This window comes from Curtobacterium sp. MCPF17_002 (assembly GCF_003234115.2).
Classification (GTDB): domain Bacteria; phylum Actinomycetota; class Actinomycetes; order Actinomycetales; family Microbacteriaceae; genus Curtobacterium.
The window spans coordinates 3,760,437-3,814,848 of record NZ_CP126251.1 but is presented as its reverse complement, the minus strand read 5'-3'; the positions used below and the strand labels follow the sequence as shown (position 1 = coordinate 3,814,848).

Here is a 54,412-nt window from a genome sequence, read left to right as displayed (position 1 = left end):
CGCAAGGTCGGCAGGAGGGACGCGTCAGCGTCGCGCAGGTCGACCTGCCAGCCGTACCCGGTCAGCGAGTCGGCGACCCGACGACCGGAGCGAAGGGAGACGTCGCGCTCGTGGGAGATGCCCCCCGCGACGACGACGACGTGACGGCGTGTGAGTTCGGCCATGCGGGGAGACCTCCGGTACTGCGGTGGATCGAGGAGCTGTGCGGATCAGCCGCGGCTGACCAGGACCAGCCCGGACGAGCCGAAGTAGTGAGAAAAGCGCTGATCAGGAGATGTTCGGCGGCGGAGCGCTGACCGAGGACGTGGGACGGACGACCGCGGTCGGACGCGTCGCGGAGCCGAACGTCTCGATCAGTTCGAGCTCGTCGTTCACGACGTTCGCCAGGCGCTTCACGCCGACGCGGATCTGGTCCGGCGTCGGGTAGCAGAACGACAGTCTGATGTGACCACCACCGCGTCCGTCGGCGTAGAAGGCCGTGCCGGGCGTGTAGGCGACGAGCTCCTTCACCGCGCGGGGCAGCATCGCCTTGGAGTCGAGCGATTCCGGCAGGGTCAACCAGACGAAGAACCCGCCGTTCGGCTTCGTCCACGAGAGGTCGGGCAGGAACTCCCCCAGAGCGGAGTGCATGGCGTCGCGACGCTCGGCGTAGATCCCCCGGAACGTGTCGACCTGGCCCTTCCAGTCGGCCGCGTCGAGGTAGGCGTTCACCACGTACTGGCCGAAGGAGTTCGGAGCGAGGACGGCGGACTCGTTGGCCAGGACGAGCTTCTCGCGGATGGCGTGCGGCGCGAGCGCCCAGCCGACCCGGAACCCGGGAGCGAGGGTCTTCGAGAAGGACCCGAGGTAGACCACGCCCTCTTCGTCGATGGAGCGGATCGCCTGCGGGGCGGGCTCGTCGAACCAGAGCAGGCCGTACGGGTTGTCCTCGAGCACGAGGATGTTGTTCGAGCGGCAGATGTCGAGGATCTCGATGCGGCGCTCACGGCTCAGCGTGACGCCGGCCGGGTTGTGGAAGTTCGGGATCGTGTAGAGGAACTTGATCCGCTTGCCCTGCGTCCGCAGGTTGGCGATCGCCTCACGGAGGGCCTCGGGCACGAGACCGTTCTCGTCGGTCGTCACGTGGACCGTCTCCGCCTGGTACGAGCGGAACACGCCGATCGCGCCGACGTAGGACGGTGACTCGGCGAGGACGACGTCACCCGGGTCGATGAACAGGCGCGTGACGAGGTCGAGTGCGTGCTGCGAGCCGGTCGTGACGACGACGTCCTCGGCGCTGGCACGGATGCCCTCGAGGCTCATGATGTCGACGATGTGCTCGCGCAGGGAGCGCAGGCCCTGCCCACCGCCGTACTGCAGGGCCATGGCGGCGTCCTGGGCCATCACGCGGTCCAGGGAGCCCGTGACGAGCTCACGCGGGAGCGCGGAGACGTACGGCATGCCGCCGGCGAGGGAGACCACCTCGGGGCGCGAGGCGACGGCGAACAGGGCTCGGACCTCGGAGGCGCTCAGCCCGGCGGTGCGCTGGGCGTAGGAGTCGTACCAGGGGTCGAGGCTGTTGCCGTTCGTCATCAGTGCTCCGTTTCAGTGGGACATTCCCGCCACACTACGACATCGACCCCGGAAACCCGGGCTCGGGGACGGGGCCGATCGGGATCCGGTGGACCGGAACGGGGAATGCCCCGCCCTCCGGAGAGAGCGGGGCATTCGCGTGTGGGAGACCTACGCGAGGAACTCGGCGAGGTCCGCCTCGAGCGCGGGCTTCGGCTTGGCGCCGATGACGGTCTTGACGACCTCGCCACCGCGGAAGACCTTCATCGCCGGGATCGACGTGATCTGGTAGTTCATCGCCGACTGCGGGTTGTCGTCCACGTTCAGCTTGACGATCTCGATCTTGTCGGAGTGCTCCGACGCGATCTGGTCGAGGATCGGGGAGACGGCGCGACACGGGCCGCACCACTCGGCCCAGAAGTCGACGAGGATCGTCTTGTCGGACTTCAGGACCTCGTCCGAGAAGGTGGCGTCGGTGACTGCCTTGGCGTTGGACATGTGTGCTCCTTCGAGAAGTCGTTCAGTGGGTACAACGGCTGTGCCGTCGTGGTATTCCGAGGGCGTCAGACGCGGGAGGTCACGTCGATCGTGACGGGCTCCACGGGGGTCTCGCCCTCGGCCTGGTCGGTCAGCACGTCGTCGAGGTCGGCGAGGTACTTCTCGGCGTCGAGCGCCGCGACGGTGCCCGAACCGGCGGCCGTGATCGCCTGGCGGTAGGTCGGGTCGATGACGTCGCCGGCCGCGAAGACACCCGGCAGGTTGGTCTTCGATGAACGGCCCTGCACGGCGATGGTGCCCTCGGGGGCGATGTCGATCTGCCCGTGGATGAGGTGCGTGCGCGGGTCGTTGCCGATCGCGATGAACAGGCCGTCGAGCGCGAGTTCGGACTCGGTGCCGTCGACGGTGTCACGCATCGTCACGCCGGTCACCGCGGAGTCACCCGTGATGCCGGTGACCTCCTTGTTCCACGCGAACTCGATCTTCGGGTCGTTCATCGCGCGGTCCTGCATGATCTTGGACGCACGCAGGCTGTCCTTGCGGTGGATGACCGTCACCTTGTCCGCGAAGCGGGTGAGGAACGTGGCCTCTTCCATCGCGGAGTCGCCGCCGCCGACGACGGCGATGTTCTTCTGGCGGAAGAAGAACCCGTCGCAGGTCGCACACCAGCTCACGCCGTGTCCGGACAGACGCTCCTCGTCGGCCAGCCCGAGGTGGCGGTACGCCGAACCGGTGGCGTAGATGACCGCGAGGGCCTCGTACGTCTCGCCGGAGCCGACCGTGACCTTCTTGACGTCACCGGTGAGCTCGACGGACACGGCGTCGTCGTACAGGACCTCGGCGCCGAACTTCTCGGCCTGTTCCTGCATCTTGATCATGAGGTCCGGGCCCTGGATCCCCTCGGGGAAGCCCGGGAAGTTCTCGACCTCGGTCGTCTTGGTGAGCTCGCCGCCCGTCTCGACGCTCGAGGCGACGATGAGGGGCTTGAGTTCCGCGCGCGCGGCGTAGATGCCGGCGGTGAACCCGGCCGGGCCGGAACCGATGATGATGAGCTGGCGCATGCCTGGGAGCCCTTCCGTTGAGATCGCTGACCGGGTCAACACATGGTACCGGCGGGACATTCCGCGGCACCGTGCGACGGTCAGCGGCCGAGCCGGTTCCGCAGGAGCGAGACGGCGTTGGAGATCTCGCCGTTCTTCGCGACGACGAGCGCCCCGAAGTACACGACGACCATGACGGCGCCGGTGAGTGCGAGGGTGATGAGCGCTCCGGTGACGTCCGCCATCGCGAAGCCGTCGGACGAGAACGCCCCGAAGAAGTTCGCGACGAGGAGACCGGCGACGCCGGAGATGAGCGCGGCGATGATGAACTGCACGTGCGATCGGGTGACGACCGGTCCCTCGATGCCACCGAGCCGCTTCCGGACGAGCACGAGGGCGACGATGGTCTGGGCCGAACCGGCGATGGTCGTGCAGATCGCGATGCCGACGCCGATGAAGGACCCGGGCAGCATCGCCACGGACAGGGCGCCGATGACGAACAGGCCGGACTGCACGAGCTGCATGAGGAACGGTGTGCGGTGGTCGTGCATCGCCCAGAAGACCCGCTGGATGATGAAGAGCATGCTGAACAGCACGAGCCCCGGCATGTAGGCGACGAGCACGAGCGCCATCGCCTGGGTGTTGCCGAACTCGTTCTCCCAGATGCGGGCGAACGGCATGGCCGTCACGATGAGCGCCACCGAGGCGAACACCGTGAACAGGCCGACGATGCGGAGCGACAGCGACAGGTTCCGACGAACGGCAGCGAGGTCGCCTCGCTCGGCGTCGTGGCTCATCCGCGTGAAGTACGCGGTCGCGATGGACACCGTGATGATCGAGTGCGGCAGCATGAACAGCAGCCAGGTGGTGCTCAGCGTCGCGTTTCCGGCACCGGTGGCGAGCGAGGCCACGCGGGCCTGCACGACGCCGGCGAGCTGCGTGACGAGGATCATCGCGAACAGCCAGCCCGCGGCGGTGCCGGTGGCCTTGAGTCCCACGCCGCGCCAGCGGAAGTCCGGGCGGAAGCGCAGCCCGGCCCGGCGCCAGAACATCGGGAGGAACGCGGCCTGGGCGAACACGCCGATCGAGGCGCTGCCGGCGAGGACGGCGATCTTCAAGGGCGTCCAGTCGTCGGTCGACGCGTTCTCCGCGCGCCCGCCGAAGAGTGCGATGAAGACGATGAGTCCGGCGATCGCGATGACGTTGTTGATGAGCGGCGCCCAGGTGAACGGCCCGAACACCTGCTTGGCGTTGAGGACCTCGCCGAGCAGCGAGTACATCGCGTAGAAGAGGATCTGCGGCAGGCACCAGAACGCGAACGCCACCGCGAGGTCCGTCGTCGCCGCACTGAACCCCTTGCCGCCGTCGCCGGCGCTCTGGCTGTAGAGGCGGACGAGGACGGGTGCGAGCAGGGTCGCGACGACGGTGATGACGAGGAACGCCGAGCCGCCGAGCGTGACGATCTTGTTGACGTAGGCGGTGCCGCCGTCGGTGTGCTGCTTCATCGAGCGGACGATCTGCGGGATGAGCACGGCGGACAGCAGCCCGCCGGCGATGAGCGCGTAGATGTTGTTCGGCAGCTGGTTCGAGATCGCGAAGGCGTTGGCGGCGTCGGAGCCCGTGTTGCCGATGGCGAAGGCGAGTACGAAGGTCTTCGCGAAGCCCAGGATCCGGGACACCATCGTCCCCGCCGCGAGCATCGCGCTCGCGCGCCCGAGGCTGCGCTCGGCGGCCGGCTCCGCGTCGACGGACGGCTGGGGCTGGGTGGCACTGATGGTGGGCTCCTCGGTGGTCACTGCCGGTTCGTCGCGGGATCCCGTCGGTTCGTCACGGGGTGCCGTGTCGGCCTGGAGGAACGGGGCGCGTCCGTCAGGAGCCATCGCGCCCGCCAGGCGGGCACCGCCCACCTCCGGCTGGACCTCGAGGGGCCGGTTCGGGTCGTCGTCCTCGTCCTCGTCGTCGAGCTCGCCGTTCCGGCGACGGATCCGCTTGCGGATGCTGCGGAAGATGCCGAAACCGAAGATGCCGACGAGTGCGACGGCGGCCGCGGCGGTGATGACCGTCTCCCACTGCGCCTGCACGTTGAGCTCGACGGTCGCGGGACTCGCGATCTTGATCCCGGTGGGACTCGACAGCGACATGGTCAGGTTGACCTTGCCGTTGGCCACGGACTGCACCGGGACGGTCGTGCGGGTGGAGGACTCGGGCTGGATCTTCACCTCGATGTCGTTCCGCACGATGCGGAGCGCCGAGTTCGAGGGCTGCACGGACAACCGGACCGTGACCGGGTACTTCGAGCTGTTCCGGATGGAGATGGGGAGCGAGGACCGGTCACCGAGCAGCGTGAGGCTGCTCGAGTCGACGATGCCGACCTGCGAGACGACGTTCGCCCAGCTGGCCACCCGGGAGTCCACCGCGGTGGCGAACTCGTCGGGGTCCGCGCGCCAGGCGTTTGACGCCAGCGCGAGCAGGTTGAGACGGGCCGGTGCGGTGAGCGCGGTCGGATCGTCGAGCGCCGAGGCGAAGGCGGTGAGGTCCTGCTCGCCCTGGACGAGCCGCTCGAGCTGGTCGGTGCGGGTGTCGCCGTTCGTGCCAGCGGTCAGGGTCAGGGAACCGGGCGTCGCCGCCGATGCCGCGGAGAGGTCTGCGGGGGCGACCCACGCCGTGCTCTCGATCGCGTCGAGCGCCTGGCTGAGCCGCTCGGAGTTCGTCGGCCACGACCGGTCGAGGGTGAGGAGGATCGGACCCTCCGTCGAGTCGGCGCGGGCCGAGGTGGCCAGTGTGGCGGTGAGCTCGGAGATCGCCGTGGCCCAGTCGTGCTGGTTCGTGGCGGACGCAGCAGCACGGAGGAGGGCGGAGGTCGTCTGGTCGGACACGAGGACGTGCTGGCCACTGATCTGCTCGGAGGCGGGGATCGTCGTGTCGGCCCCGGCCGAGGTGTTGCCGCTCGAGAGGATCGTGGTCTTCGTGCCGGCCTTCGCGAGCACCGGCAGGTCCGCCGCCGTCACGGTGCCGTCAGCGGGCCAGGCGACCCCGTCCATCGAGTACGGGAAGTCCAGGAGCGACTGCGTCGTCGGCATCACGGACGGGGTCTGGTCCGACTGGTCGCCCGACCCCTGGTCGCCCGTGCCCTGCTCGTCCACCGCATCGGCGGTCGCACCGGCCGACGGGGCGTCGGTCGCGTCGGTGGCGGTCGGATCGGCGGTCGGCGTGGACTGGTCGGACGTCGGGGTCGGCGTCGGCGTCGAGGCCCCGGGGAAGTGGTCCGGGTCGACGGCCTGGTCGAGGGAGATCGGCGACAGGATGCCGTTCGCCCCGGCCTGACGCAGTCCGGTGACGTCGCCGTCGGCGTACGGCAGCGCGAAGGTCTCGTTCCGGAGCGACTCGAGGCGGTTCAACCAGGTGACCGCGGACGACGGGGCGTCCGCTCCGAGGATCCGGATCGAGGCGATGATCCGCGGGTCGATCGCGACGGCGACGTTGTGGTCCTCGGCGGCGTCGAGCTGCTGCGTCAGGGTGCCGTCCACGGCCGTCGCGGCACCGAGGGCACCGGCGCCGAGGATGCCGTCGCCGGTCTTCGGCATCGTGATCGGCATCGCGACGGAGACGCTCACCGGGGTCTGTTCGAAGTCCGGGTACCAGGTGATCGCCGACCGCGCGACGGCGGTGGTGGCACCGGCCGTGTACTCGGCCGCGATGCGTCGGGCACCGAAGGAGGAGTACCCGCCGAGCGCCACGTTGCCGGACACGACCGAGACCGAGCCGAGCGTGACCGAACGGTGCGCCGCGACGGCCGGGACGTCCACAGAACCCATCGGAGCGCCGAGGTAACCGGTCGTGCTGGTGTCGGCGAGCCAGTCGGAGAGGACGTCGCGCGTGCTCACCGAGCGGAAGATGTCGAGGTCCACCGTGCCGGCGGGGACGTCGGTGTCGGTGTCGTTCGTGACCGTGACCGCGAGCTCGAGGTCTTCGTCGCGACGGACGATCCCGCGGTCCGCGGGGGCGATCGAGACCGTCGTCTTCCCCTGCGCTGCGGCGACCGGGTGGGCCACGCGGGACTCGGTGGTGGAGGCCGTGGTGGCGAGCGCGCCGTCGGTCACTGCGGGCGCGACGACGAGGCCGAGCGCGACGAGGGTCGTCGCGGCGGCGGCGAGCGTGGTGCGGAGGATCTGCATACAGGAAGGGCCACGGGGTCGGTTCGGGCCGTCCACGAGTGTATGAGGCGCGACCATGAACACTGCCGTGCGCGCTGACGTTGTGGAGAACTCGGGGGCGCGATCTGGGAGGATGAGCACCGTCATGCAGTCCGTTGCCCAGGCCGTCGAACGACTCGACGCACTCGCCGCCACCGAGCCCGTCGCCCTCCTCGCTCGGGCCTTCGCCGACGCCGGACACGAACTCGCGCTCGTCGGCGGACCCGTGCGCGATGCCTTCCTCGGTCGCCGGGTCACCGACCTCGACTTCACGACGGACGCCCGACCGGACGACATCCTGCGGATCGTGGAGCCGATCGCGAGTGCCACCTGGGACGTCGGCCGGCAGTTCGGCACGATCGCCGCCCGGGTGGGTGGCGAGCAGGTGGAGATCACCACCTACCGCAGCGACGTGTACGACGGCGAGACCCGGAAGCCCGAGGTCGCGTTCGGCGACACCATCGAGGACGACCTCCTCCGCCGCGACTTCACGGTGAACGCGATGGCCCTCCGGTTGCCCTCCCGCGAACTGGTGGACGTGCACGGCGGTGTCGAGGACCTGCTCGCCGCGCGGCTCCGCACGCCACAGGCCGCGATCGTGTCGTTCCGCGACGATCCGCTGCGCATGATGCGGGCGGCCCGGTTCACCGCGCAGCTCGGGTTCACCGTCGTCGACGACGTGCGTGCCGCGATGCAGGAGCTCGTCGAGTCCATCGACATCGTCTCCGCCGAACGGGTGCGCGACGAGCTCGTGAAGCTGCTCGACACCGACGACCCCGTCGACGGCATCCGTCTGCTGGTCGACAGCGGGCTCGCCGAGCGGTTCCTGCCGGAGCTGCCGGCGATGCGCCTCGAGATCGACGAGCACCACCACCACAAGGACGTGTACGAGCACTCGCTCACGGTCCTGACGCAGGCGATCGGCTACGAGGCCGAGCGCCACCCCGGGGACGCCCCGGACACCGTGCTCCGACTCGCCGCGCTGCTGCACGACATCGGCAAGCCCGCGACCCGCAAGCTCGAACCCGGTGGGGCGGTGAGCTTCCACCACCACGACCTGGTCGGCTCGAAGCTCGCGAAGAAGCGCCTCCGGGCCCTTCGCTTCGACAACGACACGATCGCCGCGGTGAGCCGCCTGATCGAGTTGCACCTCCGCTTCTTCGGCTACACCGAGGGCGCCTGGACCGACTCCGCCGTCCGTCGCTACGTCCGCGACGCCGGCGACCAGCTCGAGCGCCTGCACGAACTCACCCGCTCCGACGTCACGACGCGGAACCGGCGGAAGGCCGACCGCCTCGCCTTCGCCTACGACGACCTCGAGGACCGCATCAAGGTGCTCTCGGAGCAGGAGAAGCTCGACTCGATCCGTCCCGACCTGTCCGGCGACGACATCATGCGGATCCTCGACATCCCGCCGGGCCGGGCCGTGGGCGAGGCGTACCGCTTCCTGCTCGAGGTGCGGATGGACGAGGGTCCCCTCGGCGGCGACGATGCCGAAGCGCGTCTGCGCGACTGGTGGGCCGCCCGCGACGCGACGGCCTGACCGACCCGACCGGCTGACGGACGCGACTGGCTGACGGACGCGACCGGTTCTGCACAGCCGGTGGCGCGCCTCCAGGCCGTCCGCTAGGCTTACCGGGTTGTCCGCACGCACCTGCGTGGCGGGACACATGCATCAACCCTCCTGTTCCGGGAACCGCCCGGAGCCGTTCGAGACCAAAGGAGGTGGGTTCCGCATGCACCAGTACGAACTGATGGCGATCCTCGACCCCGAGATCGATGAGCGCACCGTCGCTCCCAGCCTGGACAAGTTCCTCGCGGTCATCCGCAACGACGGTGGCACCGTCGACAACGTGGACGTCTGGGGCCGTCGCCGGCTCGCTTACGAGATCGCGAAGAAGTCCGAGGGCATCTACGCCGTCGTCGACTTCACGTCCTCCCCCGAGGCCGCCAAGGAGCTGGACCGTCAGCTCGGCCTCTCCGAGGCCGTGCTCCGCACGAAGGTCCTCCGCGCCGAAGAGGGCATCGCGCAGGTCGCCGCCCAGAAGCAGCGCGACGAGGCCCGCGCGGCCCGCAAGGCCGCCAACGCGACCGCACCCGCACCCGCGACCGCGAGCGCCGAGTAACCCGTGGCCGGCGAAACCGTCATCACGGTGGTGGGCAACCTCACCGCGGACCCGGAGCTGCGCTACACGCAGAACGGGCTCGCCGTGGCGAACTTCACCATCGCGTCCACCCCTCGCACGTTCGACCGTCAGGCGAACGAGTGGAAGGACGGCGACGCGCTGTTCCTCCGCGCGAGTGTGTGGCGCGAGTTCGCCGAGCACGTGGCGGGCTCACTGACGAAGGGCTCGCGCGTCATCGCGCAGGGTCGCCTCCGTCAGCGCTCCTACCAGGACCGTGAGGGCCAGCAGCGCACGAGCATCGAGCTCGAGGTCGACGAGATCGGCCCCTCGCTCCGCTACGCGACCGCACAGATCACCCGCGCTGCGGGTGGTGCCGGTGGCGGTCGTGGCCAGGTCGGTGGTGGCGCTGGCAACGGCGGCGCCGGCGGCAACGGCGGCGGCAACTTCGCCGGCGGCAACGGTGGCGGTCAGTCGGACGCGCCCTGGTCCCCGCAGGGTGGCCAGCAGCAGGGCGGCAACGCACAGTCGAACGACGTGTGGAGCACGCCCGGCGGCACGTACGACGACGAGACCCCGTTCTGATCCTCCGCGGTTCAACGGACACAACTTCTTCTTCTTAAGGACAAACAATGGCTGGAAAGAGCACCGGCGACCGCCGGAAGCCTCGCGGTAAGGGCGGCAAGAACGCCGCTCCCGCGAAGTCGATCAAGGTCGGCGTCATCGACTACAAGGACGTTGCGACCCTTCGCAAGTTCATCTCGGAGCGTGGAAAGATCCGCGCCCGTCGCATCACCGGCGTCTCCGTCCAGGAGCAGCGCCTCATTGCCCGTGCCGTGAAGAACGCCCGTGAGATGGCGCTCCTCCCCTACGCCGGCTCCGGCCGCTGATCGGAGGTCGACACATGTCGAAGCTCATCCTCACCCACGAGGTCTCCGGCCTCGGTTCCGCCGGTGACGTCATCGACGTCAAGAACGGCTACGCCCGCAACTACCTGATCCCGCAGGGCTTCGCAGTCTCGTGGTCCAAGGGCGGCGAGAAGCAGGTCGAGTCGATCCGTGCGGCACGTGCCGCACGCGAGCTCGCCACCATCGAAGAGGCACAGGACCTCAAGATGAAGCTCGAGAACGCGACCATCAAGCTGACCGTCAAGGCCGGCAAGGACGGTCGTCTGTTCGGCTCCGTCCGTCCCGGCGACGTCGCTGACGCCGTCGAGGCGCAGGGCGTCGGCTCGCTCGACAAGCGCAAGGTCGAGGTCCCCGCGACCATCAAGACCGTTGGTGACCACGAGGCCACCGTGCGTCTGCGCGAGGACATCACTGCTGTGATCTCGCTCCAGGTCGTCGCTGCCAAGTAGTCCGACAGCACACCGCTGACGACGGGCGGGTCTCCTCCGGGAGGCCCGCCCGTCGTTGCGTTGTCGAGGTGCTCACGACCAGATCCGGGCCTGGAGGCGCGGGGTGCGCTGGGCTGACGGGTTACCTCTCAGACGGGGTCGCGCTTGCTGGGAACGGCTTGGGAAAGTTGTCCTCAGGTTCCTGTTTGTCAACTGTTTTTACACAGGGGAATCGTGTCAAATCGGAACCTTCAAGGGGTACTTGAACCCCAGTTCTCCACACATGGTGTGGAACACAAAAGCCCAGGTCAGGCGGTCGAAAGTGTGTTCCCCACCCGAGTTGTCCACACCTCCGTCCACAGTTGTCCACACAGCACTCCGGCGTGTTCCGCAAACTCTCCACAGAGTTATCCACAGGGCTGTTTGCTGGGGATAACTCTGTCCCCGTAGCTTGGCCCAGCGACTCGGCGATGTCGGTCGCCCGGGGTAGGAATGACGCGGCTGGCCGGTTCGGGTCAGATCGTTCGAACAAGAGGAGAGCGTGTGTCGATCGCACATCTTGAAGCCGCACCGCAGGACTACGCGGAGCGCGGTGGGATGGAGCGCACGCCGCCGCACGACCTCCTGGCCGAGCAGTCGACCCTCGGCGGCATGCTCCTGTCGAAGGACGCCGTCGCCGACGTGATCGAGACCGCTCGTGGTGTGGACTTCTACATCCCGAAGCACGAGGTCATCTTCGACGCGATCCTCTCGCTCTACTCGCACGGCGAACCGACCGACGTCATCGCCGTCACGGACGAGCTCACCAAGACGGGTTTGCTCTCCCGTGCCGGCGGCGCCGAGTACCTGCACAGCGTGACGAGCATGGTGCCCACCGCGGCGAACGCCGGCTACTACGCCGCCATCGTCGCCGAGAAGGCCGTGCTCCGACGCCTCGTCGACGCCGGCACCCGCATCGTGCAGATGGGCTACGCGTCCGAGGGTGAGGTCACCGACCTCGTCAACAGTGCCCAGGCCGAGGTCTACAACGTCGCGGGCGGCGTGCAGACCGAGGACTACGTCCCCCTGACCGAGGCCATCTCCGCGGCGCTCGACGAGATCGAGGCCGCCAAGGGCCGCGACGGCCAGATGACCGGCGTGCCGACCGGCTTCGCCCAGCTCGACGGGCTCACCAACGGCTTCCACCCCGGGCAGCTCATCATCATCGCCGCCCGTCCCGCACTCGGGAAGTCGACGCTCGCCCTCGACCTGTGCCGCGCGGCCGCGATCAAGCACAACGAGACCGCCGCGTTCTTCTCCCTCGAGATGGGCCGCGCGGAGATCGCGATGCGTCTGCTCTCCGCCGAGTCCAGCGTGCCCCTGCAGAACATGCGCAAGGGCACCGTGGACTCCCGCGACTGGACCACCATCGCGCAGACCCGCGGGCGCATCAACGACGCGCCCTTCTTCATCGACGACTCCCCCAACATGACGCTCGTCGAGATCCGGGCGAAGTGCCGGCGCCTCAAGCAGCAGCACAACCTCCGCATGGTCGTCATCGACTACCTGCAGCTGATGACCTCGGGCAAGAAGGTCGAGAGCCGCCAGCAGGAGGTCTCCGAGTTCTCCCGAGCGCTGAAGCTCATGGCGAAGGAACTCCAGGTGCCCGTCGTCGCACTGTCGCAGCTGAACCGTGGACCCGAGCAGCGTGCGGACAAGAAGCCGCAGATCTCCGACCTCCGCGAATCGGGCTCGATCGAGCAGGACGCCGACATGGTCATCCTGCTGCACCGCGAGTCGGCGTACGAGAAGGACAACCCGCGTCAGGGTGAGGCGGACCTCATCGTGGCGAAGCACCGCAACGGCCCGACGGACACCATCACGGTGGCGTTCCACGGGATGTTCTCGCGGTTCGTCGACATGCCGCAGTGACCATCTGTCGTCGCGCGCACGACTTGTCCCCTTCGCACCCAACTCGTCGCCGAAAGCTCTGCAGGGCCCAGACCACGCACCTTGATCCGGACGGAGAGGCATCACTCGTCGATGTCGGTGCTCCGGCTGAGCGACTCCCACTCGTCGACCTCGGTGAGCAGTGACTGGAGCGCGGCGCGGAACCCGTTCGAGGCATCGTTCCCGAGCAGCAGCATGAACGGCGGGTGTTCGGACTCGACAGCCTGGATGATCGCCGCTGCAGCCTTGCCAGGGTCGCCCGGCTGCTTGCCGTCCACGGTGTCGTGTTCCTTGCGTCGCTTGCCCGCCGTGTCGGCGTAGTCCGCGATCGGCTCCGCCGCCTGGGTCAGGGACCGGCCGGCGAAGTCGGTGCGGAACCCGCCGGGCTCGACGGCGATCGCGGTGATGCCGAGCGGAGCGACCTCCTTCCGCAGCGAGAGGGTGAGCGCCTCGATCGCGGCCTTGACGGCGGCGTAGTACCCGGAGCCCTCCGGTGAGATCCGCGCGCCGATCGACGACAGGTTCACGATGGTGCCGCTGTGACGAGCCCGCATGCCCGGGAGGACGGCCTTGACGGTGCGGACGGTGCCGAAGACATGGGTGTCGAAGAGCCGGGCGACGGCGTCGTCTTCACCTTCCTCGACGGCGGCGCGGTAGCCGTACCCGGCGTTGTTGACGAGGACGTCGACGCTTCCGAAGCGCTGCTCTGCGGCTTCGACGGCTGCGCGTACCGTGTCGTCGTCGGTGACGTCGAGTGCGACCGCGAGTGCGGTGTCCGGGTGGCGGTCCGCGATGTCCTGCACGGCAGACACGTCACGGGCGGTCACCACGGCGTTGTCGCCGTGGTCGAGGACGGCCTCGGCGAGTGCCCGACCGAGTCCGGTCGAGCATCCGGTGATGAGCCACGTTGCCATGGGTTCTGCCTTTCGTCGTGGGGGTTCGGGTGGAGTCGACGGTAGGCCGACGCGTTCGGGTGTGGCAGGGGCCAGTGGTACCCGTCAGTGAGTGGTTCGTCGTCGGACGGTTCCGACGGCGGCGAGGACCGCTCCGGCGACGAGGAGCACGGTGGCTGCGGTCAGAGCGGCGTCGGTACGAGTGACCACTGCCGCAACGCCGGTGCCACCGGCGGCGGCTGTGCTGATGGCGACGAGGACGGCGAGGCCGAGGGAGCTGCCGAGCTGGTGCGCGGTGTTGACCAGGCCGGACGCTGCTCCGGCGTCCGATGCGATCGCGCCGTCGAGGCCGAACCCGGTCAGCGGGGCGAAGGTGAGGCCCTGACCGGCGCCGATGACGACCATCGGGAGGGCGACACCGAGCAGGAAGGACGAGTCGGCCTGCACCTGCGCGAGCCACCACATGCCGGCAGCGGTCAAGATGACCCCGGCGAGCATCACCTGGGCGGCGGAGACGCGGCGGAGCAGTCGCGGAACGAGGATGGCGACGGCGAAGTTGACGACGCTCATCGGCAGGAACCCGAGGCCCGCCTGCAGCGGCGACCGAACGAAGACCTTTTGCAGGAACTACGTCGTGAAGAAGAAGAACCCCATCATCGCGCCGAGGTACAGGAACCGGAGCTTCGGAACAGCCGGAGCGGGATGATCGGCTGCTCCGCCTTCCACTCGTTGAGCACCCATCCATCGTGCGGTCTTCGGGCTATCAGCGTCTGAGGAGCTGGGCGGCCACCGTCACTGCCGCGATCACGCCTCCGAGCACGAATGCGCAGCTCCACTTGCTCACGTCACCGGGCGGCCTTCACGCATCGGCTCCTCAACGACTGACCCTCGACACAACGTTCCGGGACATCACAGCGAGCGAGTGCTGCCGCCTTATCGAGACCTCGGACCGGACGTGGTCCCGTCAGGCCGCACGACGTCACGGACGTCCGTCACTCCGGACGGCTCCGGCGCCGGGTCGAACAGCGCTGTGGGCAACGGGTCGAGGGCCCCACAATCGAGATCGGGGACGCTACTGGTCGAGCTGACCCTCATCAGTCCGTCGTGGTCGCGCTCGAGCCGGTACTCGATTCCGACACCGTCGATCTCGCCGGTCGGCACACCGGACTCCGTCGCCCATCGCCCGGCAACGCAGCCGCGCACCGCTGCGAAGTCCTCGCCCTTGTTCCAGTACCCCACTTCCACCGCCGTGGGGGTGAACGGCAGTGGGCCGGGTGAGAGCTTGGTGCGCCCGTTGTTCGAAATGGCTTCGATGGCGTTCGCGGAGACGCGATCGATGTACACGGGAGTCGCTGTTCGGGCGAACTCGGGGATGCTGAAGTCGTTGCGGTTGCGGGCCACCGCCTCCGCTTCGAGTTCGGCGCGCACTGCCTGCACCCACGGGTCGTCTTCGAGAGGTCCGGTCGGAGCGGCCCCCTCCCACCGGATCTCCGGGTCGACAGGGGGCTCCTTCTCCACGGTGCAGCCGGACAGCGCAGCGGTCGCCAGGCCGATCGCGACGACGACAGGGATCGTCGAGGGACGAGATGCACTCGTCGGAGGAGCTGCCGACGGCTGCGACGGGACGCCGAGTCGCTCCTTGTCCCCCCCAACCGGTAGCCGGCCGTCACGGCCGGGCGCCGTCACCGTACCAGGAGCCGCTGGCCCGGCTCGACGCAGGCAGTCGGTCAGACGCGGTAGCGGGTCGCCAGCTGCGGCGACTGTCCGCCGAAGGCCGCCAGGTCCGCCGCGAAGACCTCGTCGAGCAGTTCGCCCTGCTCCACGCCGGGCGCGGTAACGGTCTCTCCGAGTTCGATGCCACGCAGGCTCGCGGTGACGACGTCGGCAGCGGTCATCCGGGGAGCGGCCGACAGGTCCATGCCCTGGCGCTCGTGGAACTCGGTCGCCACGACGCCGGGGAGCAGCGCCTGCACGGCGACACCGTTCGGCGAGAGCTCGGCGTGGAGGGTCTGCGAGAGGGCCAGCGTGTAGGCGAGCGTCGACGCGTAGACGGCACGTCGGAGTCCGACCTGCTCGAGGCTGGCCGGCCCGCTGAAGGCGATCATGCCGGCGACGTTGACGACCTGACCGGAACCGCGCTCCACCATCCCCGGTGCGATCGCACGAGTGAGGAGGGTCGGGGCGAGCACCTTCACGCCGACGAGTTCGGCGGCCTGCTCCTCGGCCAGGTCGGTGAAGGCCTTGTAGTGGGCCACGCCGGCGTTGTTGACGAGCAGGGTCACCGCCTGGTCGCCGACAGCCGCGATCACGTTTCGGATGCCCTCGTGCGTCGAGAGGTCCGCGACGACGGTCTGCACCCGGACGTCCGGGAACTCGACGGCGAGCTCGTCGAGACGCTCCCGGCGTCGGCCGACCGCGATGAGGTCCGTTCCCTGCGATGCGATGCGTCGGGCGTACTCCCGACCGATTCCGGACGATGCTCCGGTGATGACGGCCAATCCGCTCATGGTGTTCCTACTTCCTGCAGTGTGTCGGTGGTGGTTCTTCGGCTCGGTTCCGAGATCAGTGGCCGGGGAGCATCGCGAGCGCCTGTGACCGCTGTGCGAGGAGGTCGTCGTAGGTGCCGTCACGCTCAGCCCAGCGGAGACGCCGCGCGGCCTCGACGACGATCTCGTCCGGGGCGTCCGGCGCGGTGATGAGCTGGATGACCTCGTCGAGGTAGTCGTCGAGCGGGAGCGCGGCGGGGTTCATCCCGCCCTGTGCCTCGGTCGCGACCGCAGGCGGTACGAGCTCGGTGACCCGCACGCCCACGCCGGCCAGCTGCGGGCGGAGCGCCTCGCTGTAGGCGTGCACGCCCGCCTTGGACGCGCCGTACGTCGGCATGAGCGGGAAGGGAAGGTGCGCGATGCCCGAGGTCACCGTCACGATGTCCCCGTCTGCGCGGGCGATGAGGTGCGGTGTGAACGCGTCGATCACCCGGATGGTGCCGAGCAGGTTCACGTCGATCGTCGTCTCCGCAGCGGTGAAGTGATCGGGGTCGCGGAGGTCTTCGGGGATCATGACGCCCGACATCGTGACCACGACGTCGAGCTCCGGGTGCCGCTCGAGGACCTCGTCTCGGGCACGGACGACCGAATCGGCGTCCGTCACGTCGATCCGGACGGTCTCCAAGTCCGTGACGCGGTCGATCGTGCGCCCGCCGACGATGACCGTGCTGCCCGCCCCGGCGAACCGGTGAGCGAGACCGAGGCCGATGCCCGAGGTGCCTCCGACGATGAGGACCGTGCGTCCGCTGATGTCCATGGTGTGTTCTCCCGTGTGGTGACTGGTCGCCCTGCGTGGGGCGTCCTCCCATCGTGGGGACGGCCCGCAGGCCGGGGAAGATCCCTGGTGGTCCGGGGAGTGGCAGGGCCTCCCTCAGCGGCGGCGTGACAACTACCGTTGCGTCTGTGGACGACGAGGGTGGAGCGAACAGGCTGGGCGCGTACCTGCGCGCTCGCCGCGGTCTGCTCACGCCCGATCGAGCCGGTCTCCCCGCGGGACCGAACCGACGCGTGCCGGGACTCCGGCGCGAGGAAGTCGCACTGCTCGCCGGGATCAGCGCGGACTACTACCTCCGGCTCGAGCGCGGTCGCGACAGCAACCCGTCGATGCAGGTGCTCGAGGCGCTCGCACGGGTGCTCCAGCTGGACGACGTCGAGGCCGCGTACCTCATGTCCCTCGCGACTCCGCGACCCCGTGCCCGACGGCGGCAGCGCGAGGAACGCGTCCCGGCACGGCTGCATCACTTGCTCGCGTCCATCGCGTCCCCGGCGTTCATCGAAGGCCGCTACTTCGACGTCCTCGCCGCGAACGCGTCGGCCATCACGTTCTCGCCACGTCTCGCCCCGGGCAACAACCGCCTCCGGTCACTGCTCCTCGATCCGGAGGAGCGGGAGTTCCACGTGGAATGGGAACGATCGGTGAGCGACTTCGTGGCACTGTTCCGGCACTCGCTCGGGGACGACGTCGACGAGCCGCGCGCGATCGAACTGGTGGGAGAGCTCTCCCTTGCGAGCGCTCGGTTCCGCGAGGAATGGGCACGGCAGGGCGTGCGGACCTTCAGCGGTGGTGCTGTGCAGATCGAGCACCCGGTCCTCGGAGCGCTGCAACTCCACCGCGAGAAGATGCAGCTCGAGGACCTGGTCCTCGTCGTGTACTACGCGGACGAGGACAGCCCGACAGCCGAGAAGCTCCGCATGCTCGACTCGCTGGCCACCCCGCCGCTGCAGTCCTGAGCACACCGGAGACCAGCCGCACCGGGCACCGTCACGAGGGCGTGCCCGCGCCGATCCCGTTCACAGCTGCGACGACGGCAGCGCGTGCCACCGATCCGAGCCGCTCGGGGCTCAGACCGGTCCGGCTCAGGACGGCCAGGGACTGGTTGACGGCAGCCACCTGCAGTGCGACGTCCTCCGCCGCCGGCGCGGCGACGCCGGCCGCGACGAGTGCCGTCGTGATCCGCCGACGCTGCAGGCCGAGGAGGATCTCCGCCTGCGCGGCCGCCTGCGGCGGGAGGGTCGGGCTGGCGATCACCGACTGTGCGATCAGGCATCCGCGCGGCACGGCCGGGTCGGCGATCCGGTCCAGCGTCACCTCGAAGAACGAGGTGAGCGCGGCGCGGACGTCACCCTCCGGCGCTGCGAGTGCCTGCTCGTACCGGTCGCCGTAGCGGCTGCCGTAGCGAGCGAGGCACTGCTGGAACAACCCGGCCTTGTCGCCGAAGGCGTTGTAGAAGGAGCTCCGGCCCACGCCCATCGCAGCGCCGAGGGCATCCAACGACGAGTCCGCGTAGCCGCGCTCCCAGAAGACGAGCATCGCCGCCTCGACCGCCGCGTCGGCGTCGAACGCCTTCTTCCCCGCCATCGCCTGCACCTCCAGCGGTCCGTCGTGCGCGTTCCGCTCACGTCATCCTATCTTGGACTGATCGATACAACATCGCTAGGGTGGCCCTGCAGAACAGCCCGGACGAGCACGAGGAGCACGATGAGCACCCCCACCACGACACCGAACCGGAACGACTTCGCCGACGAGTACCGCCACGTCGACGGCGTCCGTCTGCACGCGCTCGTCGGCGGGAACCCGACCGGTCCGACCGTGGTGCTCCTGGCCGGCTTCCCGCAGGACGCCCGCGCCTGGCTCCGGGCGGCCGTGCACCTCGCGGACCGGTACCGACTCGTGATCCCCGAGCTCCCGGGGCAGGGCGGATCGGATCGTCCAGCCGTCGGTTACGACACGCAGGCGATGGCGATCCGCGTGCACGACCTCCTGCAGCAACTCGGGGTGACCCGGTACGCCCTGGTCGCGCACGACGTCGGCGCGTGGACGGCCTTCCCGTACGGCCTCTTGTACGGGGACGAGATCGACCACCTCGCGCTCCTCGACGCCGGCATCCCCGGCATCACCATGCCGGACGCCGTCCCGCTCGACCCGGAGCGGGCGTGGAAGACGTGGCACTTCGCGTTCCACCAGGTCGACGACCTGCCGGAGGTCCTGCTGCGAGGGCACGAGCGGGACTACATCGCCTGGTTCCTCCGTGCGAAGACGCACGACCCGTCGACGTTCTCGGAAGCGGACATCGATGCCTACGCGGCGTCGTTCGCGGCCGAGGGCGGCGTGCACGCCGGGCTGGCCTACTACCGTGCGGCCGCACGTTCCGCCGAGCAGAACCGTGCGCTCCTGGAGACCAGGCGGTTCACGATGCCGGTCCTCGGTGTCAGTGCGGAGTTCGGCAGCATCCCCGACATGACGGCACCCGTCCGTCCGTACGCCGACGATGCCCGGAACGTGACGGTTCCCGGTTCCGGACACTTCATCCCCGACGAGCAGCCCGAGCTCCTCGCCGCGGCCCTCCGCGACTTCCTCGGCTGAGCGCGGTCAGGCGCGCCCGGTCACGCACGCGCGGTCAGGCGCGCCGACCCCGACGGACCACGGCGACCACGGACCCCGCAACGAGCACCGCGACGACCCCGCCCAGCACCCACACGAAGGGCCCGCCGGAGACCCCGGCATCAGCGGTCGCCGCTGCCGACGGAGAGGCGCTCGGCGACGCAGTCGGAGCAGCCGGGGCAGACGGAGCGCCGGACGCAGCTGACGACGACGCAGCCGCGCGCACGGTGAAGTCGATCTGACCATCGACCGGGTGTCCGTCGGGTGACACGTACCGCCACAGCACCGTGTGCGGGCCGGCGGAGAGGTCGACGGCCTTCGACATGGTCGTGCCGCTGACGATCACGTCCCCGGTGGACTCGTCCGAGCCGTCTGCGTCCCGCACCTCGATGCGGAGGCCGGCGTCGAGCCCGGCGATCGGTGCCTCGGAGAACGTGAGGTCGACGCGATCGAGGTCGGAGGGCACCTCCGCACCCGCAGCGGGTGTGCTCGCGGTGAGCGCTGAGTGCGCCGATGCCGGGGATGCGACGCCGGCGAAGACCCCGGAGCACACGGCGGCCAGCATCAGGACGACGAGGGTGGTGCCACGACGCCGGTTCCTTCGTGGTTGCACAGGTGACATCACGGACCGAACCCTACGTCAGCGCCCCGGGGTGCTCCGTCAGCTGCGCCACGATCAGGGCGAGATGCTCCGCGCGGTGCGGGCTGAACATCGGCACAGAGCGCCCGGGGTGTTCCGCAGCGACCGTTCCTACGGTGTGGCCATGAACGAGGACCCCTTCGAGTCACCCGACCCGACCGAGCCCGAGCAGCACCCCGCCGGGACGGACCTGCACCACCCCGCCAGCCGCGGACGGCGACGCACCCCCGTCCGCCACGGCCGCCAGCGCCGTACCGGCCGGGTCGTCTTCCCGGCGATCGGCGGCGTCCTCGCGATGGCGCTCGTCCTCACCGGCGGGTACGCGGCGTGGTCGTACGCGCAGCTCGACGACAGCCTGACGAAGGTGCACGTGGCGCTGCCGCACGCGTCGTCCTCCCCGGATGCCGACGGTGCGGCGCAGAACATCCTGCTCGTCGGCGACGACCACCGGCCGGCCGACGCCACCCCGCAGGAGCTCGCGGAACTCGGGACCCAGCTCGACGGCGGAGCGACCAACACCGACTCGATGATCGTGCTGCACATCCCGGCGGGCGGCGGCAGCGCGACGATGATCTCGTTCCCCCGCGACTCGTGGGTGCAGATCCCCGGGCACGGCACGTTCAAGCTCAACAGCGCCTTCTCGGACGGCGCCGCGAACGGCGGCGGGGACGCCGGCGGCATGCGGCTCCTCATGCAGACGATCGAGAACATGAGCGGCCTGACGATCGACCACTTCGTCCGGGTCTCGCTGCTCGGCTTCTACCAGCTCGTCAAGGCGCTCGGCCCGGTGCAGGTCTGCCTCAACGAGGCGGTCCACGACACGAACTCGAACGTCGACCTGCCCGCGGGGAACTCGACGCTCGACGCGTCCCAGGCACTCTCGTTCGTCCGGCAGCGGGACGGGTTGCCCCGCGGCGACCTCGACCGTGAGGTCCGGCAGCAGTACTTCCTGTCCCAGGAGGCCCGGAAGGCCCTGTCCGCGGACACGCTCCTCAACCCGGTGAAGGTCTCGAACCTGCTGCACGGTGTCGGTGACTCGATCCAGATCGACGACGGGCTGAGCATCCCGAGCCTCGTGAACACGTTCCGGAGCATCGACCTGTCGAACATCCGGTCGACCGCGATCCCGACGGCGGGCACGCCCACCATCGACGGGTACTCGACCGTCGCGGTGGACTTCGGGGCGATGCCGGCGTTCATCCAGAGCATCGTCGGCGCTCCGGCCGCGTACACATCGGCGCACGCGGCCGCTCCCTCGAGCGTCCACGTCACGGTGCAGAACGGCGGGTCGACGGCCGGGGGTGCGACGGCGGCTTCGTCGGCGCTGACCGCGAAGGGCTTCGTCGTGGGGGCTCCCTCGGACACCACGACGACGACCGCGACGGTCGTCGAGTACCCGAAGGGCGCGGAGGCCCAGGCGAAGGCCGTCGCGAACGTCGTGCCGGGCGCGACGGCGGTCCTGTCGACCCAGGTCACCGGCGTCACGCTGGTGCTCGGGACGGACGGCCACACCGTGACGGCGGCAGGCACGAGCGGCACCACCAGCGGCACGACGGCGGCAGGCACGAGCGGCACCACCAGCGGCACGACCGCGACCGGCACGACCGGCACGACCGGCACGAGCGGCACCACCAGCGGCTCGACCGGCACGAGCAGCCCGACGGCCGCCACCACGGCGAACCCGAAACCGAAGAGCACCCCGTCCACCGCCCCCGTCGGCAACGCCTACGGCGACCAGGGCGCCTGCATCAACTAGCCCGCAGCGACCGGACCATGCTCCGCAGCGCCCCGAGCGCGGCGGCCTGCTCGTCGTCGGTCATCCCGCTGGTCATCCTGACCTCGACGGACCGGACGGCGGCGGACGCGTGCTCGAGGCGCTCCCGCCCCGTGTCGGTCAGCCGGGTCGGCAGGGCCTTCCCGACCGGCGCCTCGGGCGGCCTCGTCACGAAGCCGTCGCGCTCGAGTGCCTGCAGCAGCACGTTCATCGACTGCCGGGTCACGAAGGCCCCGCGGGCGAGCTCGGAGTTCGACAGGCCGGGTCGCTGCGCCAGCAGTTCGAGGCAGGAGTAGTGCGTCATGGTCATCCCGAGCGGCCGGAGCACGGCCTCCATCGAGGTCCGGAGGGCACTGGCGGCCTCCTTGAGCAGGTAGCCCAGGGACGTGTCGAGGTCGATGCCGTCGCCGTGTTGACTCATGTCAGTAGTCTGACATAGGTTGTCCCGTGTCAGAAGACTGACACGACCACAAGGAGCGCACCATGCCCGTCACCGGACCCGACTTCATCTCCCTCCAGACCCGCGACCTCGACGCGTCGCAGGCCTTCTACGAGCAGTACCTCGGGCTCGTCCGGTCGCCGGCGGGTCCCCCGCACGCGGTCGTCTTCACGACCACACCGATCGCCTTCGCGCTCCGGGACACCGTCCCCGGGACCGACCTCGACGCGGTCGCACAGCCCGGCATCGGTGCGGCGATCTGGCTGCACGCGACCGACGTCCAGGCGATCCACGACGCCCTCGTCGCCGACGGTCACGCCATCGTGTCCGCGCCGATCGACGGCCCCTTCGGCCGCACGTTCACCTTCGCCGACCCCGACGGGTACCACGTGACCCTGCACGACCGCGCCTGACGTCGGGTCCGGGCGCGACCACGGCCTGGAGGCGCGGTGCGGGTCGGACGCGCACCGCGCCTCCAGGCCCGGTCCGGTCCAGGGCCCGTCACCGGTCCGCGGACCGGTACCGTGATCGAGGGCGGCGCCGGAGCCGCCCGGAGGGCAGGTCGACGATGACGGAAGGCCCCGTCACCGCGCAGCGCGCGTTCGTCCACGCGAACCAGGCGCGGCTGCGCGTGCTGGTCGACCGGGTCGTCCCCGGCGACGAGTACCCGTCGGCCGCGGACGCAGGCGCCCTCGAGTTCCTGGCGGCGGTCCTCGAGGACCGGCCGGACTGGCTCGACCGGCTCCGCGCCGTCGTCGAGCGTGACGACGACGCGGCCGTCGCCGAGGACGATCCGGACCTCGTCTGGTTCGCCGAACTCGTGTCCGCCGGCTACTACGCCGACGCGGCGAACGGCGGCAACGCCGGTGAGCGCTCCTGGGAGATGGTCGGCTGGCAGCCCGGACCACCGGACGGGTGGAGCGTCCCCGTGCCCGTCGCGACCGCGGTGCCCACCGTGGTCCACCCGTCGGCGTTGGCGGACCGGTACGACGCGATCGTCATCGGCTCCGGGGCCGGCGGCGGCGTCGCCGCGTGCGGTCTGGCGGAGTCGGGACGGCGCGTGCTCGTCGTCGAGGCCGGACGCTGGCCGGGAACCGCCGAACTCAGCAGCGACCACATCCGGAACCCACGGTCGTCCTGGGGTGTCGCTCCGCGGACCGGACCGGTCGACGCCGGGAACCCCCGGACGGTCTCCGCAGGGCGGGAGCGACTGCTGCTCCGGCCGTCGTCGCCGGGCTGGCACGGCAACGCCGGCACGGCCGGGGGCGGTACCCGCGTGTACGGCGCGCAGGCGTGGCGGTTCGGGCCGCGGGACTTCGCGATGGCGTCGACCTACGGCGTGCCGGAGGGCAGCAGCCTCGCCGACTGGCCGTTCGGGTACGACGAGCTCGAGCCCTGGTACGAGCGGGCCGAGTGGGAGGTCGGCGTCAGCGGCGGCGACACCGACGGCCCGTGGTCCGGCGACCGCACGCGGCCGTTCCCGATGCCGCCGTTGCCGTCCGGGGCCGCCCGGGAGCGTCTCGCCCGGGCCGCAGGAGTCCTCGGGATCTCGACCGTGCACGTGCCGCTCCTCATCAACTCGACGCCGTACCTCGGTCGCCGGGCGTGCGAGCAGTGCGGCATGTGCGTCGGCTTCGCCTGCCCGGTCGACGCGAAGAACGGCAGCCAGAACACCATGCTGACCCGGGCGTTCGCGACCGGGAACGCCTCGATCCTGCTCGACAGCCGGGTCGCCCGGCTCCGGACCGACGGCACCGGCCGGGTGGTCGGCGTCACGATCGTCGGCACCGCGGACGGCCGCGACTGGGCCGCCGACGTCGACGCCGCCGAGGTGGTCGTCGCGGCGGGCGCCGTCGAGTCGGCGCGGCTGCTGCTCAACAGCCGCAGCGACCACGAACCCGACGGCATCGGGAACGGCACCGACCAGGTCGGCCGACACCTGCAGGGCCACGTGTACGGCGGCGCGATGGGGATCTTCGACGACGTCGTGGACGACGGCCTCGGACCGGGACCCTCCATCGCGACGACCGACTTCCGGCACGGCGTCGACGGACAGGTCGGCGGCGGGATCCTGGCGAACGAGTTCATCGCCACCCCGTCGAACACCTACCAGTACCTCGTCGGCACCGGGCTCATCCCGCGCTCGGGCCTCGCCGCCAAGCACGCCATGCGCGACCTCGCGCGGCGGAGCATGCGGATCATGGGCCCGGTCCAGGAGGTCACCACCGCCGACGCCCGCGTCCGCGTCGACCCCGCCGTCACCGACCGGCACGGGATCCCGGTGGCGTGGTTCAGCGGCGGCGTCCACGCCGAGGACGTCCGCGCCCGTGACCACACGAGCGCCCGGAGTGCCGACTGGCTGCGTGCCGCCGGGGCCATCCGCGTCGCCGAGCTGCACGGCCCGGTCACCGGCACGAGCGGTGGGCAGCACCAGGCCGGCACGCTCCGGATGGGGACGGACCCGGCGACCTCGGTCGTCGACCCGTTCGGTCGCGTCTGGGGGCACGACGGACTCCGTGTCGCCGACGGGTCCGTGCACGTCACGAACGGGGGCGTGAACCCGGTGCTGACGATCTTCGCGACGGCCATGCGGACGATCGACGCGATGGTGGCCGGGCGCGCGTGAACCCGGCGCGCCGGGTTAGCCTTCCGTCATGAGCAACGAAGCCGGTCGCGACCCCTGGCGGACGATCGTCGGTCGCCCGCGCATCTGGCAGGGCATCGCCTGGACCCTGATCGGCGTGCTGTGGCTCACGCTCGCCGTGCTCGGCACGGAGACGTGGCGCTGGGTCATCGGAGGCGTCTGGACCGTCCTTGGCGGGGTGCTCCTCACCGTCGCGATCAGTGACCGACGGCACGGCCGCGGGCGGTACACGGCCACACCCCTCACCGTCCGGGGGGCCGTCCGACCCGAGGACGCGGACGAACCGTACCGGCGCTGAGCAGTGCCGTCGGCGGCCAGTCCGGTCCGTCCACTCCCGACCATGCCGTTTCGTGCGCTACGGTCCGAGCATGATCGTGTGGCTCAACGGCACCCACGGCGTCGGGAAGACGACGACCAGCAGGCTCCTGCAGCCACTCCTGCCCGGGAAGGCCTGACCATGGCCGGCATGCTCCAGCGGGCGCAGTGGTCCGCGACCGCCGTTGACCCGTCCACCGCGGCGGAACTGGTGACGCAGCTGCCCGACGTGCGCTCGGCCCGCGTCGAGGACGGCCGGGCCGCGCTCGAGTTCGAGGCGCGGCGGCGCGGCACCGACCTGCTCTCCCTGGTGTCCATGGCGTGCACCGGTGTCGTGTCCGCCGACGTCGAGGCCGACGCGGCGATGACGGTGTTCTGGATCAAGTCCGGGCACGGACGGGTCGACGGCGAAGCCGTCCAGACCGGACGGCCCGTCCTGTTCCGCCACGATCCGCAGCGCGTCCTCTGGGACCGTTTCCAGCTCGACCTCATCCGCATCGACCGCACGGTCGTCGAGCAGGTCGCGGCGGAGCGTGGCGCCTGGCACCCCGGTCCCCTCGAGTTCCGGCCGCGCCACATCCCCGAGGGCCCGGCGCTCGCGGCCTGGTGGCTGATGGTCCGTGCCGTCGCGTCCGAGGTGCTGCGTGGCCCCGCTGAGATCACCGCGGAACGGGAACGCGAACTGACCCGGTTCGCGGCGAGCGGGCTGCTCACCGCGATCCCGCACTGGCCCGTGGGGCAGCACGAACCCCGCACGGCCGCGGCCGCACGCTTCGCACGGGCCGAGGGTTTCCTGCTCGACCACGCGACCGAGCAGATCACCGTCGACGACGTGGCCGCCGCGGCCGGCCTGAGCGTCCGCGGGCTGCAGGAGGCCTTCCGGCGACACCACGGCATCACGCCGACGACGTACCTGCGGCGCATCCGGCTGCTGCTGGCACGGGAGCAGCTCGAGTCCGGCGACGAGCGGAGCATCGGCGAGATCGCGCGGGCCGCGGGCTTCGCGCACCTCGGGCGCTTCGCGGGGAGCTACCGCGACGAGTTCGGCGTGCTGCCGCGGGAGACGTGGCAGGCCGCACGACGGAGGTGACCGCGGGCGCGGCGTGTGGGTCGTCGTGGTGCGAGGTTGCGTTCTCGGTGCGACCCGCGCGGCGTCGCACGGATTACGGAACCTCGCACCAGGACCGCGGCGCGGGGCGCTCGCACCAGCGCGGCGCAGCGCGGCGCCGCCCCCGCTCAGGCGGCCTGGGGCCGGAGCGCCGGGCAGTGCTCGGCCGTCGGGTGCTCGGTGATCGTGATCACGTCGTCGAGTCGGTCGCGTGCGGCCTCGAGTTCCGCCATCTGCGCGGTGATCCGGTCGCGTTCGGCGACGAGCAGCGCGAAGGACTCCGGCGTCGCCACACCGGCGTCGACGCACGGCAGCAGCTGCACGATCGTGCGGCTCGGCAGCCCGGCGCCGAAGAGCTGCTGCACGAGCTGCACCCGTTCGACGGCCGCCGGTCCGTAGGTGCGCTGGCCGCTCGGCGTGCGGTCGGCGGCGAGCAGTCCCTGCTCCTCGTAGTACCGGAGCGAACGGACGCTCACCCCGGTCTCGGCAGCGAGGTCACCGATGCGCATGTGGTTCTCCGATCCGGGCTTGCCCCTGACATCCATGTGAGGTCTTAGCGTAGCCGAGCCGGAGCGGGAAGGGCCCGCGCGGCAGGAGGAACACCATGGACATCGCTGGATCGGTCGCACTCGTCACGGGCTCGAACCGTGGCATCGGACGACGCTTCGCCCTGCAGCTGCTCGAACGTGGCGCGGCCAAGGTCTACGCCACCGCTCGGCGGCCCGAGCTCGTCGACATCGCCGGCGTCGAGGTGCTGCCGCTCGACATCACCGACGACGCCTCGATCGCCGCTGCCGCTGCGGCAGCGTCCGACGTGACGCTGCTCGTCAACAACGCCGGCATCGCCACCCAGGGCTCGCTCGTCACCGGCGACCTGACGGACGTCCGCCGCGAGATGGACACGCACTTCTGGGGCAACCTCGAGATGGTCCGGGCGTTCGCGCCGGTCATCGAGGCGAACGGCGGCGGTGGGATCGTCAACGTCCTGTCAGCGCTGTCGTGGTTCGTGCACCCGGGCTCCGGCGGGTACGCGGCGGCGAAGGCAGCGGAGTGGAACATGACGAACGCGGTCCGGCTCGAGCTGGCCGGGAAGGGCATCAGCGTGCAGGGACTCCACCTCGGCGCGGCCGACACCGACATCATGGCCGGGTACGACGGCCCGATGATCGACCCGGCCGAGGTGGCGAAGGCGTCGCTCGACGGCGTCGAGCGGGACGCGGCCGAGGTCGTCGTGGACGAGTGGAGCGCGCTCGTGAAGGCCTCGCTCGCGCACGCGCCGGAGGGGTTCTACGCCCAGTTCGCCTGAGCCAGCACCGCCTCGATCTGCTCCACGACCAGGTCCGGCCGGGTGATGAACGGGTGGTGCCCGGTCGGCAGTTCCACGGTACGGGTCGCCCGGGCCGCGTGCAGCCGTTGGAGCCCGACGGTCGTCGATCGGTCCTCCGTGCAGACGATCGCCGTCGAGTCGACACCGGACCAGCCGGCCGCACTCGTCGGGGTCCCGAACGCACGGAGGTCCTGCGCGGTGGTCCGCTCCCACGCTGCCTGCTGCGTCGCCTCGTCGGCGTCCTGCAGGAACCGGGCGCCGAACGACGCCACGTCGTACCCGTCGAGCACGATCCGGCCGGAGTCGTCCGGCCGGATCGTGACGGGGTCCGGCTCGGTGGACATGATCGACCCCTGCGTGGAGCCGACCTCGGGCAGGTAGGACGACACGAGGAGCAGGTGCCGCACGGCGGGGTGTGGTCCGGCCTCGGCGATCACGGTGCCGCCGTAGGAGTGCCCGACGACGATGGCCGACGTGGTCCCGTCGAGGGCACGGCGGAGTGCGGCGGCGTCGTCGGCGAGGTCGCCGCCGCCTCCGTCCGTCTCGCCGCAGGACGGCAGTGCGACGGCGCGGCTCTCGATGCCGGTGCGCTGCCGGAGGAGGTCGGCAGTGCGGGACCACCACCAGTCACCGTCGCGGACGAGGGCACCGTGGACGAACAGGAGCGTCGGGGTCGGCACGGTCAGCTCCGCAGGAAGTCCGCGATCGGCGTCGACCCGGTGTTGAAGCGGATCGTCCGGCCCACGGTCGCGTCGGTCTCGAGGGCGTCGGCGACGACGTGCGCGACGTCCCCGCGCGGGACCTCGCTCGAGGAGCCGTCCCAGTCGATCGAGCCGGTCGGCTCGTCGTCCGTCAGGGTGCTCGGCGCGACGACCGTCCAGCGCAGGCCCGAGTCGCGGAGCACCGCGTCGGCGATCATCTTCGACTGCGCGTACGCGAAGAAGTCGTTGTCCTGCGGCACGCCGTGATCGAGGAGGGACCCCGACCAGGACACCATCACGTAGCGGTCGACGCCGGCCTTGGCGGCGCCCTGCACCGACAGCACGGCGGCGTCGCGGTCGATGGCCCAGGTGCGGTCGGCCGATCCGCCGCCGGCTCCGGCGGACCACACGACGGCGTCGTGCCCGTGGATCAGCTCGGCGAAGTCGGTGATGGTCTGCTGCTGGATGTCCGCCACGTGCGGCTCGCCGCCGTGGGCGCGGATCTCGTCCGCCTGGTCGGGGTCGCGGATGACGGAGGTGACCCGGTGTCCACGGTCGCTGAGGATGCGCGTCGCGAGGAGCGCGACCTTGCCGTGGCCACCGAACAGGATGATGTCGCTCATGCGGCGGACGCTACTCGTGGCGGCTCCGTGGACCGGGTGACGCCCTGCAGGTGACCGGCAGACGGCCTGGAGGCCCGTGGCGGCGCCGCCACGGGCCTCCAGGCCGTCGACTGGTCACGTCAGCCGACCCGACGACGCTGCACCAGGGTCGCGGCGCCGAAGGCGACGAGCAGGATCCCCGTGCACCAGGCCAGGGCGACCCAGAGGTCGGCGTCGAGCGGTTGCCCGGCGAACAGCGCACGGATCGAGTCGACGATCGACGTGACCGGTTGGTGTTCCGCGAACCAGCGGACCGGACCCGGCATCGTGTCCGTCGGCACGAACGCCGAGCTGATGAAGGGCAGGAAGATCAGCGGGTACGAGAACGCACTCGCCCCGTCGACCGACTTCGCGGACAGGCCGGCCACGACCGCGACCCACGTGAGGGCGAGCGTGAACAGCACCAGGATGCCGAGCACCGCGAGCCACGCGCCGATGCCGGCACCGCTCCGGAAGCCCATCAGCACGGCGACCGCCACGACCACCGTCACCGAGACGAGGTTCGCGACGAGGGAGGTGAGGACGTGCGCCCAGAGCGACGCCGCGCGGACGATGGGCATCGATCGGAAGCGCTCGTCGATGCCTGCCTGCAGGTCGAGGAACAGTCGGTACGAGGTGTACGCCACCCCGGACGCCACGGTGATGAGCAGGATCCCGGGCAGCAGGTAGTCGACGTACGAGCCGGTGCCGGTGTCGATCGCGCCGCCGAAGACGTACACGAAGAGCAGGAGGAAGGCGATCGGCATCACGGCGGTGGTGATGATCGTGTCGGGGCTCCGCCAGACGTGCTTGAGGGAGCGTCCGGTCAGGACGGCGGTGTCGTGGATCGGGTGGGCGCTCATCACGCGACCTCCTTCTGGTGCGGTCCGGCGGTGCGGGCGCCGGCGGTGTCGTGCCCGGCGGTGCCGTTGCCGGCGGTGTCGTGCCCGATCACGGCGAGGAAGACGTCTTCGAGCGTCGGCTGCTTCTCGACGTACTCGACCCGGGCGGGCGGGAGCAGCCGTCGGAGCTCGGCGAGGGTGCCGTCCGCGATGATGCGGCCCTCGTGCAGGATCGCGATCCGGTCCGCGAGCTGCTCGGCCTCGTCGAGGTACTGCGTCGTCAGCAGCACGGTGGTGCCGCTGGCGGCGAGGGCGCGGACGGCGTCCCAGACCTCGAGGCGTGCCTCCGGGTCGAGGCCCGTGGTGGGTTCGTCGAGGAAGACCACGGCGGGCTCGCCGATGAGGCTCATCGCGATGTCGAGCCGGCGCCGCATCCCGCCCGAGTAGGTCCCTGCTCGCCGGGACCCGGCCTCGGTCAGCGAGAAGCGGTCGAGCAGGCCGTCGGCGATGCGGCCGGCGTGCGGGAGGTGGCGCAGCCGGGCGACGAGGACGAGGTTCTCGCGGCCGGTGAGCACCTCGTCCACGGCGGCGAACTGCCCGGTGAGGCTGATCGCCTCGCGGACGGCGCCCGGTGCGGCGGCGACGTCGTGTCCGGCGACGAGGGCGGTGCCGCCCGTGGCCTTCGCGAGCGTCGCCAGGATCCGGATCGCGGTGGTCTTGCCCGCGCCGTTGGAGCCGAGCAGGGCGGTCACCGTGCCGGCCTCGACGTCGAGGTCGACCCCGCGGAGGACGTGCAGGTCGCCGAAGGACTTCTCGAGTCCGCGGACCCGGATGGCCGTGCTCATGCGGGATCGCCTCCCCGCGCCGTCTCGTCGTCGTCCGTGTGGTCCGTGTGGTCTGCGTCTGTCTCGTCGGCTTGGGCGATCGCGTCCACCAGGCGCTGCTGTTCCTTGCTCAACCAGGAGCCGAGGCCGTAGTTCGCCTTGAAGTCCTCGGCGAAGGCGATCGGGTCGTCACCGACGACGGTGCGGACGCTCGTGCCGTCCGCGGCGCTCTGCTCGAACAGGTCGGCGAGGTCGTCGAGCATGCGCATGAGCTGGTCGCCGTCGCTCGGGCCGGTGTACATGAGGTACCGCTCGATGCCGTCGACGGCGGTGCGGTGACTCGTCGGCAGCGTCGCCGTGCGGGCCTTGTACGCCCGCCAGCGCTTCTTGTCGCCGATGAGCTTGGTCGTGATGTCGGAGATCGAGATGCCCATGGTCAGTCCTGTCCGTTCGTGGTGTCGTGCAGCTGCTCGAGTCGGTCGCTGAGGAAGGCCCACGCCGTCCAGAAGTCGTCGAGCTGTTCGCGGCCGCGGGTGTTCAGGGTGAACACCTTGCGCGGCGGGCCCTTCTCCGACGGGACCTTCTCGACGTCGACGAGGCCGCGCTGCTCGATGCGGACGAGCAGGGCGTAGATCGTGCCCTCGGCGATGTCGGTGAAGCCCTGCTCCCGGAGCCAGGCGGTGATCTCGTACCCGTGGGCCGGTCGGCCGACGAGCACGGCGAGGACGATCCCCTCGAGGATGCCCTTGAGCATCTCGGTCTCCTGCTTGGGCATGCGCTCCTCCTGTGGCGGACGGTCGCCCGTCGTTACTACTCAGTGATGCTGACTACCAGTACATAGTAACGCTGAGTACCAGGAGCGCAAGAGTACTTTTCGACGGACACGACAAGGAGTGACGATGAGCAAGAAGAACGAGCAGCACACCCTGGTCCGCACCCTGGTGCTGGGCATCCTCAGCGGCGGCCGGAGCGCCACCCCGCTCGCCGTGATGGCGCTGAACCACGACCGGTCCTCACTGAAGGGCTCGTGGCAGGACTGGAAGGTCTTCAGCACACCGCTCGGCCGCGGCCTCCTCGTCGCGTCCGCCGTGGGTGAGCTCATCGGCGACAAGATGCCGAAGACCCCGAACCGCATCTCCCCCACCGGACTCGTCGGTCGCGTGGCGTCCGGTGCGCTCGCCGGTGCGGCACTCGGCACCACCGGCAAGCGGGACCTCCGCATCGAGGGCGCGATCCTCGGCGGCGTCGGGGCGATCGTGGGCTCGTTCGTCGGCTGGGCCGTCCGCAAGGCCGTCGGGGCCGCGACGAAGCTGCCGGACCCCGTCGTCGGGCTCGCCGAGGACGCCGCGACCATCGCCGGCTCGATCAAGGTGATCACCGCCGACTGACGGGTGGGGGTCGTTCCGCGCGTGGGAGGTCGTTCCGCTCGTAGGAGGCGATTCCGCGCATGGGATGCAGGAACTTCTGACCTCCCATGCGCGATTCGACCTCCTACTGCGGGTGCGATGGGACAGAACGACCCGCTCCCCTCACCCCGGCCTACGGTGGGCCGCATGCGCATCGTCGTCATCGGAGCCACGGGCCACATCGGCACGTTCCTCGTCCCCCGCCTCGTCCGTGCCGGCCACGAGGTCGTGACCATCAGCCGCGGCACCCGCACCGCCTACGTCGACTCCCCGGAGTGGCAGCAGGTCGAGCAGGTCACGGCCGACCGCGAGCAGGAGGACCGCGACCGCACGTTCGGCGAACGGATCGTCGGACTCCGTGCCGACGCCGTCGTCGACCTGGTCTGCTTCACGCTGGCGTCCGCCGAGGCGCTCGTCGCCGCGCTCCGTGGAACGGCCACACACCTCGTGCACTGCGGGTCGATCTGGCGCGCGGGCCGCTCGTCCGTGGTCCCGATCACCGAGGAGAACGCGACACCTCCGTTCGGCGAGTACGGCACGCAGAAGGACGCCATCGCCCGGATGCTCAAGGACGAAACCGCCTCTGGGGGTCTCGCGACGACGTCGATCCACCCCGGGCACATCAGCGGCCCGGGTTGGATGCCGATCGGCCCGCTCGGCAACCTCGACCCGTCGGTCTGGACGAAGCTCGCTGCCGGCGATGTCGTGGAGGTGCCCGGCCTCGGCGCCGAGACGATGGCGCACGTGCACGCCGACGACGTCGCGCAGGCGTTCGAGCTCGCCATCGAACGCCGCGATCAGGTGGCCGGCGAGGACTTCTTCATCACGGCCCCGACGGCGCTCACCGCGCGTGGGTACGCCCAGCTCGCAGCGTCCTGGTTCGGACTGGAGGCGCGGCTCGAGTCCGTCACGTGGGACCGGTTCCGCGAGACCACGGCTCCGGAGCACGCCGGTGCGAGCTGGGAGCACCTGTCGCGCAGCCAGGTGTTCAGCACCGAGAAGCCGCGGCGGCTGCTCGGGTACGCCCCGGCGTACACCGCCGAGGAGACCGTGCTCGATGCGGTGCGCTGGCTCGTCGACCACGGCGAACTCGACGTCGCCGCGCCCCTCGTCGTCTGACGAGCGACGCGCGGCCGGAGGTCAGGCCGCGGGCGCACCCTCGTTCACCGCGGTGAGCCCGTTGAGCGTCCGGGGGTAGCCGATCCACGGCACCAGCACGGTCAGCACGTCGAGCAGGTCCCCACGGGTGTTGCCGACGTGCAGGTTGCCCGCGACGTGCCCGCGCACCTGCCCGTCGGCGCCCCCGAGCGCGACGAGCATCGCGAAGGTCAGCAGTTCGCGCGTCCGGAGGTCGAGTCCGGTCCGTCCGACGGTGTCCCCGAAGCAGTTGCCGGACAGGAACCGCTGGAAGTGCAGTGTGTCGTCGTCCGAGCCGTCGTACATGGCGTCGACCCGCTCGGAACCGACGACGGTGCCCTGGACCGCGCGACCCCGTTCGAGACGGTCCTCCGGGGTGGTCGTCGACTGACCCTCGAGCGGCAGGGCGACCCCGCGGGCGGTCAGGACCTCGTTCGTGATCGCGAGGAACTCCGAGGCGCGTGCGAGCCCGACGTAGGCGACGGCCTGGTACACGACCTCCTTCGCCTCCACCGGGGTGACCGTGTCGTCGAGCGCCGTCCCGAGCAGGTCCCGGAACGTCGTCTGCGCACCTGCGGCGACGACCGCGCCGATCTGGACGACGAGCCGGTCGTGGTCGCTGAGCGACGCGTGCCGCAGGGTCTCCGCGACGAACGCGGTGGAGTACTGGGTGAACTCGGGGTCGGTCTCGGTGATGCGCATGCCTCGACGCTACGACCGGGACCGCGGCGGGAGGGAGGTACGGTCCTCACCCCCTTTCCGCGACCACGACCGTCCGCCGGTGCCGCCGGTGCCGCCGGTGCCGCCGGTGCCGTCCGACGGGTCAGTGCGCGGCCGTGACGACCAGGCCGCGCCGACGGTGCACGGCCCACACGGTGACGGCGAAGCCCATCAGGATCGCGGCACCCACGGTGACGGCGGTCCACCCGCCGGCGTTCCACAGGACGGAAGCGATGGCCGACCCGATGGCGCCGCCGATGAAGTTGCCCGTCACGAACGCGGTGTTGAGCCGGCTGCGCGCGGCGGGGTCGATGGCGAACAGGCGCGTCTGGTTGAGCACGTTCGCGCCCTGGACCCCGACGTCGAGCAGGACCACCGCGACGAGCACGACCACGATCGAGCGCGCTCCGATGCCGGCGATCACGAGCGAGACGAGCACGAGGACGAGCGCCGCACCGGTGACGGGGACCGACAGGCCGCGGTCGTGCAGCCGACCGACGCGCTGGGCGGCGACCGCGCCGGCGAGTCCCGCCAACCCGACGAGACCGATCGCGGTCGTCGAGTACCCGAACGGTTCGGCACTGAGCAGGAACGTCAGCGCGGTCCAGAACATCGTGAACACCGCGAACACCGTCGCGCTGATGACGAGGGTGACCTGCACGGACCGGTGCGCCGCGACGGCACGGAACACCGACAGGATGAGCGTCGGGTACGGCACCCGGTCCCGGCGCCCGAGTTCGGGGATCGCGCGTCGCAGCAGGACCGCGAACACGAGGGCGGCGACCGCGGCGATCACGTAGATCGCGCGCCACCCGAACACGTCGGCGACGATGCCGCTCACGGTCCGCGACACGAGGATGCCGGTGAGGACTCCGGACGCGATGGTGCCGACGACCCGCCCACGTTCCGCGGGCACGGCCAGGTCGCCGGCGAGCGGGATGAGGAGCTGCCCGGCGACGGTGGTCAGCCCGACGAGGGCCAACGCGACCAGGAGCGTCGTGAACGTCGGGGCGACCGCGGCCCCGAGCAGGGCGACCGCGGACGCGACGAGCACGACGGGGACCAGGCGACGCCGGTCGAGGACGTCACCGAGCGGCACGACGAGCAGGATGCCGAGGGCGTACCCGACCTGGGTGAGCGTGACGAGGAGCCCGGCGACGGCCGTGGAGGTGTCGAGGGACGCGGCGATGTCGTCGAGGAGCGGCTGCGACCAGTAGAGGTTGCCGACGGCGGCACCGCCCGCGATCGCGAACAGCAGGGTGCGGCCTCGGGTCATCCCGTCGCTCATGCGTGCGCCGCGGTGGTGGCCGCGAGGTTCGCGAGCAGCTGGAGGCGTTCCTCGGACGGGGACCCCGGCTCGGCCCCGTAGACGATGAGGGTCAGACCGGTGTCCGTCACGAGTTCCATCGTCTCGTAGGTGATGTCGAGGTCGCCGACCTCCGGGTGGTGCATGCGCTTCGTGCCGTTGTCGTGCCGCATCACCCCGTGCGCCGCCCAGCGCTGCCGGAACTCCTCGCTCCGGGTGGACAGTTCGCCGATGAGGTCGGTGAGGCCCTTGTCGTACGGGGACCGCGCGGCCTCGGCCCGGAGGACTGCCACCATGTCGCTCGCGATGACGTCCCAGTCGCGCCAGAAGTCCCGACCGCGGGGGTCGAGGAACGCGAACCGGGCGGTGTTCGGGGTGCCGGACGGCTCGAGGAACATCGGTGCGTAGAGCGCACGCGCCATGGCGTTGCCGGCGAGGAAGTCGGAGCGGCCGTTCCGCACCCATGCGGGCGCGGTCATCGAGTCGAGGACGCGCTGCACGTTCGGCCGGACCTTCGAGGTCGGGCCCCTCCGCCGGGTGGTGGCCGAGGCGTTCTGCGTCCGCGCGAGGTCGAACAGGTGTGCGTGCTCGGCATCGTCCAGCCGGAGTGCACGGGACAGCGACTCGAGGACGCTCTCCGAGACGCCGGTGAGGTTCCCGCGCTCGAGGCGGATGTAGTAGTCGACGCTCATGCCGGCGACGAGGGCGAGCTCCTCGCGCCGCAGACCCTTGACGCGTCGGGCGCCGCCGAAGTCGGGCAGCCCGACCTGCTGCGGCGTGATGCGCTCGCGGCGGGTGCGGAGGAAGTCCCGCACTTCGTTGGTCGTGTCCATGCGTCCACGGTAGGTGCCATCCGCTCCGTGGAGCAGGTGTTGTCGGTACCCGTCAGCGCGCGGCGACCGGTCGTAGCGTCGTCGGCATGGAAACGATCACCCTCAACAACGGCGTCCTGCTCCCCGCGATCGGGTTCGGCGTCTTCCAGAGCTCTCCCGAGGACACCGTCGATGCCGTGCGCACCGCGCTCGAGGTCGGTTACCGTCACATCGACACCGCCGCCGCGTACGGCAACGAGCGCGAGGTCGGGGAGGGCATCCGAGCATCGGGCATCGATCGCGACGACATCGTGATCGAGACCAAGGTCTGGGTGTCCGACTACGGCTACGACCAGACCCTGCACGCGTTCGACAAAGCGATCGGCAAGCTGGGCGTCGACACGATCGACGTGCTGATCCTCCACCAGCCCGCACCGGATCGTTTCGAGAAGACCGTCCAGGCCTACAAGGCCCTCGAGAGGCTGTACGCCGACGGGAAGGTCCGTGCGATCGGCGTGAGCAACTTCATGCCGCACCACCTCCGCTCGCTGCTCGAGCAGACGGACGTCGTCCCGGCGCTCAACCAGGTCGAGCTGCACCCGTACTTCACCCAGCCCGACGTCCAGCGTGCAGACGCCGAGCACGGGGTCCTCGACCAGGCGTGGTCGCCCATCGGCGGGATCACGTTCTACCCGGGATGGGGCGACGAGCGGGTCAGTGTGATGGACGACCCGACGATCCGGGAGATCGCCGAGGCGCACGGGAAGACGCCGGCGCAGGTGATGCTCCGCTGGCACGTGCAGCAGGGCCGGAACGCGATCCCGAAGTCGACGAACCCGGGGCGGATCGCGGAGAACTTCGACGTCTTCGACTTCGCGCTGTCGGACGACGAGGTCGCGTCGTTGGACGGTCTCCACACGGGCCGTCGAAACGGCCCGGATCCCGACGGGGCGGACACGAGCCGGTTCGAGCGGGTGATCCCGGAGGTCTGACGCGACCACAGGGCGGACGGGAGGCGCGGTGCCAGCTGGCCCCGCGCCTCCCGTCCGTCGTGGGGTCACGACCACCGCATCAGGCGAGTTCGCGCGCCCGTTCCGCGATGCGCTCCGTCGCCGCCCACGATGCCAGCATCCGCAGGGCGTCCGCGGTCGGCGAGCCGGGCGTCGCCGGGTAGATCGTCAGCGCGAGCCCGGGGTCCTCGGCGAGCTCGAGCGTCTGGAAGTGCAGCTCGAGGTCACCGACCACCGCGTGGTGGAAGGACTTGACGCCCGCGTAGTGCCGGCGGACGTCGTGGGAGGCCCAGAGTTCCCGGAAGTCGTCGCTCCGCATCGACAGCTCGCCGATGAGGGCCGCGAGGTCCCGATCGTTCGGGGTCCGTCCCGCTTCGCGTCGGAGGATCGCCACGTTCGTGTGTGCCGCCCGCTGCCAGTCGCGGTAGAAGTTCCGCGCCTGCGGGTCCAGGAAGATGAAGCGCGCGAAGTTGAGCGGCCGGGCCGGTGCGGCGACGAGATCCGAGTGCATCGCGTAGCCGAGGGCGTTCGCCGCGACGATGTCCTGCCGGTTGTTGACGATCATCGCCGGGGCGTCGGTGACGACGTCGAGCAGGTACTGCAGCTCGGGCCGGACCGCGGCCACGGGGGTGACCCGGGCGGCACGTCGGGGCGTCGCGTTCTGGTGCCGGGCGAGGTCCCGGAGGTGCTCCTGCTCGGCCGAGTCGAGCTGCAGTGCTCCGGCGATGGCGTCGAGCACGCTGTCCGAGACGCCCTGCAGGTTCCCGCGCTCGAGGCGCGTGTAGTAGTCGATGCTGACCCCGGCGAGGCGTGCGACCTCCTCGCGGCGGAGCCCGGTCACGCGTCGTCGTGTGCCGAAGGTCTCGACGCCGGCCTGTTCGGGGGTGATGCGGGCGCGACGACCGGAGAGGAAGTCGCGCGCTTCGTCGCGGTGGTCCATGCCGTCACGGTACTTCGGCCGGTTGCGAGCGAGCGAGGGGTTGTCGGAACCCCCGTCAGCGCGGTGTTGTCGGAACCCCCGTCAGCGCCCGGCGAGCGGCACGGACACGATCCGGTCGTCACCGCTCTGCGCCGAGCCGCGCCCGTCGGTGTTGTTCGTGACGAACCAGAGCGTGTCCGACGGCCCTTCGAGCACCGTCCGGATCCGGCCGAACTCGCCCGCGAAGTACTCGGTCGACGTCGACGGGTCGTCCGCGGGGATCGCCCGGAGCACCTCGCCGCGGAGGTTCGCGACGAACACGGTGTCGCCGACGACGGTGAGCCCGCTCGGGGACGCCTCGTCCGTCGACCACTGCTGCACCGGGTCGACGAAGCCCTGGTCCTCGCCGCCCGTGCCCTCGACCTCGGGCCAGCCGTAGTCGGCGCCGGGTTCGATGACGTTGAGCTCGTCGTGCGTGTTCTCGCCGAACTCGGACGCGAACATCGTGCCGTCCGCCGTCCAGCCCATGCCCTGCACGTTCCGGTGGCCGAGACTCCACACCGGTGAGTCGGCGAAGGGGTTGTCGTCGGGCACGCTGCCGTCGGGCTCGAGGCGGAGGATCTTGCCGGCGAGGGAATCGCGGTCCTGCGCCTCGGACCGCTGCCCGGCGTCCCCGACGCTGGCGTAGAGCATGCCGTCCGGGCCGAACGCGATGCGGCCGCCGTCGTGGAAGGTGTTCTTCGGCAGCTGGTCGATGACCGTCGTCGCGTCAGCGAGCGCCCACGACCCGGCACCGCCGGTGAGGTCGTAGCGCTGGATCCGGTTGCCGTCGTTTGCCGTCGAGTACACGAACAGGTCGCCGTCGTGCAGCGCGAGGCCGAGCAGCCCGCCCTCGCCGCCGTGGCTGACCCCGTCGACCGTGCCGACCTCACGGGTCGACCCGTCGTCACGGAGTTCCAGGATGCGCGCCGAGTCACGCTCGCTCACGAACGCGTCGCCGTCGTCACCGGTCCGGACGACCGACCAGGGCGCTTCCAGCCCGGTGACCACGTCGGACGTCGCGCCGTCGGGTGCCACCTGACCCGTCGCCAGCGCCGTCGGGGCGGTGGCGCTCGCCGTGGCGGTCCCGCGCAGTGTCCGCGCGGAGTCGTCGGAGCAGCCGGCCAACGCGAGCGCGGCGACGGCGGCCAGCCCGGCACCGGTCAGCATGCGGGTGCGAGTGCGGTGCGGCGTGGTGTCCACGGTGGTCCTCCCGGGTCTGCGTCGATCTCACTCGCCCCGTTCGGGAAACGCCTGGGACCCTGCGGACGGGGTGCTGGGGGGTTCCGCCTTCCCCTCCCTCGCGCCCGGGGATCGTCCTACGGTCGGGAGCATGGAGATCCAGCCGAAGCAGCCGACCGTCAAGAACCCGCCGGAGCAGTTCACCGGGGACGTGTACCTCGACGCCATCGCGTCCCCGAAGGAGGCCGGGCAGACGATGACCGTCGCCAAGGTCCGTTTCCTGCCCGGTGCCCGCACCGCGTGGCACTCGCACGCCAAGGGCCAGACCCTGCACGTGACCGAGGGCGTGGCGTTGATGGGCACGCGGGACGGCGGCGTGGTCGAGGTGCAGCCGGGGCAGACCGCCTACACGCCCGCCGGCGAGGAGCACTGGCACGGCGCCACCCCCACCGACTACATGGAGCACCTCGCGATGCTCGACCTGGCCGACGACCCGGCCACGACGACCACCTGGCTGGAGCACGTGACGGACGAGCAGTACGGCGCTCGCTGACGCGACCGGAAGGCGGCCTGGAGGCGCGTGGCGGACCCGCCACGCGCCTCCAGTCCGTCGGAGGGGTTCCGCTGGAACCCCTGTCGGCAGGGACTCCCACCCGACCACGGTCCCGCCGTTCCATGGAACGGTGCCAGCCATCCTCACCCAGCCGCACGGCCACACGGCCACCCGAGCCGTCCCGACGTCCCTCATCGCCGTCGTCGTCTTCCTGACGGCCGTCGCCCCGCTCGCCACGGACATGTACGTGACCGCGTTCCCGTCCGTCGAGGCCGAGTTCCGGACGAACGCGTCGTCGGTGCAGCTCACCCTGACGACGTTCTTCGCCGGGATGGGCCTCGGCCAGCTCGTCGGCGGTCCGTTCTCGGACCAGCGCGGACGCCGGGTGCCGCTCCTCGCCGGCACGGTCCTCGTCGTCGCGGCCTCGGTCGTGTGCGCCCTCGCCCCGTCGATCGGGGTGCTCATGGTCGCGCGGCTGCTGCAGGGCTTCGGCGGTGGCTGGGTGATGGTGATCGCACGGTCGGTCATCGTCGACCTCGCTCACGGCACGCAGCTCGTCCGCGTCCTCAACGTGGTGATGGGCATCGGCGGCATCGCCCCCGTGCTCGGTCCGCTGTTCGGTGCGGCGATCCTGCAGTTCGGCGACTGGCGGACGACGTTCTGGGTGCTCGCCGGGCTCGGCGTGCTCATGTGCGTGTCGGCGGTCGTGGTCGTGCCGGAGTCGCTCCCGCGTGCGCGTCGCCACGGCGGTGGACTCCGCACCTTCCGACGAGCGGCACGGCAGGTGCTCGGGGACCGGCGCTTCGTCGGCTACGTGGTCACCGCCTGCGCTGCCTTCATTGGGGTGTTCGCGTACGTCGCCACGTCACCGTTCATCCTGCAGACGATGAACGGCCTGTCGCCGACGGCCTACGCGATCGACTTCGCGGCGAACGCGGGCGCGATGACCGTCGCGTCGCTCGTGGCCGCGCGACTGGCCGGCAGAGTGTCCACGAGACGCATCATCCTGGTGGGGCAGCTCTGCATGGCGATCGCCGGCGCCGGCATGCTCGTCGGTGCGATCTGGTTCGGGATGCCGCTGATGGTGGCGCTGATCGGCTTCTTCGTCCTCATGATCGGCAACGGCCTGGTCGTCACGAACGGCGGCGCGCTCGCGTCGTCGGTCGTCCCCGAGCACCCGGGCACGAGCTCTGCCGTGCTCGGTCTGGTTCAGTGGACGACGGCCGGCGTCACCGCTCCGATCGCGGGACTCGGCGGCTCGGACACCGCGGTCCCCATGGCCGTCCTCGTCCTCGGCGGCGCACTGGTGTCGCTGTACGGCCTGCTCGTCCTCGCACGACCCCGCACCCCCGGAAGGACCACCGCATGACCACCATCGCCATCGTCGGAGCCGGCAAGGGCCTCGGCCTCGCCGTCGCCGACCGCTTCGCCCGTGAGGGCTTCTCGATCGCCCTGATCTCCCGCAACCAGTCCCGGCTCGACGAACTCGCGCGTTCGCTGCAGGAGCGCGGCCACGACGCCGCCGGGTTCGCGGCGAACGTCCGTGACCAGGCCTCGCTGCAGGGTGCGCTCGAGCGTGCCACGGAGCAGCTCGGCCCGATCGAGGTGCTGCAGTACAGCCCACTGCCCGCGAAGGAGTACATGCGGCCGGTGCTGGAGACGACCGCGGAGGACCTCGTCGGTCCGATCGAGTTCTCGATCTACGGCTCCGTCACCGCGGTCCGCCAGGTCCTGCCGGGCATGCGGTCGATCGGCCGCGGCACGATCCTGTTCGTCAACGGCGGCAGCGCCGTCCGCCCGGGTGCTCGCGTGACGGGCACGTCGGTCGCGTTCGCCGGGGAGAGCGCGTACGCGCAGCTCCTCCACGACGCGGTGCGCGACGAGCAGGTGCACGTCGGGCAGCTCATCATCCCCTTCGGCATCGACGACGGGCAGCCGGACCACTCCGGGGAGTCGATCGCGGATCGCCTGTGGGCGATCCACACGGAACGGGGCGACTTCCGGACGTACGCGGAGCCGCTGCCGGAGTGAGCGGCTCGGCCTGACACGCTGACGGCCTGGAGGCGCGTGGCGACCCCGCCACGCGCCTCCGGTCATCCCCGTCCCAGCAGCGCGAGGGCGCGGACAGCGCGCTCGCGGACGTCGGCTTCCGTCGGCGCGGGGGCGATCCCGAGGAGCCGGCGGCGGTGCAGCTCGCCGAGCAGCAGCGTGAAGAGCTCCGCGACGGTGTCCGGCGCGGCACCCGCTCGGACCAGGGCGTCCTGTGCGGCGAGCGGTCCGGCTTCGTGGAACTCCGCGGCGAGGTCGGGTGAGCGCGTCGCCTCGGCGATGACGAGCCGGTGGAGTGCGACGGCGTCGTCGGCCAGCAGCGCACGGCAGACCGCGGTCGCCGTGGCCTCGAGGTCCGTCGGCGGGGCCGCGGCGTAGGTGTGCTGTCGTCGGACGACGGCGCGGAGCAGTGCGTGCTTGTCGCCGAACGACGTGTAGAGGGTCCGCTTCGTGACCTCGGCGTCGGCCGCGACACGGTCGAGGGTGACGGCCGCGAAGCCGTCCTGCAGGAACAGTGCCGCTGCCACGTCCAGCACGCGGTCGTCCCGTGCTGCCCGCTCGTCGGCGGTCGGTCGTCCTCGTTTCGCCACGACACCACTCTACCTGTGAATGATACGCTCCCGTTTCATTAACGAGGAGGGTCCATGACCGACGTCGTGTGTCACGTGGCGATCGCCGATGACTGGGAGATGAGCCGCGGGTTCGGGGAGTACGAGGTGTCGACGCGCGGCGTGCCGCTCGAGCCGGGCGGGTACGTCCGGGTGACCACGCCCGATCGCGTGCTGGACGTGGTCGCCGAACGGTACGGCGACCTGTCGATCCCGCTGCTCCGGATCGACCTCAGTGTCGCGGGGCTCGCCGCCGCCGGCGTACCGGTGGAGTGGGTCGACGGTGTGCCGCGTGTCCACGGCGCCGTTCCGATGGACCCCGACGTCGTCGTCGCCGAGGTGCCCGTCAGGACGGGTTGACCGCCGGAGCGGCCGACCCGTGCTGCACCGTCAGCGGACGCGGGGCGTGACGGCGGCGAGCTCGTCCCAGTGCCGGTGCCGTGCCTCCAGGGCGGTGCGCTGCTCGTGCGCGAGGCGGGCCGCTGCTCGGTCGGAACCGATGGCGGAGTCGGCGGGGAAGCCCGTGCGGACTGCCCGTGACTCGCTCCACCGGAGCAGTGCGAGACCGATGCGGTGCGCGGTCCGTTCGAGCGGGCCGACGTGGTCGAGGTGGAGTGCTGCGCTCATGATCCTTGGTGTCCGGGTCCGTCGTCGAAGATGGGGACCGCCGCGAGGCGGAGGAAGACGCGGCTCGTGTCCGCGTCGGAGTCGTCGTCGAGGACATGCCGCTGCCGGAATGTGTCGACGAGGGCGTGGATGCCGTCCATCAGCTCGGTCAGTTCCGCCGGTGCCAGCCGCATGATCGCGATCGAGAGGTCACCGGCGTCCCGCCACCCCGCGGACATGGTCTCCTGGTCGCGCGCGATGAACTCACGGATCATCTGTTCGGCGAAGTCGTTCGACCCGGAGGCGATGAGGCGGGCGGCAGCGACGCCGGCGGGGGTGTCCGCCACGTTGGTCTGGACCGCGACCGGGGTGCGCCGCCACCAGCGCTCACGGCCGTTGCCGCGACCGACGATCTCCTCGATGAACCCGTGCTTCTCGAGCTGGCGCAGGTGGTAACTGGTCGAGCCGGTTGACTCACCGACGCGATCAGCGAGGTTCGTCGCCGTCGCCGGACCGTGCGCGGCGAGCTCGTTGAAGAGCTGGGTGCGCAGCGGGTGGTTGAGCGCCTTCATCGACGGGAGGTCGAGGACGCGTGCTTCGGGAGCCATGGAGCGATCGTACGACTGCAAAGAACTCTTTGCAAGGGATTCTTTGCAGCACCTTCTTTGCGATCCCGGGCGGCTAGTGGACCGCCTCGGTGATCGCGGTCGCCATCACCTGGGCGACGACGACGTTCGCCGCGGCGGTCCCGTGGATGCCGTCCGGTGACGACCCGCGGACCCAGGCGCCGTCCGCTCGGCGGAACGCCGTGAACGGGTCGACGAACGACCAGCCGTGCGCAGCCGCGTCGCGTTCGAGCGCACGGCTGAGGACGATCTGCCCGGTGCGGCGGTCGGCACCCCACCGGCTGTTCGTCCAGTCCGAGGGCGGCCCGGCGACGACGAGGACCCGCTGCGCGCCGACCTTCCGGACGACGGCGTCCACGTCGGCGATCGTCGTCGCGGTGGGGACCGCCTGGTTGACGTCGTTGGTGCCCAGCTCGACCACGAGGACCTCGGCCTCCGGCACGGGACGGACCTCGTCGAGCACCTGGTCGGCCCGGTACCCACTGTGCGCGTACCCGCCGACGGCGTGGAACCGGGTGTCGGGTTCGAGGACGTGGAGCCACGAGTCGGGGCGGGCGGAGATGGAGTCACCGGCGTACGCGAAGGTGATGGCGCCGGGACGGTCACCGGAACCGAGTGCTCCGGAGACCACCTGTTCGCGGACGGGCACCCGGGCACCCGCACGGACGTCGGCAGGAGCGGCGCGCTCGACGCGGGTGGGAGCCTGCGCCGCCGATGCCGTCGGGTTGCTCTCCGCCGCGGCGGTCCCCGCGGTTCCCGCGGTTCCCACGACGATCGACCCGATGACGATCGATCCGACGACGAACGACCCGGCGACGAGGCAGGCGGTGACGATGCTCGCGATCAGGGCGAGCCGGCGGGGGCGGGGCACGACTCCAGGTATCCCCCGGATCGCGTCCCGGTACCAGACCCCAGACCTGGGGAACCAGCCCGTTCGCTGTGGGTCCTCGTGGTCGTTCCCAGTTCCGGCCTGGAGGCGCGGGTCGGGGCCGCCACGCGCCTCCGGTCCGGTGGGCCCACCGCTCACAGCGAGCGGCGCACCGCGACCCGTCGGCCGCGTCCCGCCGTCAGCCACGTGCCCGCCGTCACCAGGACCGGCAGGCCGAGCGCGAGCAGGGCGAGCACCGGCCAGTCGGCGACGAACGGCATGTGCGACACCCCAGCCGGCCCGCTCGTGAACCGCAGGGTGAGCGCCCGGATCGGCAACAGGCCGAGCAGGGTGCCGATCACCGCGCCGACCGTCGTGAGGATCGCCGCCTGCCACGCCGACACCCGACGACGGAGCACCGGTGCGGCGCCCACCGCGTCGAGGACCTCGTCGTCGCGTCGGCCGTCCGAACGGGCGAGGCCGATCGCGACCGCGGTCGCCCCGATCGTCACGGCGGCGGCGAGGGCGAGGACGAGTGCCTTGACCACCCCCTGCGCGTCGACGGGTCCGGCTTCGTAGCTGAACGCGGGTCCACCCCACCGCTGCCGATCCGCGCCGCCGAGGCTCTGCCACGCCGACGTCAGGTCGTCCCACTGCGCGGGGGTCAGGTCGGCGGGCAGCGTCGTCACGAGCATCCCGGCGACCGCGGGCACCCGGTGTCGTTCGGCGGTCTCCGGGGTCATGAAGACGCCGACCTTGATCCGCGGGGACTGCACGTCGAGCACGGCGGGGATCGTCGTCGAGGCGTCCGGACGGGTCTTCGCCGTCACCGCACCGGTGTCCCACGTCCGGTCGCGGAACGTGTCGAGCCGGACCTGGCCGTCGTGCAGGTACTCGGGCCAGAGCGAGACCGCCTGGCCGGACGCCAGTGCCTCGCGGACCGTCGCCGAGGGACGGTGCCCGGTCAGCACCGCGTAGTCGTCGACGGTGCCCGTCCAGATGTGCGGCGCCGAGCTGTCCTGCGAACCGAGGAACGTCGAGCAGGAGGTGGTGTCGTTCGTCGGGCAGTCCTTGCCGACCCAGTCGTGCGGCAGGGTGATGGTCGACGGCTCGTCGCCGAGCTGCTCCGCGACCACGCCGAGGACGCGGATCCGGTCGTGCGGGAGCACCCCGGACACGATCCCCGCGGCACGGGCGGTGAGTTCGGCGTCGTACCCGGAGGTGGTCCCCTCGTCGCCGGAGACCGACACGTCGGCCGTGGCGACACCGACCGCGGTCCGGTACTCGTAGTCGCGGACGAACTGGGCGTGCGACGAGGCGCTCCAGGTGATCGCCACCGACGCGACGAACACCACGCTCATGACGCTCGCGAGGACCGGCACCGTGCGCACCGGGTTGCGGCGGGCATCCCGCGCGGCGAGGCGTGCGGACAGTCCGAGACGGGTGGAGACCCGGGCGACGAGCGCGAGCAGCCATGGCGAGCACATCGCCACCCCGAGCTGCATGAGGCACGGTCCGATCGCGACCCCGGCGCCGACGAACCAGACGGCGTTGTCCTCCTGGACCGGACGGTCGTTGAGCAGGAGCACGCCGACACCGCAGGCGAGGGTCATCAGAGCGCCCACCACGATGAGCACCGGGGCCCAGATGCGACGGCGGCGCTCGGCGCGGGGGTTCACCGCCGCGGGCCGGAGCGACCCACGGAGCGCCGCGAGCACGTTGATCCTCGTGGCGGCCCGGGCGGCGACGAGGGCGGACACCAGTCCCGCGAGCACCCCGGCGACCCCGATCGCGACGAGCAGCGTGCCCGGGAGGTGCAGGCCCGGCCACGTGCCGACGTTGCCGTTGTCGATCAACCGGAAGGCGACGATCCCGATCGCGGTGCCCAGGGCCACGCCGAGCACCGCGCCGGTGGCACCGAGCACCAGCCCGGAACCGGCGACGATCGTCCGGACGAACCGCCGGTCCCCGCCGACGCTCGTGACGATCGCGTACGAGCGGGTGTCGGCGCGCGTGCCGACGAGGAACGCAGCACCGGCGAGGAGCGCGACCTCGAACATCGCGAAGACGCCGAGGAGCGCCAGGGCACCGAGGAACCAGCCGAGCTGCGAACCCGTCTGGCCGCCGGGGAGCCGGGCGTCCGGCGGGTCGAGCACCACCGGGCGCGACTCCACCGCGATGCCGTGCTGGTTGAGCTGCCGGATCTCGGACCACGTCGGGGCGTCCGACGCCAGGTACACGGTGAGGTCCGAGGCGCCCGTCGGGTCCTCGCCCGTGCTCGTGGACAGGGTGGTCCCCCACGGCAGGAACACGCCCTGCGCGTCCGGGTCGGACGCCGCGTCACGCATCGTGCCGCTGATCGTCAGGCGCTTCGTGACGGGATCGGTCAGGTCGACCGTGTCACCGATGGAGGCGCCGAGTCGCTGCAGCGTCGCCGGGGTGACCATCAGTTCGTCGCGGCCGGTCGGGGCAGTGCCGTCGAGGACGTGCCAGTGCCCGTCGAGGACCGCCGACCAGACGGCGCCCTCGACCGCCTGGGTGCCGATCGGTCCCTTCGGCCCCGCGAGCACGACGGACGACGACCCCACCGGGATCGACACCGCACCGGACGGCACGTGGTCGAGCACGTTCGCGGGCGCTTCGTCACCCGTCGCCTTCGCCGCAGGGCTCTTCCGGTCCGGCTGGGTGTACTGCCAGTCCACGGGGTCCTGCCGCATGCCGGGCAGGTCCGGGCCGGCGACCCGCATCTGTGCCGCCGCGTGCCCGAGGTCGTACCGGAGCTGCTCCGTCGCGGTCGGCTGCGTCGACTGCACCACGATCGAGGCCGCGGTGAACCCCGCGGTGGGGATCCCGATCAGGGCGACGATGAGCGCTGCACGCCCGACCTTCGCGAACGCCAGCCGCCGCCCGAGCCGCAGTGCCGGACGGATCGCGAACGGCGTGCGGACCCGCTCCGACCGCGGGCGCGCGGGTCGGCGTCCGGACCGGTGACCGGTACGGAGCGGATCGGCGTCGGCAGCCCGCCGACGCTCGCTCACGACGCGGCTCGGTCCGCGAGTGCCATCTCGACGCCCGAGTACACGGTCTCGTCGACGACCCGGCCGTCCCGCAGGAAGACGATCCGGTCCGCCCACGCCGCGTGCCGGGCGTCGTGCGTCACGAGGAGCGCCCCCGCCCCGGCGTCGACGTGCCGGCGGAGCATCCGCAGCACCACCTCGCCGGTCTGCGAGTCCAGCGCACCCGTCGGTTCGTCGGCGAGGACCAGCCGGCGCTCGCCGACGACCCCGCGGGCGATCGCCACACGCTGCTGCTGGCCGCCGGACAGGTCGTCCGGGAAGGCGTCGGCGCGGTGGCCGAGCTCGACGTTGTCGAGCGCGAGTTCCGCCGCGCGCCGGGCACGGCTCGCCTTCCACCCGTCGAGCTCGAGCGGCAGCGCCACGTTCTCGACCGCCGTGAGCGAGGGGATGAGGTTGAAGTCCTGGAACACGAACCCGACGAGCCGACGCCGCAACGCCGCGAGGTCCTTCGCGGGGCGGTCGGACACCCAGTCGCCGTCGATGACGACCTCGCCGCTCGTCGGCGGCAGCAGCGTGCCGGCGCAGGCGAGCAGGGTCGACTTGCCCGAGCCCGAGGTGCCCATCACGGCCACCATCTCGCCACGGCGGATCTGCAGGTCGATGCCGGCGAGGGCGGTGACCGCCTTCGCCCCGGTGCCGTACTGCACGCTGACGGCGTCGAGCTCGAGGAGCGGAGCAGCCGTCCCGGGTGCGGTCGCGGCGCTCACCGGGTGCTCCGAGCGGTCGCGTCGGCCGACGTCGAGGGAGCACGAGTCGAGCCGGCGGGTGCCGGTGTCGGTGCCGGGTGCTCGTCCGGCCGGTACCGCGCGACGCTCGACTCCACGTGGTCGAGCCAGCGGACCTCGGCCTCGGCCTGGAACAGCATCGACTCGAGGACGAGCGACCACGCCAGGTCCGACGCGGGGTCGGACGTGCGCTTCAGCCGGGTGAGGTCCTGCAGGTTCCGCACAGCGGCCGTCCGCTGCACCTGCACGAGGTGCGTCACGTCGACGCCGGGCACCGTCACCGCCAGGGCGAACTTGATCGCGAGCTCGTCGCGGCCGCGCTTCGCGGGCACCGGTTCGCTGAACCAGCGCGCCACCTCGTCGCGTCCGGCGTCGGTCGCCGTGTAGACGACGTGGCCGTCGTCGTCGGCGTCGCCGCGGGCCACGAGGCCGTCGCGTTCGAGCCGGTCCAGCGTCGTGTACACCTGCCCGATGTTGAGGGGCCAGGTCCCTCCGGTCCGGTGCTCGAACTCCCCCCGGAGCTGGTACCCGTAGCCGGGTCCCCCCACCAGCAGCGCCAGCACGCCCATCCGTACGCTCATCGTCGTCCCCCCGTCACGGCCGTCGTCGGCCCCTGTCGTCAGCCCGACCGGGCCTGACCATACTGAGTATGGCCATACCGGGTATGCAGGCGCAAGCACCGGACGGACTGGAGGCGCGGTGCCAGCTGGCACCGCGCCTCCAGTCCGCCTCCTGGAGCGTCAGCTCCCCAGCTTGGACAGCTCCTCGAACTCCTCGTCGGTGAGCTCGACCGTCGCACCCTGGAGGTTGTCCTCCAGGTGGGCGACACTCGACGTCCCCGGGATCGGCAGCATGACCGGCGACCGCTTGAGCAGCCAGGCCAGCGCGAGCTGGGCGGGCGTCGCGCCCTTCCGGTCGGCGATCTCGGTGAGCGGGGAGTCCGCACCCGTGAGCCCGCCCGTCGCGAGCGGGAACCACGGGATGAACCCGATGCCCTGCTCCTCCGACCAGTCGAGGAGTTCCTCGGCGTCGCGCTTCTGCAGGTTGTAGAGGTTCTGCACCGTGACGATCGTCGCGATCTCCTGCGCCGCCTTGACCTCGTCGACGGACACCTCGGACAGGCCGATGTGGCGGATCTTGCCCTCGTCCTGCAGCTGCTTCAGCTCGCCGACCTGGTCCTCCAGCGGGACCTTCGGGTCGATCCGGTGCAGCTGGAACAGGTCGATGCGCTCGAGGCCGAGACGGCGGAGGCTCATCTCCGCCTCCTGCCGCAGGTACTCGGGACGCCCGACTGGCGGCCAGACGTTCGGGCCGGTGCGGGTCAGTCCCGCCTTCGTCGCGATGACGACGTCGTCGCCGTAGGGGTGCAGTGCCTCGCGGAGGAGCTCCTCGGCGACGTAGGGGCCGTAGCTGTCGGCGGTGTCGAAGAAGTCGACGCCGAGTTCGACGGCGCGCTTGAGCACCCGGACAGCCTCGTCGTGGTCCTTCGGCGGTCCCCAGACGCCGGGCCCGGTGAGCTGCATCGTGCCGTAACCGAGGCGGTGGACCTCGAGGTCCCCACCGATGCGGAAGGTGCCGGAAGCGGCAGCCGGACGGTTCGTGGTGTCGGTACCAGTGGTCATGTCCCCGGTCTACGCCCGGCGCGTCAGCGGTCCCTGGAACGGTGTCCCCCACGCGCTGCCCGGATCGTGTCCCCGGCCGCTGTCAGATCGGCTTCGTATGCTCCTCGGGTGCCCTTCCGTTCCCCACGACGGAGTCCCGGCCGCTCGCTCGTCATCGGTGTCGTCGGGGTCGTGCTGTTCGCCGGGATCGTCGTCCTCGTCCTCCCCGCCGTGCTCGGTGTCCTCGGCACCGCGGGGTCGGTCGTCGGATCGCTCCTGCCCTGGCTCGCGGTCCTGCTGATCCCCGTCGCGGTGATCGCACTCGGCACCCGGTCGAAGCGGCTCGCCCTGCTGTCGGTCGCGTTCGTGGCGGCGTGGGCGTTCGCGATCCTGCCCGGGGTGCTCGTGCCGGCGGCGTCCGGGCCGGCGCAGCTGTCCATCGTCACCGAGAACGTCGAGGCGGCGAACACGGACCCCGCGGCGACCGCGCGGTCGATCGCGTCCCGGAAGCCGGACGTCATCGCACTCGAGGAACTCACCGCCGACTCCGGCACCGCGGTCTCGGGTGTGCTCGACGAGCGGTACCCGCACCACTACCGCGTCGGTTCCATCGGCGTGTGGAGCCGCACCGCACTCAGCGACGGGGAACCCATGACGCTCGGCCTGGGCTGGGCACGTGCGCTCCGGGTCACCGTCGACACCGAGCTGGGCGACGTCCGGCTGTACGTCGTGCACATGGACTCGCTCCGCCTCGGCGGTGAGGACGGCCGGCCGACGATGCTGACCGCGCTCGCGACGGCGGTCCGGGCCGACGGCGCCGCACGCCTGGTGGTCGCCGGTGACTTCAACGGCGGCTCGAAGGACCCGAAGATGCTGCCCCTCACCGGGATGCTCGACGAGGGTGGCGGCTTCCGGTTCACCTGGCCGGCACAGCTGCCGGTCGTGCGGATCGACCACGTGTTCGTGCGCGGGCTCGACACCACGTCGACGGAGGTCCTCCCGGCGAACGGGAGCGACCACCGGGGGCTCGAGGTCGGGGTCCGGGCGCGCTAGCGCTGGCGCTTCGCGTTCGCGTTCGCGGTGGCGCTTCGCGTTCGCGCTGGCGCTTCGCGTCAGCGCTCGCGCCGCGGGTAGGGGGTCTCGCCTCGCTCCAGGCCGCCGACGAGCTTCGTCAGCCGGTTCGTCCGAGCCGTGGCACTCGGCGCCGTGACGATCCTGTGCACCACCGCGTACCGGTTCGTGGCGTCGAGTTCGGCGAACAGCGCTGCCGCGGCGGGAGACGCGTCGAGCGCCGCCCGCAGGTCCTCCGGCACGGCGGCGGTCGCAGCGCCCGCGTACGCGCGATCCCACCGGCCGTCGCCCTTCGCGCGGTCGATCTCCGACCGGCCCCGATCGCGCATCCGTCCCTCGGCGATCAGGGTCGCGACGAGGCCGATGTTCCGCTGCGACCACAGGGAGGCCTTCCGACGCGGGGTGAACCGCTGCCGGAAGGTCGCCTCGTCCCGCCCGCGCTTCTGCCCGTCGATCCACCCGGAGCAGAGCGCCTCGTCGAGCGCCTGGTCGTAGCTCAGGGTCGTCGGCTCCGTGGTGCCCTTCTTCGCGAGGACGAGCCACACCCCGTCCGGTTCGTCCTCGTGGTCGTCGAGCCAGGCGCGCCACGCTGCGGCGTCCGGCAGTACGAGGTCCTCGGCGTCCATGCGGTCATCGTAGGGCGACCCGCGCTCCGCGGCGGTGGTTGCGGCGGCGGCGGCGGTGGTGGCGGTGGCGGCGGCGGCGGTGGCGGAGGTGAGATCGCACTTTCGCGGCCGGGCTGTCCCGTGCTCGGTGGTGAGATCGCACTTTCGCGGCCGACCAGCGCGCCGGTCGCCGCCGAAGTGCGATCTCACCCCGGCGCCACCCCGGCCACCCGGCGCCACCCCGGCGTCACCCCGGCGCACCCCGGCCACCCGGCGCTCCCCTCACACCCAGTGCGGCTGCGCCAGCACCCCCGTCGGGTCCGCCTGCTCCGCGATGCGGTGCAGCCGCGAGGCGTTCACGTCGAAGTAGTCCGCCGGGTCCGTGATCGCCGCGTCGCAGTAGTTCGCGTACGCCGCGTCACCCCAGGCCGGCCGCATCGCCTTCCGGAACCCCCGCACGTACGCGTCGAACGGCGCCGGGTCCGCACCGTCCGCGAAGACCGCGGTGTACTGCACGGTCATCAGGGCATCCCGCCACGGGAACGCTGAGTCGGTCCGGCCGACCTCCGACACGGCACCGCCGAGGGCGTCGAGGGCGACGCCGCCCTCCCGGTTGCCGGACACGTCGCCCGCCGCCGCTGCGTGCTGCACGAGGGTGTCGATCTGCGCGTCGGTCAGCTTCGCGGTCCCGATCGACGACGTGGCCGCCTGGGACACCCGCTGCGGCTTCCCGGCGAGTGCCGACATCGCCGCGCCGTACGTCAGCTGCTGTGCGGTGTGCGCGAGCGGCTTCGCACCTGTCGCGCGGATGAAACCGTCGACGGTGGTGTCCGCGCCGGTCTTCGAACCGGTCCAGACGCCGGTCACGGTGACGGTGGGGGCCGTGTGCCGAGTGCCGTTCAGCAACTTGAGCGTTGACCACAACTGCTTGTCCGCGGTGGGCGCCCAGTCCTGCCAGGCACGCACGACGGCAGCGGCGGCCGACCACGCGAAGGTGATGCGGAAGAGGAGGACGGGAGGCGCGGTCTGCGTCCGGTAGGTCAGCGCGGTCACGACGCCGACCGTTCCACCACCGCCGCCCCGGCAGGCCCAGAACAGGTCCGGTTCGGCGGTCGCGGAGATCTCGTGCACGGTGCCGTCCGGCGTGACGAGGGTCACGCCGGTCAGTTGGTCGCAGGTGAGGCCGAAGGAGCGTACGAGCACTCCGACGCCGCCGCCGAGCGTGAGGCCGCCGATGCCGACCGTCGGGCAGGACCCCGCGCCGATCGCCCGTCCGGCCTTCGCGAGGGTGGCGTACACGTCGCCGAGTTGCGCGCCCGGGCCGATCGCCACCGTGCCGTCGTCGTGCAGCTCGACCTGGTCGAGGTCCTGCGTGCTGATCACCAGCGAGCGCGGGACGTCGGTGCCGCTCGCACCGCCGGCGGACCAGCCCGTGTACGAGTGGCCGCCCGCTCGGAGCGCCACGGGGGTGCGCGTGTTGCGGGCGAAGGCCAGCCCGGCCTGCACATCCGCCGTCCCCGTGGCGCGGAGGATCCCCTGCGGGTCGGCGTCGTCGTACCGGGGGTTCTCGACGAGCCGTGCGGTGTTCCACCCGTTCGACCCGGAGCGGAGCAGCCGACCGGAGACGGCGGCGGCCAGGGCATCCCACGAGTCCGGGCCGCCGGGCGTCGGGCTGGCCGTCCGGGTACCGGTCGGGCTCGGGGTCGTCGTCGTGGTCGCGGACGGCGATGGCGACGGCGACGGACCCGGCCGTGAGCACGCTGCCAGGACCCCGGCGATCCCGAGTCCCACTCCCCCGGCGAGCAGCACGCGCCGGGTGGTCGCGGGGGTCCGGTGGTCGGAATCTGGTTCGGTCACCCGACCTGTCTACGCCGCCTGGGGCGCCCCGCCGTCCGTCGGGCGGGTGAGATCCGCTGGCCGACCGGCCACGTTCCGCCGACGGACGCGGATGGTCGTTCCGACCCAGCAGCCCCCTGCACCGGCGACGAGGCCGAGGACGAGGGCTCCGGCCCACTGATCCGGGGAGCCGGCCGTCTCCGCCGCGACGGTCGCCCCGGCGACGAGGGCACCGACCGAGACGACGACCGCGATCAGCGGGTTCGTGAGGAGCTTGGTCATGGACGGGAACCTAGCGACGACGCCCGCATCCGTCAACATCTGGAATACTGGCTGTGCCCCTGCCCTCACTCGGTCGTGCTGCTGATCCGCGTCGCTCCGGCCCAATCGTGCACCCACTCCGGCAACGTCAGGTCGTGGTCCGCGCTGCCCGCCGCCTCGAGCAGCTCCGACGGCGTCACCGTCCCGCCGGCCCTCCGCAAGAAGCGCGCCTGCACGACGGCACGCGCGACCACGGTTCCGCGCCGGACGAACGTCTGCTCCAGGTACGCGGCCCGGTCGTCCAACCCGAGCACCCGCGTCACGAGTTCGAAGCGCTGCCCGAGCGTCAGCGACCGCTTGTAGGTGATCGTCTGCGCGGACACGACCGGGTACCACCCGCGCTCGGCGATCTCGCCCCAGAAGCCCGACCGCAGCATGAGGTCGAGCCGGCCGAGGTCGAGCATCGACAGGTACTTCCCGTTGTTGACGTGCCGCAGCGGGTCGAGGTCGGTCAGGGTCACGCGGAACGGGGTACGGACCTCGTCCCAGAGCGACGGACGACGCCCGCCGATCGCTGGGCGGAGCCGGGTGCGCAACTGCAGTAGGAACAGTCGGAAGTACAGGTTCACGCCCTGATCACACCAGCACC

Annotated in this window: 59 protein-coding genes (1 of these 59 running past the window's edge); 22 read left to right on the top strand and 37 right to left on the bottom strand. The window is 71.2% G+C overall.

Annotation, left to right across the window (positions count from 1 at the left end; translation table 11 throughout):
- The 5 genes from DEJ28_RS17975 to DEJ28_RS17955 form a co-directional block, all read right to left on the bottom strand.
- On the bottom strand, positions 1–164 hold the 5' end (the start) of the coding sequence (locus tag DEJ28_RS17975) for a D-alanine--D-alanine ligase family protein (protein WP_111114540.1). Its footprint begins 799 nt before the window's first position; only the first 164 of its 963 coding nucleotides appear in the window; the start codon lies at positions 162–164; the stop codon falls past the left edge of the window.
- Positions 165–267: 103 nt separating this feature from the next.
- On the bottom strand, positions 268–1,572 hold the full coding sequence (locus DEJ28_RS17970) for an aminotransferase-like domain-containing protein (RefSeq protein WP_111114539.1): 1,305 nt from the start codon (positions 1,570–1,572) through the stop codon (positions 268–270).
- A 150-nt stretch (positions 1,573–1,722) separates the two neighbouring features.
- The gene (gene trxA / locus DEJ28_RS17965) at positions 1,723–2,049 is read right to left on the bottom strand and encodes a thioredoxin (protein WP_111114538.1); all 327 of its coding nucleotides are present in this window, start codon (positions 2,047–2,049) and stop codon (positions 1,723–1,725) included.
- A gap of 65 nt (positions 2,050–2,114) precedes the next feature.
- Entirely contained in the window at positions 2,115–3,110 is a 996-nt protein-coding gene (gene trxB / locus DEJ28_RS17960) for a thioredoxin-disulfide reductase (RefSeq protein WP_111114537.1), read from the bottom strand.
- An 80-nt stretch (positions 3,111–3,190) separates the two neighbouring features.
- Positions 3,191–7,264, bottom strand: coding sequence for a DUF6049 family protein (locus DEJ28_RS17955; protein WP_220034588.1), 4,074 nt, complete (start codon positions 7,262–7,264; stop codon positions 3,191–3,193).
- Between the two features lie 124 nt (positions 7,265–7,388).
- Here DEJ28_RS17955 and DEJ28_RS17950 point away from each other — a divergent pair, with 124 nt between their 5' ends.
- The 6 genes from DEJ28_RS17950 (at position 7,389) to dnaB (ending at position 12,652) form a co-directional block, all read left to right on the top strand.
- Positions 7,389–8,825, top strand: coding sequence for a CCA tRNA nucleotidyltransferase (locus DEJ28_RS17950; protein ID WP_111114606.1), 1,437 nt, complete (start codon positions 7,389–7,391; stop codon positions 8,823–8,825).
- 193 nt (positions 8,826–9,018) lie between these two features.
- Positions 9,019–9,408 carry a 30S ribosomal protein S6 gene (rpsF, locus tag DEJ28_RS17945; protein WP_111114536.1) on the top strand — a complete coding sequence of 130 codons (390 nt, stop codon included), beginning with the start codon at positions 9,019–9,021 and terminating at the stop codon, positions 9,406–9,408.
- 3 nt (positions 9,409–9,411) lie between these two features.
- A complete protein-coding gene (locus tag DEJ28_RS17940; protein WP_111114535.1) occupies positions 9,412–9,990 on the top strand; it encodes a single-stranded DNA-binding protein in 579 nt (192 codons plus the stop codon).
- Positions 9,991–10,037: 47 nt separating this feature from the next.
- A complete protein-coding gene (gene rpsR / locus DEJ28_RS17935; RefSeq protein ID WP_017887834.1) occupies positions 10,038–10,295 on the top strand; it encodes a 30S ribosomal protein S18 in 258 nt (85 codons plus the stop codon).
- 14 nt (positions 10,296–10,309) lie between these two features.
- Complete coding sequence (gene rplI / locus DEJ28_RS17930) at positions 10,310–10,762, top strand: 50S ribosomal protein L9 (RefSeq protein WP_111114534.1); 453 nt, start codon at positions 10,310–10,312, stop codon at positions 10,760–10,762.
- 522 nt (positions 10,763–11,284) lie between these two features.
- A complete protein-coding gene (dnaB, locus tag DEJ28_RS17925; protein WP_111114533.1) occupies positions 11,285–12,652 on the top strand; it encodes a replicative DNA helicase in 1,368 nt (455 codons plus the stop codon).
- 101 nt (positions 12,653–12,753) lie between these two features.
- Here the strand turns inward: dnaB and DEJ28_RS17920 are convergent, their stop codons facing one another.
- The 5 genes from DEJ28_RS17920 to DEJ28_RS17900 form a co-directional block, all read right to left on the bottom strand.
- Positions 12,754–13,584: an oxidoreductase gene (locus DEJ28_RS17920; RefSeq protein ID WP_111114532.1), complete on the bottom strand. Its 831-nt coding sequence runs from the start codon at positions 13,582–13,584 to the stop codon at positions 12,754–12,756.
- 84 nt (positions 13,585–13,668) lie between these two features.
- Positions 13,669–14,133 carry an MFS transporter gene (locus tag DEJ28_RS17915; RefSeq protein ID WP_111114531.1) on the bottom strand — a complete coding sequence of 155 codons (465 nt, stop codon included), beginning with the start codon at positions 14,131–14,133 and terminating at the stop codon, positions 13,669–13,671.
- 363 nt (positions 14,134–14,496) lie between these two features.
- Positions 14,497–15,000 carry a hypothetical protein gene (locus tag DEJ28_RS17910; protein WP_284180761.1) on the bottom strand — a complete coding sequence of 168 codons (504 nt, stop codon included), beginning with the start codon at positions 14,998–15,000 and terminating at the stop codon, positions 14,497–14,499.
- Between the two features lie 290 nt (positions 15,001–15,290).
- Positions 15,291–16,070: an SDR family NAD(P)-dependent oxidoreductase gene (locus DEJ28_RS17905; RefSeq protein ID WP_111114530.1), complete on the bottom strand. Its 780-nt coding sequence runs from the start codon at positions 16,068–16,070 to the stop codon at positions 15,291–15,293.
- 55 nt (positions 16,071–16,125) lie between these two features.
- Complete coding sequence (locus tag DEJ28_RS17900; RefSeq protein WP_111114529.1) at positions 16,126–16,866, bottom strand: SDR family oxidoreductase; 741 nt, start codon at positions 16,864–16,866, stop codon at positions 16,126–16,128.
- Between the two features lie 125 nt (positions 16,867–16,991).
- Here DEJ28_RS17900 and DEJ28_RS17895 point away from each other — a divergent pair, with 125 nt between their 5' ends.
- A complete protein-coding gene (locus DEJ28_RS17895) occupies positions 16,992–17,840 on the top strand; it encodes a helix-turn-helix transcriptional regulator (protein WP_349774940.1) in 849 nt (282 codons plus the stop codon).
- A gap of 31 nt (positions 17,841–17,871) precedes the next feature.
- Here DEJ28_RS17895 and DEJ28_RS17890 read toward each other — a convergent pair whose 3' ends face one another.
- On the bottom strand, positions 17,872–18,468 hold the full coding sequence (locus DEJ28_RS17890) for a TetR/AcrR family transcriptional regulator (protein WP_111114604.1): 597 nt from the start codon (positions 18,466–18,468) through the stop codon (positions 17,872–17,874).
- Between the two features lie 120 nt (positions 18,469–18,588).
- On the opposite strand from DEJ28_RS17890, the gene DEJ28_RS17885 reads away from it, so the two are divergent.
- On the top strand, positions 18,589–19,473 hold the full coding sequence (locus DEJ28_RS17885; RefSeq protein WP_111114527.1) for an alpha/beta fold hydrolase: 885 nt from the start codon (positions 18,589–18,591) through the stop codon (positions 19,471–19,473).
- Positions 19,474–19,507: 34 nt separating this feature from the next.
- Here the strand turns inward: DEJ28_RS17885 and DEJ28_RS17880 are convergent, their stop codons facing one another.
- Entirely contained in the window at positions 19,508–20,113 is a 606-nt protein-coding gene (locus DEJ28_RS17880; protein WP_111114526.1) for a copper resistance CopC family protein, read from the bottom strand.
- A gap of 142 nt (positions 20,114–20,255) precedes the next feature.
- Between DEJ28_RS17880 and DEJ28_RS17875 the strand changes: the two genes are divergently transcribed.
- A complete protein-coding gene (locus DEJ28_RS17875) occupies positions 20,256–21,887 on the top strand; it encodes an LCP family protein (protein WP_111114525.1) in 1,632 nt (543 codons plus the stop codon).
- Here the strand turns inward: DEJ28_RS17875 and DEJ28_RS17870 are convergent.
- Complete coding sequence (locus DEJ28_RS17870) at positions 21,880–22,326, bottom strand: MarR family winged helix-turn-helix transcriptional regulator (protein WP_111114524.1); 447 nt, start codon at positions 22,324–22,326, stop codon at positions 21,880–21,882. The genes DEJ28_RS17875 and DEJ28_RS17870 overlap by 8 nt on opposite strands.
- A gap of 62 nt (positions 22,327–22,388) precedes the next feature.
- On the opposite strand from DEJ28_RS17870, the gene DEJ28_RS17865 reads away from it, so the two are divergent.
- The 4 genes from DEJ28_RS17865 (at position 22,389) to DEJ28_RS17850 (ending at position 26,393) form a co-directional block, all read left to right on the top strand.
- On the top strand, positions 22,389–22,757 hold the full coding sequence (locus tag DEJ28_RS17865; RefSeq protein ID WP_111114523.1) for a VOC family protein: 369 nt from the start codon (positions 22,389–22,391) through the stop codon (positions 22,755–22,757).
- Positions 22,758–22,912: 155 nt separating this feature from the next.
- A complete protein-coding gene (locus DEJ28_RS17860; protein WP_111114522.1) occupies positions 22,913–24,970 on the top strand; it encodes a GMC oxidoreductase in 2,058 nt (685 codons plus the stop codon).
- A 28-nt stretch (positions 24,971–24,998) separates the two neighbouring features.
- Positions 24,999–25,286, top strand: coding sequence for a hypothetical protein (locus DEJ28_RS17855; RefSeq protein ID WP_146248800.1), 288 nt, complete (start codon positions 24,999–25,001; stop codon positions 25,284–25,286).
- Between the two features lie 159 nt (positions 25,287–25,445).
- Entirely contained in the window at positions 25,446–26,393 is a 948-nt protein-coding gene (locus DEJ28_RS17850; protein ID WP_181433613.1) for a helix-turn-helix transcriptional regulator, read from the top strand.
- 146 nt (positions 26,394–26,539) lie between these two features.
- Here the strand turns inward: DEJ28_RS17850 and DEJ28_RS17845 are convergent, their stop codons facing one another.
- Positions 26,540–26,920 (bottom strand): MerR family transcriptional regulator, encoded by a 381-nt coding sequence (locus tag DEJ28_RS17845; protein WP_111114521.1) that lies wholly within the window; start codon positions 26,918–26,920, stop codon positions 26,540–26,542.
- A gap of 95 nt (positions 26,921–27,015) precedes the next feature.
- On the opposite strand from DEJ28_RS17845, the gene DEJ28_RS17840 reads away from it, so the two are divergent.
- Entirely contained in the window at positions 27,016–27,717 is a 702-nt protein-coding gene (locus DEJ28_RS17840; protein ID WP_111114520.1) for an SDR family oxidoreductase, read from the top strand.
- Here DEJ28_RS17840 and DEJ28_RS17835 read toward each other — a convergent pair.
- From DEJ28_RS17835 to DEJ28_RS17810, 6 genes are all read right to left on the bottom strand, one after another.
- Complete coding sequence (locus DEJ28_RS17835) at positions 27,699–28,418, bottom strand: alpha/beta hydrolase (RefSeq protein WP_220034587.1); 720 nt, start codon at positions 28,416–28,418, stop codon at positions 27,699–27,701. The two genes, DEJ28_RS17840 and DEJ28_RS17835, sit on opposite strands and share 19 nt — an antisense overlap.
- Before the next feature lie 2 nt (positions 28,419–28,420).
- A complete protein-coding gene (locus tag DEJ28_RS17830; protein WP_111114519.1) occupies positions 28,421–29,062 on the bottom strand; it encodes an SDR family oxidoreductase in 642 nt (213 codons plus the stop codon).
- A gap of 119 nt (positions 29,063–29,181) precedes the next feature.
- Positions 29,182–29,943, bottom strand: coding sequence for an ABC transporter permease (locus DEJ28_RS17825; RefSeq protein ID WP_111114602.1), 762 nt, complete (start codon positions 29,941–29,943; stop codon positions 29,182–29,184).
- A complete protein-coding gene (locus DEJ28_RS17820) occupies positions 29,943–30,767 on the bottom strand; it encodes an ABC transporter ATP-binding protein (RefSeq protein WP_111114518.1) in 825 nt (274 codons plus the stop codon). The genes DEJ28_RS17825 and DEJ28_RS17820 overlap by 1 nt, the downstream gene beginning before the upstream one ends.
- Positions 30,764–31,180, bottom strand: coding sequence for a DUF1048 domain-containing protein (locus DEJ28_RS17815; protein WP_111114517.1), 417 nt, complete (start codon positions 31,178–31,180; stop codon positions 30,764–30,766). The genes DEJ28_RS17820 and DEJ28_RS17815 overlap by 4 nt, the downstream gene beginning before the upstream one ends.
- A 2-nt stretch (positions 31,181–31,182) precedes the next feature.
- Positions 31,183–31,521, bottom strand: coding sequence for a PadR family transcriptional regulator (locus DEJ28_RS17810; RefSeq protein WP_111114516.1), 339 nt, complete (start codon positions 31,519–31,521; stop codon positions 31,183–31,185).
- Positions 31,522–31,645: 124 nt separating this feature from the next.
- On the opposite strand from DEJ28_RS17810, the gene DEJ28_RS17805 reads away from it, so the two are divergent.
- Together DEJ28_RS17805 and DEJ28_RS17800 are read left to right on the top strand one after the other, a co-directional pair.
- Positions 31,646–32,134 (top strand): DUF4126 family protein, encoded by a 489-nt coding sequence (locus DEJ28_RS17805; RefSeq protein ID WP_111114515.1) that lies wholly within the window; start codon positions 31,646–31,648, stop codon positions 32,132–32,134.
- Positions 32,135–32,299: 165 nt separating this feature from the next.
- Positions 32,300–33,271 (top strand): NAD-dependent epimerase/dehydratase family protein, encoded by a 972-nt coding sequence (locus DEJ28_RS17800; RefSeq protein ID WP_111114514.1) that lies wholly within the window; start codon positions 32,300–32,302, stop codon positions 33,269–33,271.
- Positions 33,272–33,292: 21 nt separating this feature from the next.
- On the opposite strand, the gene DEJ28_RS17795 is transcribed toward DEJ28_RS17800, so the two are convergent.
- The 3 genes from DEJ28_RS17795 to DEJ28_RS17785 all read right to left on the bottom strand — a co-directional run bounded on the left by DEJ28_RS17795 (position 33,293) and on the right by DEJ28_RS17785 (position 36,148).
- Positions 33,293–33,991 carry a carboxymuconolactone decarboxylase family protein gene (locus DEJ28_RS17795; RefSeq protein WP_111114513.1) on the bottom strand — a complete coding sequence of 233 codons (699 nt, stop codon included), beginning with the start codon at positions 33,989–33,991 and terminating at the stop codon, positions 33,293–33,295.
- 121 nt (positions 33,992–34,112) lie between these two features.
- A complete protein-coding gene (locus DEJ28_RS17790; protein ID WP_258367922.1) occupies positions 34,113–35,285 on the bottom strand; it encodes an MFS transporter in 1,173 nt (390 codons plus the stop codon).
- Between the two features lie 8 nt (positions 35,286–35,293).
- On the bottom strand, positions 35,294–36,148 hold the full coding sequence (locus DEJ28_RS17785; RefSeq protein WP_111114511.1) for a helix-turn-helix transcriptional regulator: 855 nt from the start codon (positions 36,146–36,148) through the stop codon (positions 35,294–35,296).
- 86 nt (positions 36,149–36,234) lie between these two features.
- Between DEJ28_RS17785 and DEJ28_RS17780 the strand changes: the two genes are divergently transcribed.
- Positions 36,235–37,119: an aldo/keto reductase gene (locus DEJ28_RS17780; RefSeq protein WP_111114510.1), complete on the top strand. Its 885-nt coding sequence runs from the start codon at positions 36,235–36,237 to the stop codon at positions 37,117–37,119.
- A 79-nt stretch (positions 37,120–37,198) separates the two neighbouring features.
- Here the strand turns inward: DEJ28_RS17780 and DEJ28_RS17775 are convergent, their stop codons facing one another.
- Both DEJ28_RS17775 and DEJ28_RS17770 read right to left on the bottom strand, forming a co-directional pair.
- Positions 37,199–38,077: a helix-turn-helix transcriptional regulator gene (locus tag DEJ28_RS17775; RefSeq protein ID WP_111114509.1), complete on the bottom strand. Its 879-nt coding sequence runs from the start codon at positions 38,075–38,077 to the stop codon at positions 37,199–37,201.
- A gap of 81 nt (positions 38,078–38,158) precedes the next feature.
- The gene (locus DEJ28_RS17770) at positions 38,159–39,265 is read right to left on the bottom strand and encodes a PQQ-dependent sugar dehydrogenase (RefSeq protein WP_111114601.1); all 1,107 of its coding nucleotides are present in this window, start codon (positions 39,263–39,265) and stop codon (positions 38,159–38,161) included.
- Between the two features lie 163 nt (positions 39,266–39,428).
- On the opposite strand from DEJ28_RS17770, the gene DEJ28_RS17765 reads away from it, so the two are divergent.
- The 3 genes from DEJ28_RS17765 to DEJ28_RS17755 all read left to right on the top strand — a co-directional run bounded on the left by DEJ28_RS17765 (position 39,429) and on the right by DEJ28_RS17755 (position 41,861).
- Positions 39,429–39,830, top strand: coding sequence for a (R)-mandelonitrile lyase (locus tag DEJ28_RS17765; RefSeq protein ID WP_111114508.1), 402 nt, complete (start codon positions 39,429–39,431; stop codon positions 39,828–39,830).
- Between the two features lie 130 nt (positions 39,831–39,960).
- A complete protein-coding gene (locus tag DEJ28_RS17760; RefSeq protein WP_220034586.1) occupies positions 39,961–41,199 on the top strand; it encodes a multidrug effflux MFS transporter in 1,239 nt (412 codons plus the stop codon).
- On the top strand, positions 41,196–41,861 hold the full coding sequence (locus tag DEJ28_RS17755) for an SDR family NAD(P)-dependent oxidoreductase (RefSeq protein ID WP_111114507.1): 666 nt from the start codon (positions 41,196–41,198) through the stop codon (positions 41,859–41,861). The genes DEJ28_RS17760 and DEJ28_RS17755 overlap by 4 nt, the downstream gene beginning before the upstream one ends.
- Positions 41,862–41,923: 62 nt before the next feature.
- On the opposite strand, the gene DEJ28_RS17750 is transcribed toward DEJ28_RS17755, so the two are convergent.
- Positions 41,924–42,469 carry a TetR/AcrR family transcriptional regulator gene (locus DEJ28_RS17750; RefSeq protein WP_111114506.1) on the bottom strand — a complete coding sequence of 182 codons (546 nt, stop codon included), beginning with the start codon at positions 42,467–42,469 and terminating at the stop codon, positions 41,924–41,926.
- A 54-nt stretch (positions 42,470–42,523) separates the two neighbouring features.
- Between DEJ28_RS17750 and DEJ28_RS17745 the strand changes: the two genes are divergently transcribed.
- Positions 42,524–42,847, top strand: coding sequence for a DUF952 domain-containing protein (locus DEJ28_RS17745; protein ID WP_111114505.1), 324 nt, complete (start codon positions 42,524–42,526; stop codon positions 42,845–42,847).
- Between the two features lie 30 nt (positions 42,848–42,877).
- On the opposite strand, the gene DEJ28_RS17740 is transcribed toward DEJ28_RS17745, so the two are convergent.
- The 7 genes from DEJ28_RS17740 to DEJ28_RS17710 form a co-directional block, all read right to left on the bottom strand.
- Entirely contained in the window at positions 42,878–43,114 is a 237-nt protein-coding gene (locus DEJ28_RS17740) for a hypothetical protein (RefSeq protein WP_111114504.1), read from the bottom strand.
- Positions 43,111–43,701 (bottom strand): helix-turn-helix domain-containing protein, encoded by a 591-nt coding sequence (locus DEJ28_RS17735; RefSeq protein WP_111114503.1) that lies wholly within the window; start codon positions 43,699–43,701, stop codon positions 43,111–43,113. The genes DEJ28_RS17740 and DEJ28_RS17735 overlap by 4 nt, the downstream gene beginning before the upstream one ends.
- A gap of 73 nt (positions 43,702–43,774) precedes the next feature.
- Positions 43,775–44,590, bottom strand: a complete 816-nt coding sequence (locus tag DEJ28_RS17730) for an SGNH/GDSL hydrolase family protein (protein WP_181433612.1) — start codon at positions 44,588–44,590, stop codon at positions 43,775–43,777.
- A 152-nt stretch (positions 44,591–44,742) separates the two neighbouring features.
- The gene (locus DEJ28_RS17725) at positions 44,743–47,625 is read right to left on the bottom strand and encodes an ABC transporter permease family protein (RefSeq protein WP_111114501.1); all 2,883 of its coding nucleotides are present in this window, start codon (positions 47,623–47,625) and stop codon (positions 44,743–44,745) included.
- The gene (locus DEJ28_RS17720) at positions 47,622–48,371 is read right to left on the bottom strand and encodes an ABC transporter ATP-binding protein (protein WP_111114500.1); all 750 of its coding nucleotides are present in this window, start codon (positions 48,369–48,371) and stop codon (positions 47,622–47,624) included. Before DEJ28_RS17720 ends, DEJ28_RS17725 begins: the two co-directional genes overlap by 4 nt.
- Positions 48,368–48,970, bottom strand: coding sequence for a PadR family transcriptional regulator (locus tag DEJ28_RS17715; RefSeq protein WP_258367920.1), 603 nt, complete (start codon positions 48,968–48,970; stop codon positions 48,368–48,370). Before DEJ28_RS17715 ends, DEJ28_RS17720 begins: the two co-directional genes overlap by 4 nt.
- Positions 48,971–49,129: 159 nt before the next feature.
- Positions 49,130–50,011: an aldo/keto reductase gene (locus DEJ28_RS17710; protein ID WP_111114498.1), complete on the bottom strand. Its 882-nt coding sequence runs from the start codon at positions 50,009–50,011 to the stop codon at positions 49,130–49,132.
- 108 nt (positions 50,012–50,119) lie between these two features.
- Between DEJ28_RS17710 and DEJ28_RS17705 the strand changes: the two genes are divergently transcribed.
- Positions 50,120–51,043, top strand: coding sequence for an endonuclease/exonuclease/phosphatase family protein (locus tag DEJ28_RS17705; protein WP_181433611.1), 924 nt, complete (start codon positions 50,120–50,122; stop codon positions 51,041–51,043).
- A 59-nt stretch (positions 51,044–51,102) separates the two neighbouring features.
- Here DEJ28_RS17705 and DEJ28_RS17700 read toward each other — a convergent pair whose 3' ends face one another.
- From DEJ28_RS17700 to DEJ28_RS17685, 4 genes are all read right to left on the bottom strand, one after another.
- Positions 51,103–51,687: a YdeI/OmpD-associated family protein gene (locus tag DEJ28_RS17700; RefSeq protein ID WP_111114497.1), complete on the bottom strand. Its 585-nt coding sequence runs from the start codon at positions 51,685–51,687 to the stop codon at positions 51,103–51,105.
- A 261-nt stretch (positions 51,688–51,948) separates the two neighbouring features.
- On the bottom strand, positions 51,949–53,523 hold the full coding sequence (locus tag DEJ28_RS17695; RefSeq protein ID WP_111114496.1) for an FAD-binding oxidoreductase: 1,575 nt from the start codon (positions 53,521–53,523) through the stop codon (positions 51,949–51,951).
- Between the two features lie 9 nt (positions 53,524–53,532).
- Positions 53,533–53,784, bottom strand: a complete 252-nt coding sequence (locus tag DEJ28_RS17690) for a hypothetical protein (protein ID WP_111114495.1) — start codon at positions 53,782–53,784, stop codon at positions 53,533–53,535.
- A 65-nt stretch (positions 53,785–53,849) separates the two neighbouring features.
- The gene (locus DEJ28_RS17685; protein WP_111114494.1) at positions 53,850–54,392 is read right to left on the bottom strand and encodes an acyl-CoA thioesterase; all 543 of its coding nucleotides are present in this window, start codon (positions 54,390–54,392) and stop codon (positions 53,850–53,852) included.
- Positions 54,393–54,412 lie beyond the last annotated feature (20 nt).

What these genes read in the sequence shown, in the direction of transcription:
- DEJ28_RS17740 (WP_111114504.1), bottom strand. Translation starts at nt 43,114, where the DNA reads ATGAGCGCAGCACTCCACCTCGACCACGTCGGCCCGCTCGAACGGACC.
- DEJ28_RS17905 (WP_111114530.1), bottom strand. Translation starts at nt 16,070, where the DNA reads ATGAGCGGATTGGCCGTCATCACCGGAGCATCGTCCGGAATCGGTCGG.
- DEJ28_RS17815 (WP_111114517.1), bottom strand. Translation starts at nt 31,180, where the DNA reads ATGGGCATCTCGATCTCCGACATCACGACCAAGCTCATCGGCGACAAG.
- DEJ28_RS17845 (WP_111114521.1), bottom strand. Translation starts at nt 26,920, where the DNA reads ATGCGCATCGGTGACCTCGCTGCCGAGACCGGGGTGAGCGTCCGTTCG.
- DEJ28_RS17860 (WP_111114522.1), top strand. Translation starts at nt 22,913, where the DNA reads ATGACGGAAGGCCCCGTCACCGCGCAGCGCGCGTTCGTCCACGCGAAC.
- DEJ28_RS17920 (WP_111114532.1), bottom strand. Translation starts at nt 13,584, where the DNA reads ATGGCAACGTGGCTCATCACCGGATGCTCGACCGGACTCGGTCGGGCA.
- DEJ28_RS17890 (WP_111114604.1), bottom strand. Translation starts at nt 18,468, where the DNA reads ATGGCGGGGAAGAAGGCGTTCGACGCCGACGCGGCGGTCGAGGCGGCG.
- DEJ28_RS17855 (WP_146248800.1), top strand. Translation starts at nt 24,999, where the DNA reads ATGAGCAACGAAGCCGGTCGCGACCCCTGGCGGACGATCGTCGGTCGC.
- DEJ28_RS17800 (WP_111114514.1), top strand. Translation starts at nt 32,300, where the DNA reads ATGCGCATCGTCGTCATCGGAGCCACGGGCCACATCGGCACGTTCCTC.
- DEJ28_RS17970 (WP_111114539.1), bottom strand. Translation starts at nt 1,572, where the DNA reads ATGACGAACGGCAACAGCCTCGACCCCTGGTACGACTCCTACGCCCAG.
- DEJ28_RS17710 (WP_111114498.1), bottom strand. Translation starts at nt 50,011, where the DNA reads ATGACCACTGGTACCGACACCACGAACCGTCCGGCTGCCGCTTCCGGC.
- DEJ28_RS17850 (WP_181433613.1), top strand. Translation starts at nt 25,446, where the DNA reads ATGGCCGGCATGCTCCAGCGGGCGCAGTGGTCCGCGACCGCCGTTGAC.
- DEJ28_RS17885 (WP_111114527.1), top strand. Translation starts at nt 18,589, where the DNA reads ATGAGCACCCCCACCACGACACCGAACCGGAACGACTTCGCCGACGAG.
- DEJ28_RS17915 (WP_111114531.1), bottom strand. Translation starts at nt 14,133, where the DNA reads ATGAGCGTCGTCAACTTCGCCGTCGCCATCCTCGTTCCGCGACTGCTC.
- DEJ28_RS17830 (WP_111114519.1), bottom strand. Translation starts at nt 29,062, where the DNA reads ATGAGCGACATCATCCTGTTCGGTGGCCACGGCAAGGTCGCGCTCCTC.
- DEJ28_RS17865 (WP_111114523.1), top strand. Translation starts at nt 22,389, where the DNA reads ATGCCCGTCACCGGACCCGACTTCATCTCCCTCCAGACCCGCGACCTC.
- DEJ28_RS17880 (WP_111114526.1), bottom strand. Translation starts at nt 20,113, where the DNA reads ATGTCACCTGTGCAACCACGAAGGAACCGGCGTCGTGGCACCACCCTC.
- DEJ28_RS17735 (WP_111114503.1), bottom strand. Translation starts at nt 43,701, where the DNA reads ATGGCTCCCGAAGCACGCGTCCTCGACCTCCCGTCGATGAAGGCGCTC.
- DEJ28_RS17900 (WP_111114529.1), bottom strand. Translation starts at nt 16,866, where the DNA reads ATGGACATCAGCGGACGCACGGTCCTCATCGTCGGAGGCACCTCGGGC.
- DEJ28_RS17805 (WP_111114515.1), top strand. Translation starts at nt 31,646, where the DNA reads ATGAGCAAGAAGAACGAGCAGCACACCCTGGTCCGCACCCTGGTGCTG.
- DEJ28_RS17795 (WP_111114513.1), bottom strand. Translation starts at nt 33,991, where the DNA reads ATGCGCATCACCGAGACCGACCCCGAGTTCACCCAGTACTCCACCGCG.
- rpsF (WP_111114536.1), top strand. Translation starts at nt 9,019, where the DNA reads ATGCACCAGTACGAACTGATGGCGATCCTCGACCCCGAGATCGATGAG.
- DEJ28_RS17840 (WP_111114520.1), top strand. Translation starts at nt 27,016, where the DNA reads ATGGACATCGCTGGATCGGTCGCACTCGTCACGGGCTCGAACCGTGGC.
- DEJ28_RS17785 (WP_111114511.1), bottom strand. Translation starts at nt 36,148, where the DNA reads ATGGACACGACCAACGAAGTGCGGGACTTCCTCCGCACCCGCCGCGAG.
- DEJ28_RS17700 (WP_111114497.1), bottom strand. Translation starts at nt 51,687, where the DNA reads ATGGACGCCGAGGACCTCGTACTGCCGGACGCCGCAGCGTGGCGCGCC.
- trxB (WP_111114537.1), bottom strand. Translation starts at nt 3,110, where the DNA reads ATGCGCCAGCTCATCATCATCGGTTCCGGCCCGGCCGGGTTCACCGCC.
- rplI (WP_111114534.1), top strand. Translation starts at nt 10,310, where the DNA reads ATGTCGAAGCTCATCCTCACCCACGAGGTCTCCGGCCTCGGTTCCGCC.
- DEJ28_RS17765 (WP_111114508.1), top strand. Translation starts at nt 39,429, where the DNA reads ATGGAGATCCAGCCGAAGCAGCCGACCGTCAAGAACCCGCCGGAGCAG.
- DEJ28_RS17950 (WP_111114606.1), top strand. Translation starts at nt 7,389, where the DNA reads ATGCAGTCCGTTGCCCAGGCCGTCGAACGACTCGACGCACTCGCCGCC.
- DEJ28_RS17770 (WP_111114601.1), bottom strand. Translation starts at nt 39,265, where the DNA reads ATGCTGACCGGTGCCGGGCTGGCCGCCGTCGCCGCGCTCGCGTTGGCC.
- DEJ28_RS17870 (WP_111114524.1), bottom strand. Translation starts at nt 22,326, where the DNA reads ATGAGTCAACACGGCGACGGCATCGACCTCGACACGTCCCTGGGCTAC.
- DEJ28_RS17790 (WP_258367922.1), bottom strand. Translation starts at nt 35,285, where the DNA reads ATGACCCGAGGCCGCACCCTGCTGTTCGCGATCGCGGGCGGTGCCGCC.
- trxA (WP_111114538.1), bottom strand. Translation starts at nt 2,049, where the DNA reads ATGTCCAACGCCAAGGCAGTCACCGACGCCACCTTCTCGGACGAGGTC.
- DEJ28_RS17955 (WP_220034588.1), bottom strand. Translation starts at nt 7,264, where the DNA reads ATGCAGATCCTCCGCACCACGCTCGCCGCCGCCGCGACGACCCTCGTC.
- DEJ28_RS17775 (WP_111114509.1), bottom strand. Translation starts at nt 38,077, where the DNA reads ATGGACCACCGCGACGAAGCGCGCGACTTCCTCTCCGGTCGTCGCGCC.
- rpsR (WP_017887834.1), top strand. Translation starts at nt 10,038, where the DNA reads ATGGCTGGAAAGAGCACCGGCGACCGCCGGAAGCCTCGCGGTAAGGGC.
- DEJ28_RS17875 (WP_111114525.1), top strand. Translation starts at nt 20,256, where the DNA reads ATGAACGAGGACCCCTTCGAGTCACCCGACCCGACCGAGCCCGAGCAG.
- DEJ28_RS17825 (WP_111114602.1), bottom strand. Translation starts at nt 29,943, where the DNA reads ATGAGCGCCCACCCGATCCACGACACCGCCGTCCTGACCGGACGCTCC.
- DEJ28_RS17715 (WP_258367920.1), bottom strand. Translation starts at nt 48,970, where the DNA reads ATGAGCGTACGGATGGGCGTGCTGGCGCTGCTGGTGGGGGGACCCGGC.
- DEJ28_RS17745 (WP_111114505.1), top strand. Translation starts at nt 42,524, where the DNA reads ATGACCGACGTCGTGTGTCACGTGGCGATCGCCGATGACTGGGAGATG.
- DEJ28_RS17820 (WP_111114518.1), bottom strand. Translation starts at nt 30,767, where the DNA reads ATGAGCACGGCCATCCGGGTCCGCGGACTCGAGAAGTCCTTCGGCGAC.
- DEJ28_RS17780 (WP_111114510.1), top strand. Translation starts at nt 36,235, where the DNA reads ATGGAAACGATCACCCTCAACAACGGCGTCCTGCTCCCCGCGATCGGG.
- DEJ28_RS17810 (WP_111114516.1), bottom strand. Translation starts at nt 31,521, where the DNA reads ATGCCCAAGCAGGAGACCGAGATGCTCAAGGGCATCCTCGAGGGGATC.
- DEJ28_RS17690 (WP_111114495.1), bottom strand. Translation starts at nt 53,784, where the DNA reads ATGACCAAGCTCCTCACGAACCCGCTGATCGCGGTCGTCGTCTCGGTC.
- DEJ28_RS17755 (WP_111114507.1), top strand. Translation starts at nt 41,196, where the DNA reads ATGACCACCATCGCCATCGTCGGAGCCGGCAAGGGCCTCGGCCTCGCC.